Below are 57,671 nucleotides of genomic sequence, written 5' to 3' on the forward strand. Positions count from 1 at the left end.
TGTCGTCACTGATATTTTTCAGCACTTTGACACGCTGCCAGATGGTTTCGGTGATAAACGGAATGATCGGGTGCGCCAGGCGCAGCAGCGCTTCCAGCACCGTCACCAGCGTATTACGCGTGCCGCGCAGTTCCGCTTCGTTACCGTTGTTCATCACCGGCTTGGTCAGCTCCAGATACCAGTCACAGAACTGGTTCCAGGTGAAGTCGTACAGCAGGTTAGCGGCGATATCGAAACGATAGCTATCCAGCGCTTCACGATAGGCTTTCACCGTGCTGTTGAACTCGGTCAGGATCCAGCGATCCGCCAGTGACAGCTTCATTTCGCCACCGTTCTGGCCGCAATCCTGATCTTCGGTGTTCATCAGCACAAAGCGGCTGGCGTTCCACAGCTTGTTACAGAAGTTGCGATAACCTTCAAGGCGCTTCATGTCCCAGTTGATATCACGACCGGTTGAGGCCAGCGCCGCCAGCGTAAAGCGCAGCGCATCGGTACCTGATGGGACGATGCCGTCCGGGAACTGCTTCTCGGTGCGTTTGCGGATCTTATCAGCCAGTTGTGGCTGCATCATGTTACCGGTACGTTTTTCCAGCAGTTCTTCCAGTGAAATGCCGTCCACCATATCCAGCGGATCGATGACGTTACCCTTCGACTTGGACATTTTCTGCCCTTCTTCGTCGCGGATCAGACCGGTGATGTAGACGGTCTTGAACGGCACCTGCGGCTTGCCATCTTCATCTTTCATGAAGTGCATGGTCAGCATGATCATGCGGGCAATCCAGAAGAAGATGATGTCGAAGCCGCTCACCAGCACGCTGGTCGGATGGAAGGTACGCAGCGCCTCGGTGTTCTCCGGCCAGCCGAGGGTGGAGAAGGTCCACAGGCCAGAAGAGAACCAGGTATCCAGCACATCTTCGTCCTGGCGCAACGCGACGTCAGCGGCGAGGTTGTTTTCCTGGCGTACTTCTTCTTCGGTACGACCGACATACACGTTGCCGTGATTGTCGTACCATGCCGGGATACGGTGACCCCACCACAGCTGACGGGAAATACACCAGTCCTGAATGTCGCGCATCCAGGAGAAGTACATGTTTTCGTACTGCTTCGGCACGAACTGGATGTCGCCGTTTTCCACTGCTTCAACCGCGACTTTCGCCAGCGGGGCAGTGCGCACGTACCACTGGTCGGTGAGCATCGGCTCAATCACCACGCCGCCACGATCGCCGTAAGGTACGGTCAGATCGTGCGGTTTGATCTCATCCAGCAGGCCGAGCGCGTCAACCGCAGCGACGATCGCTTTACGCGCGGCAAAACGTTCCATGTTTTGGAACTCAGCCGGGATCGCGTTGCTGTAGACATCGGTCTCTTCGCCGTTGGTGTCCAGCACTTCGGCAGTGGTGCGGATATCGCCGTCGAAGGTCAGGATGTTGATCATCGGCAGCGCGTGACGACGACCAACTTCGTAGTCGTTGAAGTCGTGCGCCGGGGTGATCTTCACGCAACCGGTGCCTTTTTCCATATCCGCGTGATCATCGCCTACGATCGGAATGCGACGGTTAACCAGCGGCAGGATCAGTTCTTTACCAATCAGATCTTTGTAACGCGGATCTTCTGGGTTGACCGCCACACCGGTATCGCCCAGCAGGGTTTCCGGGCGGGTGGTGGCGACCACGAGGTAATCTTTACCTTCCGCAGTTTTGGCACCATCGGCCAGCGGATAGCGGATGTGCCACATCGAACCTTTGGTTTCGCGGTTTTCGACTTCGAGATCAGAAATCGCGGTACGCAGTTTCGGATCCCAGTTCACCAGGCGCTTGCCACGGTAAATCAGGTTCTCTTTATACAGACGGACAAACACTTCTTTCACGGCATTGGAAAGCCCTTCATCCATGGTGAAGCGCTCACGCTCCCAGTCAACAGAGTTGCCGAGGCGACGCATCTGACGCGAGATATTGCCGCCTGATTCCGCTTTCCACTGCCAGATTTTGTCGATAAAGGCTTCGCGACCGTAATCCTGACGCGTTTTGCCCTCTTCAGCGGCAATTTTGCGCTCAACCACCATCTGGGTAGCGATACCCGCGTGGTCAGTACCGGCCTGCCACAGGGTATTTTTGCCCTGCATGCGCTGGTAGCGGATCATGGTGTCCATGATGGTTTGCTGGAAGGCGTGACCCATATGCAAGCTGCCGGTGACGTTCGGCGGCGGGATCATGATGCAAAAGCTTTCCTGGCTTGTGTCGCCATTCGGTTTAAAGTAGCCCTGCTGTTCCCAGTGCTCGTAGAGCGGCTGCTCGATATCTTGCGGGTTATATGTCTTTTCCATTTCTGCTATGTCGTTTGCGGCGGTGGTGGCGTCGCCGTATTCAATTGGAAGCCAACGCTGCGATACGCTTTATAGCGGTCACGCGCCAGCTGTTTCTGGGATTCTTCGTAAGGAACGAAGTCTATCACTTCATGGAAAGCAGTAGCAAAATCTGCGAACTGCGGCAGCAGGCTGATCAGCAAGTCGCGTGGTGAACTGCCACGCCGCTGCGGCCAGGCCAACTCGACCGGTGCGCCATAACGCGGGCCTTCACCGGCGAGGTTATGCGGCACAAAGGCATTGGCCGGGCGCTGCCATAAGGCTTCATCCAGGCGATTGGCCTGCTGTTCATCGGTGCAGGCAATCAGGATGCGTTTGCCGTCACGCCAGCGTGCTTCGGCCAGATCGCACACCAGCGCTTCAATGGCGCTCAGGCCGTCGCTGGCGGTATCGGACTCCATCACATAAAAGGTGGCGTTTTTCATGGCGGGCTAGATTCCATTAATGACATTGGGGCGCATTATGCGCCCCGCAACTTTTCTGCGTCTAATTTTGATTCACGTAGACCGTAGCGGCGCGATTTATCGCGCATTTTTCACTCAATCGTCGCCGTTCAGACCTGCACGGTTCAGCAGGAACTGCGACAGCAGCGGCACCGGACGGCCGGTCGCGCCTTTGGCTTTACCCGAACGCCAGGCGGTACCGGCGATATCGAGGTGCGCCCAGTTAAATTTGCGCGCAAAGCGAGCCAGGAAGCACGCGGCGGTGATGGCCCCCCCTGGACGGCCACCAATGTTTGCCATGTCGGCAAAATTGGATTCCAGCTGCTCCTGATATTCATCCGCCATCGGCAAGCGCCAGGCACGGTCGCCGGACTGCTCAGAGGCGCTAATCAGCTCGTGTGCCAGCGGATTATGATTCGACAGTAAACCGCTGACATGATGACCCAGCGCAACCACGCAGGCCCCGGTCAGGGTAGCCACATCAATCACCACTTCAGGCTCGAAGCGTTCGACGTAGGTCAGGGCATCACACAGCACCAGACGGCCTTCGGCATCGGTATTCAGCACTTCTACCGTCTGGCCTGACATGGTGGTCAGGACGTCGCCCGGGCGCATTGAACGGCCATCCGGCATGTTTTCACAGCCCGCCAGCACCCCGACCACGTTCAGCGGCAGATTCAGTTCCGCTACCATGCGCATCACGCCATACACTGACGCGGCACCGCACATGTCGTACTTCATCTCATCCATTGCTTCTGCGGGTTTGATCGAGATACCGCCAGAGTCGAAGGTCAGACCTTTACCCACCAGCACAATCGGGCGTTCGTCCGGATTGCTGCTGCCTTTATATTCAATCACCGACATCAGCGACTCATTCTGCGAACCCGCACCGACAGCGAGGTAGGCATTCATGCCCAGCTCTTTCATCTGTTGCTCACCGATGACGCGCGTGGTGACATTTTTACTGAAGGCATCGGCCAACTGACGCGCCTGCGACGCCAGATACGCGGCGTTACAAATATTTGGCGGCATGTTGCTGAGATCTTTTGCCGCTTTAACGCCGGAGGCGACGGCCAGACCATGCTGAATCGCGCGCTCGCCGCTGGTCAGTTCACGGCGCGTCGGCACGTTGAACACCAACTTACGCAGCGGGCGGCGTGGCTCGACTTTGTTGCTTTTCAGCTGATCAAAGTTGTAGAGCGCCTCTTTGGAGGTCTCCACCGCCTGACGTACTTTCCAGTAGGTATTGCGGCCTTTGACATGCAGCTCGGTCAGGAAACACACCGCTTCCATGGAGCCGGTATCATTCAGCGTGTTGATGGTTTTCTGAATCACCTGCTTGTACTGGCGTTCATCCAACTCACGTTCTTTGCCGCAGCCAATCAGCAGGATGCGTTCGGAAAGGATGTTCGGCACATGGTGCAGCAGCAGTGTCTGGCCCACTTTACCCTCAAGCTCACCGCGGCGCAGCAGGGCGCTGATGTAACCGTCGCTGATCTTATCGAGCTGTTCGGCAATCGGTGAAAGACGACGCGGTTCGAAAACGCCAACCACAATGCAGGCGCTGCGCTGTTTTTCCGGACTACCGCTTTTTACACTGAACTCCATGCACTCTCCTGAATCTTAAAGACAACGGCCTAAGCTGTCGTTAGAATGTAGCGCGCTCGTAACGCATTAAATTTGTTGCGACGCCATGACATTTAAACGCCGGCGGTCATAATGAGTTAGGGTGGCAATGTGTTGTTTTTTCACCACCCGGACGCGTTTGTCATACTATTTTAGCTGCGATGACGGCCATTGATGAAGAAAAATGGCTGATAAGCGTTGAAACTAGCGATTTTCCTGCAAAAAGACAAGTTATCACAGGCGTACTAAGCGTGATCATCATTAGATATCTGGTTCGGGAAACGCTCAAAAGCCAGCTGGCTATCCTGTTCATCCTGCTACTGATCTTCTTTTGTCAGAAGTTAGTGAGGATCCTGGGTGCTGCGGTGGATGGCGAGATACCGACAAACCTGGTTCTGACATTGTTAGGACTTGGCGTGCCTGAAATGGCACAACTTATCCTGCCCCTAAGCCTGTTTCTGGCGATTTTAATGACCCTTGGGCGGCTGTACACCGAAAGTGAAATCACGGTGATGCATGCCTGTGGCCTGGGGAAAAGCGTGCTGGTTAAATCAGCGATGATCCTGATGCTGCTCACCTCGATGGTGGCGGCGATTAACGTGATATGGCTGGGCCCCTGGTCTTCACGTTATCAGGATGAAGTGACGCAGAATGCCAAAGCCAACCCCGGCGCGGCGGCGCTGGCGGCTGGGCAATTCCAGACCTCCAGCGATGGCAACGCGGTGTTGTTCGTTGAAAACGTGCGGGGTAACACCTTCGGCAACGTCTTCCTCGCCCAGTTGCGTCCAAAGGGGAATGCTCGACCTTCAGTGGTGCTGGCGGATAGCGGGCATATGGAGCAACGCCCGGACGGGTCACAAATTGTGACGCTGGATAAAGGCACGCGTTTTGAAGGGACCGCAATGTTGCGTGATTTCCGTATCACCGACTTTGTGAATTACCAGGCGCTGATTGGCTACAAACAGGCGGTACTGGATCCCAACGATGCTGAGCAGGCGGATATGCGCACGCTGTGGCAAAGCAAAGATCCTACCTTCACTGCCGAGCTGAACTGGCGTCTTACGCTGGTGTTCTCAGTATTGGTGATGGCGTTAATGGTGGTGCCGCTTAGCGTGGTGAACCCACGTCAGGGCCGTGTCCTGTCGATGTTACCGGCGATGTTGCTGTATCTGATCTTCTTCCTGCTGCAAAGCTCGCTGAAATCAAACTCGGCGAAGGGGAAATTCGATCCAACCATCTGGATGTGGGTGGTGAACTTCGGCTACCTGGCACTGGCCGTCGGCCTGAACCTGTGGGATACGGTGCCGATGCGCCGCATCCGCGCCCGTTTTAGCCGTGGAGGGTCAGTGTGATGTTTAAGGTACTTGACCGGTATATCGGCAAAACCATTTTTAACACCATCATGATGACGTTGTTCATGCTGGTGTCGCTGTCGGGCATCATCAAGTTTGTCGATCAGCTACGTAAAACCGGGCAGGGCATGTATACCGCGCTGGACGCGGGCTACTACACCCTGCTCAGTGTGCCGAAGGATATTGAGATCTTCTTCCCGATGGCGGCGTTACTGGGGGCATTGTTAGGTCTCGGTAACCTGGCACAACGCAGCGAACTGGTGGTGATGCAGGCATCGGGTTTCACCCGGATGCAGGTAGCACTGGCGGTAATGAAAACCGCAATTCCGCTGGTGTTGCTGACCATGGCGATTGGTGAGTTTGTCGCGCCACAGGGCGAGCAGATGGCGCGTAACTACCGTGCGCAGCAACTGTATGGTGGCGCACTGGTGTCGACGCAGAATGGTTTGTGGGCGAAAGACGGTAACAGCTTCATCTATATCGAACGTATCAAGGGCGATAACCAGATTGATGGCGTCAGTATCTACAACTTCAACGATCAACGTCGCCTGTTGAGCGTTCGTTATGCGGCGACGGCCACCTGGGATACTGCGAAGAAACTTTGGGTGCTGTCCCAGGTGGATGAGTCGGACCTGAAAGATGCGAAGCAGATTACCGGTTCACAAAGCCTGAGCGGCGAATGGAAAACCAACCTGACGCCAGACAAGCTGGGTGTGGTGGCGCTGGACCCGGATGCGCTGTCGATCCGAGGTCTTTACAACTACAGCAAATACCTCAAGCAGAGTGGACAAGAGTCGGGACGTTATCAGCTCAACATGTGGAGCAAAATCTTCCAGCCGCTGTCGGTAGCGGTGATGATGCTGATGGCGCTGTCGTTTATCTTCGGGCCACTGCGCAGCGTGTCGATGGGGGTACGCGTGGTAACCGGCATCAGCTTTGGTTTCCTGTTCTACGTGTTGGATCAGATTTTCGGTCCGTTGAGCCTGGTGTACGGCATTCCACCGATTCTCGGGGCGATTCTGCCGAGCGCGGCGTTCTTCGCTATCAGCCTGTTTTTGATGTTGAAACGTCGTTAAGCACAGCACCCGTAGCGGCACGATTTATCGCGCAGTGAATTGCGCGATAAATCGTGCCGCTACGGGATAACATTCAAATGTCTGATCAGCTCCGGCAGCTGTGACAACAAGTACAACACCAATCCAATTGAACCGCCCACCAGCGTGCCGTTGATACGAATAAACTGTAAATCGCGGCCAATATTCAACTCAATCTGCTGTGACATCTCGCGCGCATCCCAGCTTTTCACTGTATCGCTGATATGGCGTGTCAGGAACTGGGCAAACTCGGGTGCCACGCTGCGGGCGGCATCTTCCAGGTGCTGATTCATTGAGGACCGCAACGCCTGATCGGCGGCGAGGGTTTCTCCCAGCCACAACGCAGCCAACCGTACCCGCTCCTGTACGCGTGAGTTGTCGCTGTTCAAATCCTCTTTCAGCCAGCCGCGTAAATCGTGCCATAGCTCGCCAATGTAGCGATTCAGCGACTCATCTTCCTTCAGCCAGCGTTTGATCACCTCAGCGCGTTCGGCCATCGCCGGATCATTCTTCAGCTTCACAATCAGCCGTTCCACTGCGCGATTAAAACCGAGGCGAAATTCGTGCCCCTGATCGAGCGCGACTTCATCCAAAATCGAATCGACAGCATTTGCCACCAGCTCGGCGCTGTGCTCGCCCAGCCATTCGGTTGGCAGCATTTTTGCCTTGATCGGATGTTCGCGTTTCAGCCAGCGCACAATCTGCATAGCGATAAACTCTCGCGTGCCAGGTTTGTGCAGGATACGCAGCAGTTGCTGCACTGCCGCATCCAGCAGCTCCTGATGGCGGTTGTTTTTAGTCAGGCTTTCCAGCAGCAATGCGCTGGATTGAGTGAGATCGACTTTGTCGAGCGCGCGATGCACCGCCCGGCGCAGAAACTGTTGAATACGTGCATCGTCAGTGAGATCGAGAAAGCCGCGCATCACCTGTAACAAATGGCGGCCAATACGATCGGCATTGCCGGGCGCATTCAACCACTGCGCCAGCATCTGCGAGGGGTCGTGACGGCGAATCAGGGCCAGCAGCGAATCGGTATCGAGGAATTTTTCCTGTACGAAACGCCCGAGGTTTTCGCCAATTCGATCTTTATTGCGCGGGATGATCGCGGTATGACGCGAAATAAAAGGCACCGGCACCCGGCGAAACAACGCCACCACGGCAAACCAGTCGGCCAACGCACCGACCATCGCTGCTTCCGCAATCGCTTTAACACCACTGACCCAGAAGTTGGGCGGCAGAAACAGCGTGATGACGAAAATCGCGGCGGCAATCAGCAGCAGCGACAGTGCCAGACGTTTGCTCCGTTTAAGTTGTTGATGTTTATCCATTGACTGCTCCTTAACGACGACGCCCTCCCATCAGGCTGCCCAACACGCCGCGAATGATTTGATTGGTGACCTGCCGTGCGGCGCTTTTTGCCATCGTCTGTACCACCCCATCACGTTTACCACCGCGCGGGCCGGTGCTGCCAAACAGAATATCTTTCAGGCCGCCGAGAATGCCGTCATCCACCGCCACATCGTTGCCTTTCGCTGCGGGGGCGTTGGCCTGATCGGTGGCAACCTGTACCCCTTTTTGCAGCATTTCGAAGGCGGATTCACGATCGACTTCGCTATCGTATTTACCGTATAACGGCGAATGGTTAATCAGACCATTACGTTCATCACTGCTGACTGGCCCCATGCGGGAACTGGGTGCAATCACCATCGCACGTTCCACTATCGATGGGCTGCCTTTTTCATCGAGGAAGGAGATCAATGCTTCGCCAGTGCCCAGCGCCTGAATGGCCTCGACGGTATTAAACGCCGGATTGGCGCGCATGGTGTCGGCAGCGGTTTTCACCGCTTTCTGATCTTTGGGGGTAAAGGCGCGCAGCGCGTGCTGCACACGGTTGCCGAGCTGGCCCAGCACGCTGTCGGGAATATCGGCGGGGTTCTGGGTGACAAAATAGACGCCAACCCCTTTCGAGCGGATCAGGCGAATCACCTGTTCAACCTTCTCCAGCAGCACGGCGGGCGCGTCGTTAAACAGCAGATGGGCCTCATCAAAGAAGAACACCATTTTCGGCTTATCGAGATCGCCCGCTTCGGGCAATTGCTCATACAATTCTGCCAGCAGCCACAGCAGGCTGGTGGCGTAGAGTTTTGGCAGCTGATAGAGCTTTTCGGCGGAGAGGATGTTGATAAAGCCTTTGCCCTGATCGTCGCAGCGCATCCAGTCGCGAATATCCAGCATCGGCTCACCAAAGAAGTGCTCGGCTCCTTGCTGTTCCAGCGTCAGCAGGCCGCGCTGAATCGCCCCAACCGAGGCGCTGTTGATGTTGCCATACTGCGTCTGGAATTCTTTGGCGTGGTCGCCGATATATTGCGTCATGGCGCGCAGATCTTTGAAATCCAGCAACAACAGGCCCTGATCGTCGGCAATGCGGAAGATGATTTGCAGCACGCCGCTCTGGACCTCATTGAGGTTGAGCAGACGCGCCAGCAGCAGCGGGCCAACATCGGACACCGTTGCGCGCACCGAGTGGCCTTGCTCGCCAAAGATATCCCACAACATCACCGGATTGGATTGCGCTTGCCAGTCGGTGACGCCAATCTTTGCCAGCCTTGAGAGCAGTTTTTCCGAGCCTTCACCCTCTGCGGCGATGCCCGTCAGATCACCTTTCACATCAGCCATAAACACTGGCACGCCAATGGAGGAGAAAGATTCCGCCAGCTTTTGCAAGGTGACGGTTTTACCGGTGCCGGTCGCGCCAGTAATCAGGCCGTGACGGTTCGCCATGTTTGGCAACAGTTGCAGTTTCACTTCTGGGGTTTGGGCAATCAACAACGGGGTGGTCATGATTTTTTATCTCTCAGGCATGCGGTGATGCCTGAAAGAATAGCAAACGTAGGCCAGGCGTAACGACGCGATTTATCGTCTGCGAAAAGACGCGCGATAAATCACGCCGCTACGGGAGCATGGCCTGTTACTTTTTCTGTACTGTGTCGAAATACAACAGGCTTACACCGATGCCCTGCTGCACATGATCGATATTGTTACGTACCGCCACCTGCTGCGCGCCTTGCAGGGTGATGACAAACGGCGAGTTCTGCTGCACTGACTGCTGCAATTCGGTGTAGAGCTGGCGACGTTTGGCCGCATCGCTTTCACCAGCAGCTGCGCGGGTTTTGGCACTCAGATCCGGAATCTCCCAGCCGACACGCCATGCGAGGGTTTTCGAGCCGCCAGGAACGTTGTACACAAAGGCGCTGGCGTTGGTATTGGGATCGACATAGTCAGCACCCCAGTAAATAAAGATCGACTGGAAATCGCGCCCGCGCATTTTGCTCCACAACTCTGACTCCGCCACCGGTTGCAGCTCAATCTGAATGTCTGCTTTGGCAAAGCTGGCCTGGAGCGCCTGGGCGACATCGATATACGGCGGCTGGTTGATCACCGTCAGGGAGAACCTGGTGCCGGGCTGGATACCGCCCTGTTGCAAGATCTGTTTGGCTTTCGCCACATCGTAGTGGAACGGCTGGTTTTCCAGCGCACCGTCAAACCCTTGTGGCAGGAAGCTTTGATGAATAGCGTATTGGCCTTTTAACAGTTGATCGGCGATGGCGTGATAATCCACCAACCAGCGGGCGGCCTGCCAGAATGCAGGATTGCCGAGCGCCGGTTGTGCTTTGTTCTGTGTATTGAAGCCGAGGTAATACACCAGGCTGGAGGGGAAAGCAGCGATGCGCAGATTTTTATCGCTTTTCAGGGCATCAATCTGGTCCGGGCCAAGCTGGTAGGCGACATCGACATCGCCCTGCTGAATCAGCAGACGACGCGCTCCGGCATCGGCCACGCCTTTCAGCAGAATACGTTGCAGATGCGGCTGGGGTTGTGCCTGAGCATTGGCGATCAGCACCAATGCCTGCTGCGGGACATATTGTTGAATGACAAAGGCCGCACTGCCTGCGGAATGGGTGTGCAGCCAGCCGTTACCCAGATCGTTATTGGTTTCATGCTGCTGCACGGTTTTGCTGTCGACAATTGAGGCCACGGGTGCCGTCAGCAGACGTAGCGCCAGATCCTGACCAATCGCCGCAGGCCACTGAATTTCCAACTGGTGGTCGTTCAGCACCTTAAACTGGGCGGCGATATTGTCTGGTGTCCAGCCAAACTCGGCGAGGATAAACGACGGTGCCTTGTTGAGTTGCACTGCACGGGTTAATGAGAACACCACATCCTGCGGCGTTACCGGATTGCCGCTGGCAAAATGTGCACCGGACTTCAAGGTGAAAACCAGGCTGTGCGGCGTGCTGCCCGGTTGCCAGGCTGTCGCCAGCAGCGGCGCGAGCTTCTGCGGTGTATCGCGATCGGCCTCCACCAGCGTTTGATACAGATTGCGCTGCACGCTGTTGCTGACAGTTTCAAAACTTTCGGCAGGGTCAAAGCTGATGATGCCGTCGAGCGGTACGGCTACCACTAACGTGTCCTTCGGCGTCGCCGCGGGTAACGCAAAGGCGCAACTGATTAACGCCAGCAACAAAACTAATGATCGCATTATTGTCATCCTGAGTGATTGATTAACTGACTCTATCGCTGAGGCGCAAATGACAAAATGCCGGTTTGTTCTGAGCTGTGCCGGAAATTAACAATTCGTTTCGGTGCTCAATTATTTCGCTTATTTTGTGCGCTGCTTGTCATTTTTCGGAAATAGATATGGATATGGTGTTTCTTGCAAGTAAATAAAATGTTATTAATGAGAATAATTCTCTTGTTTGGAAGTGTGATTTATTTTTATCGATTGATTTACGGTATTATTGCGATACGTAAATTGTTTTGGTCATTTGCACAGTCGATTAGAACAAAAACCTGACATTTGTACGGATAAAACAGAAATTCCCGCCTCGAAAGCCCTTCACCAGCCTGTAACCAAAATTCAACATCATGATGGTTTCTCATCAAAACACATTTGTAATTTAATTCTTACACTTTGAAATATTTGTATCCCTAAGATTGCCAGGTTGTTTACCGATGAATTAAGTCATTAACAAAAATAATTATCTTTCTTAGCAAGTGAGAGTCGTCAGGCCATGCTTCTACAAAAACCGACCACCAGACGTAAATTTCTGCTTGGGTCGCTTTTGGCTTTGCCATTAAGTGACCTGGTATTTAAGGGATTAACTGCGGCCCAGGCTGCGGAAATGGCAGCACCGGAACTTGCCGACTATAAACCGATCTTTTTCAGCAGCGATGAGTGGCAATTTATTCTTGCCGCTACCGATCGCCTGATCCCTGCCGGCGGTAATGGCAAGGCACCGGGTGCGCTGGAAACCAACGTACCGATCTTTATCGACCAGCAGCTGCACAGCCCTGAGTTCGGTGACGAAATCTACATGCAGGGTCCGTTTGACGTGCATGCTCCCGCGACGATGGGATATCAGATTCCGTTTACGCCGCAACAGCTGTATCACACCGGCATCAAGCTGGTGAATCAGTGGACGCAGAGCAACTACCAGAAAGTGTTCCACGAGCTGACGCTGGAAGAGAAAGACGCGGTTCTCACTAAAGTGAATAAAAATGACGGTATCGACTTCGCCGCGCTGGGCGAGCCGAACCTGAAAGCCTCCCAATTCTTCAGCCAACTGCTCGCAGATACCAAACATGGCTACCTCGCTGATCCGATGTACGGCGGCAACAAAGGCATGAAAGCCTGGATTGCCATCGGCTTCCCTGGCGCACGCGCCAGCTTCACCGAGTGGGTTAAACAGCACAACGTACCGTACCCGCTTGGCCCGGTTAGCATCATGGGTGAGCGCGCGTAATTGCGTTTCGCATCAGGTATTTGAGACAGGATTATCATGGCACAGATTACTAAAAAAGAAGTCGACGTCGTTGTCTGCGGCCTCGGCTGGGCAGGCTCGTTAATGAGCATTGAGCTGGCACTGGCTGGCTTAGAAGTACGCGCCCTGGAGCGCGGCGGTGAGCGCGACTATCCCGAGTTCGCCTACCCGAAACCGGCGGATGAATACGCGTATAACGTACGTAACAAGGTGTTCGCTACGCCGAAAGAAGTGGCGGTAACCGTGCGCTACAACATGGACCAGACGGCACTGCCGACCCGTAAATGGGGTGCGTTTGCTCCGGGTACTGGCGTGGGCGGCGCGGGTATGCACTGGACAGCGGTACTGATTCGTCCTACCCCGACTGATATCAAACTGAAAACCTACGTCGATCAGGCTTACAAACCCGGCGTTCTGCAGGAAGATATGCGCGTGATGGACTTCCCCTTCACTTGGGAAGAGATCGAGCCGTATTACTACAAGTTTGAGCTGATTTGCGGTCAGTCCGGTAACACCGGCAACCTGCGCGGTCAGATCCTCGAAGGCGGTGACCCGTTTGAAGGTCCACGTTCTGAGCCTTATCCGCTGCCAGCGCTGGAAGACACGCTGAACAACGTGATGTTTAAAGAAGCGGCGACCAAACTGGGCTACCATCCGTTCCCGAACCCGTCGGCCTGCGTGTCACGCGCGTGGAAAAACCCGTATGGCAACACCATCGCGCCTTGTAACTACTGTGGTTACTGCTCGAAATATCCGTGCCTGAACTACTCCAAAGCGTCACCGCAAACAGCGGTAATGGATGCACTGAAGCGTATGCCGAACTTCTCCTATGAAGTGCACGCGGAAGTGGTGAAAGTGGTGCTGCACGATGACCAGAAGACCGCCAAAGGGGTGATTTACTACGACGTAGACGGCAACGAAGTGTTCCAGCCGGCGAAGATCGTGGTGCTCTCCAGCTTCCAGCTGTACAACGTACGTCTGATGCTGTTGTCCGGCATTGGTAAGCCGTACAACCCGATCACCGAAGAGGGTGTGGTAGGCCGTAACTATGCGTTCCTGTCGAACGGTGGCGCGACCCTGTTCTTCAAAGACAAGAACTTCAACTCGTTCGCGACCGCGGGTGCGACCGGCCAGATGTTCAACGACATCTCTCCGGGCAACTTCGATGGCCCGGGCCTCGGTTTCCTCGGCGGTGCCAAGATCCACAGTTCACAGGCGACCGGTACACCAATCGCCGCTGCGCTGCCGAAAGGCACGCCGAGCTGGGGCATGGGCTACAAAGAAGGTCTGGAGCAGTGGTACAACCATTCGATGAAGATCAGCATCACCACGACCTGCCAGTCGTATCGTGATATCTATCTGGATCTCGATCCGCACTACACTGACCACCGTGGCCTGCCGTTGCTGCGTATGACCTTCAACTGGAAAGAGAACGAGTTGAAGCTGCAACAGCATCTGAAAGGCATCGTGGGCAACATCGCTAAAGAGCTGAACCCGGATAGCATGAGCATGAGCTTCCTGCCAATGGGTGCTGACTTTGACCTGACCAAATACGTATCCACCCATAACGTGGGCGGCGCGGTGATGGGCGATAACCCGAAAACCTCAGCGCTGAACAAGTACCTGCAAAGCTGGGACGTGCATAACGTGTTTGTACCGGGCGGTAACGCCTTCCCGCAGAACTTCCAGGCGAACCCGACCGATACTATCGGCGCGATTACCCTGATGGCGGCACAGGCAATCAAAGAACAGTATCTGAAAAACCCCGGTCCACTGGTACAGGCATAAGCACATGAAATTAAAATCATTGTTAATCGCTAATGCCGTGCTGCTGGGAAGCATTGCGGCGCAGGCGCACGCGGCAGATGACGCTCAACTGATCAAAAAAGGTGAATACCTGTCGCGTCTCGGCGACTGTATGGCCTGTCACTCGGTAGCGGGTAAGCCGGACTATGCTGGTGGCCTGGCAATTGAGTCCAATCTGGGCACTATCTACTCCACCAACATCACGCCGGATAAAGAGCACGGTATCGGTAACTATACCGAGCAGCAGTTCTCCGACGCGGTGCGTAAAGGTGTGCTGCCGGATGGTTCTCATCTCTACCCGGCAATGCCGTATCCGGATTACGCCAAAATCAGCGATGAAGATATGCACGCGTTGTATGTCTACTTTATGCAGGGCGTAAAACCGAGTGCCGAGCAGCCGCCGGAAACCAAACTCAGCTTCCCGTTCAGCCAGCGCTGGGGCATGCGTTTCTGGAACTGGGCGTTCACCTCTGACAAACCGTTCCAGCCGATTGGTGGGGCGTCTGAAGAGGTGAATCGTGGTGCTTACATCGTGGAAAGCCTCGGTCACTGCGGCAGCTGCCATACGCCGCGTGGTTTGGGTATGAACGAGAAAGCGCTCGACAGCAGCGACGATCAGTTCCTTGCAGGCGGCAGCCTGAACAACTGGGACGTACCGTCACTGCGCGGTTTGCCGCGCTGGAGCGAGCAGGAGATCGTCGATTACCTGCAAACCGGTCGCAATGATAAAGCGGCGGTAGGCGGTGAGATGAAGTCGGTGATTGAGCACAGCAGCTCGCATATGACCGATGCCGATCTGAAAGCGATTGCCGCCTACCTGAAGTTCCTGGGTGGCAACCCGCCGTTGCAGGCGTATAACGTTCAGGCACAGCAGGCGACGGAAGCGAAGCTGACCGCAGGGAAAAATCTGTCGGAAGGTGAGCGTCTGTACCTCGACAACTGTGGCGCGTGCCACTTTGTCACCGGTAAAGGCGCGCCGGGCGTGTTCCCGGAACTGGATCAGGCCACCATTGTGAACGCCAAAGATCCCACCGGGCTGATCCACACCATTCTGGAAGGTGCGCAGCAGCCATCGACGGAGAAAACAGCCTCAACCTTGTTAATGCCTGGTTTTGCCAACCGTCTGAGCGATGATGAAGTGGCGCAATTGGCGACCTTTATTCGTCAGGGCTGGAGCAACAACGCCCCGGCAGTCACTAAAGATCAGGTTGCTGATGTACGTAAAACTCTGAAGCACGAATGATCACAGGGGCGGCATTCAGGCCGCCCCGTCATTTAAGGTAGCAGCGCGATTTATCGCGCTGTTTTTACTTGGATTAATGGTAGGTATGAATCACTTCCAGCACGCCGTTGATAATAAACTGCACGCCCATACACACCAGCAAAAAGCCCATCAGGCGCGAAATCGCCTCAATACCGCCTTTCCCTACCAGTTTCATGATCGCGCCGGAACTGCGTAGCGATATCCACAAAATCACTGAAACTAAAAAGAAAATCATCACCGGTGCCACCGCCACCACCCAGCCGGGAAAATCAACGCCGCTGCGTATCGTCGAGGCTGAGCTGATGATCATCGCGATGGTGCCCGGACCAGCGGTGCTGGGCATAGCCAACGGCACAAAGGCGATATTTACGCTTTCGCGCGGGTTGTCACTGGATTCGATTTCATCCTGTTTGTGTTTGGCTTCCACCGAATGGCCCACGGGTTTGGCGGGAAACAGCATGCGAAAGCCGATAAACGCGACAATCAGCCCACCCGCCATACGCAGGCCGGGAATGGAGATCCCAAAGGTATGCAGAACTGCGGTGCCCGCGTACCAGGCCACCATCATAATCAGAAAAACATAGATGGAGGCCTGCATGGCCTGCCGATTGCGTTCCTGAAAATTCATATCCCCGGCGAGGCCGAGAAACAGCGCGACGGTGGTGAGTGGGTTGGCGAGAGGGAGAATGACCACCAGCCCGAGACCAATGGCTTTGAAGAGATCCAGCATGTCGGTTCCTTCTGATGCAGGCGCGCCGAAGACAGATCGGCGCTGTTCAGTTTACGGAGACAACGTGATGTGGGTGATCAGTGTTTCGGGCGATCCAGCGCTTCGATCAACTCCGGGAAAAAGTCTTCCAGCAACTCGGGTGTCATCAGATCAGGATAGTTGATCAGATGCTCGCGAATGCGTTCATTAACATCGGGCATCAGACGCAGCGCTGCATCATGGGCACTGATTTTTTTCTGTTTCATCAGACGCAGTACGTCATCTGGCAGGCTGTCTTCATCCTCGGCGTCTTCCACCGCTTCCAGGGCGTCCAACTCATCCAGTAGATCCATCAACGCTTCAATCTGCGGTGTCCGAGACTGATATTCGGGCGGCATTTCGTTTTCCAGGTAACGCAGCAGGGCGCGTACTGGCGAGCCATCCGGCTTTGACGGAGGTTCACTGGCAAACCAACTCAGCAAGTCATGCTGGCTTATCTGATGAACGTGGTAGCCGTTATCCACCAGTTCATCTGCCAGAAGATCGGCGGTGTCATGCTCAATCAGGCAAATGTGAGTGCGATTGGGGGGGAACTGTTCCAGCCACTGGTAAATCTCTTCAATCACACTGTCATCGTAATTGAAATTCTGGCTGAGATAGCTGTCGTCCTGCTGATGTACGCAAATGCGAATCAGGTCGGGATCGAAGTAGATCGCAATGTTGATGCCTTTCATGCGCGCTGTCCTGTGAGTTCTAAAATCCCACTATAGCGTTTATGGTGGTGCGGGGAAATCACTCCACAAGGGAAGGGCGTGACGGGTAGCACGATGCGGGGAGTTGGCGGGAGGGGCAGCGCAGGACATGGAGCCAGGGGACAGCCTGCCTCACGGTTCTGCGCTGCCCAATGTCATTACATGCCGATGTATTTCTTGCCTTGCTTCAGCACTACATCACAAGCTTTGGTTTTCAACTTTTCGCCCATGGTGGAGTTGCTCAGGCTTTCCAGGTTCAGCTGCTGGCCGTTGCCAGTATTCAGTAAACCTTGCAGGCCCTGTTGGTAATCGGTTTTCTGCTCCTGTGCGGTGGTGGTGCTCAGGCCAAGTTTGCCCAATACCTGATCTTTCACCGACTCTACGTTGTTTTTCACCACATTGTGTTCAACGCAGTACTGCATCACACCTGCCGCATTGGTCATGCTGTTGGCGCTGACGGCTTTATCACCACCGTTCAACAAGCCGGTGATTGAAGAAAGCGACATCCCTTCGCTCGACGTGCTGCTGGTGGTGCCGCTGTTCTGCTGGCTCAGTTGCGAAGCGGCACTGCTCAGTTGATCCTGCCAGCTCGCCGCTGATGCGCTACCTGCAACCAGTACCGCAGCAATGCCCCATCCCCAAATCACGCGTTGTGTTGCTTTAGTCATCTCAACCTCATTTATCTTTATGGCTGACTGCTGTCAGTGTTGCTTATAGAGAAGCCTGGTCTAAGAAAGTTCCAGGGGGGAGGGGAGATTGGGAATGTTCTGGTTTTTGGCGGGATTTTGCGCGGAAATTCGCTGGCAGTCGAAGTGGTGGTGGTTTTTTCAGCGCTTAGTGCACATCCGGATCGATTCCGGTTGCGTGCCTTGTCGGTAACGGTATAATCCCCAACGTTTTCCGCATCCTCTTCAGTGCCGAAGTGGCGAAATCGGTAGACGCAGTTGATTCAAAATCAACCGTAGAAATACGTGCCGGTTCGAGTCCGGCCTTCGGCACCACTGATGAAGAAATTAAGTCGCTTAAGGGCGGCTTTTTTTGTGTCTGAAATTCGGTATCTGCTGGGTTTTCCTCGTTTTTTCGATCGCCTTAGTCAGCATAATTCAATTTACATCAATTTGCTGATGTGGGGGACAATTGCGGATAAAACTTGGTTCGATAATGTTCGTGCCCACGCAGAACCCTTGAATGGGGACTAATCACGGCTCTGAGTGATATGCAGGTTCGTGCTGCCAAGCCTGAAGCAAAAAACTGTAGACTTACTGGCGGTGAAGAAATGGTTTTGCTAGTTAACCCTATCACTTTGGTGGAAGAGAGAGGATTCTGGTGTTGAGGAAATACCCTGACGTTTCAATAGCAGATGCCAGATAAAGATAGATGTGAGCATTTCACCGTAGTTCTTGAACTTGGTGTCACGTTTAGCTAATTTAGCTAAATTATCCAGCACGCCTACAGATGCCCGTCTTTATGAACGAAAACGAGATTTATTACCGTATTCAGCAGGCGCTCGCCAGCGCGCCTCGTAACCAGTATACCGTCGAGCTGCATTTGCAAATGATCAAATATGCCGACGAGCTGGAACATATTACGGCAAAAGCCTTTTGCGAAGGCACCGGTCTGAGCCAGAGCCTCGGTACCGAATTCAGCAAAATGCGTAACTTAACCCGTCGGCTGAAAGCCGCCGGTCTGAACACCGATCTGCTGTAACCCGTTTACGGCACATTATCGCGCTAAACGAGATATTTAATGGCTATCAAAAAAACCGAACTCTATTCCTCCCTATGGGCAAGCTGCGACGAACTACGCGGTGGGATGGACGCCAGCCAGTACAAAGACTACGTGCTGACCCTGCTATTTATGAAGTATGTGTCAGACAAATATAAGGGTGATCCTTACGGGATGATCGTTATCCCGAAAGGGGCTAGCTTCGACGATATGGCTGCGCTGAAAGGCAATAAAGAAATCGGCGAAAAAATTGACATCATTCTGCAAAAACTAGCGGAAGAGAATGGCCTGAAAGGTGTCATTAGTGAAGCTAGCTTTAACGATGAAGACAAGCTCGGTAAGGGCAAGGAGATGGTTGACCGTTTGTCGAAGCTGGTTGGCCTTTTTGAGGGACTGGATCTGTCCGGCAACCGGGCCGAAGATGACGACCTGCTGGGCGATGCCTATGAGTACCTGATGCGCCACTTCGCCACCGAGTCCGGCAAAAGTAAGGGGCAGTTTTACACGCCAGCGGAGGTGTCCCGCGTTTTGGCGAAGGTGATCGGCATTACGCCCGATACGCCGCAGGATGCGACGGTGTACGACCCCACCTGCGGCTCCGGTTCGCTGCTGCTCAAAGTCAGCGATGAAGCCCGACGCGGGCTGTCGATTTTCGGGCAGGAGATGGACAACGCCACCAGCGCGCTGGCTCGGATGAACATGATCCTGCACAACAACGCCACCGCGAAAATCTGGCAGGGCAATACCCTGAGCGATCCGCAGTGGAAAGAGGCCAACGGCAGACTGAAAGCCTTCGACTTCGCCGTGGCCAACCCGCCGTTTTCCAATAAAAACTGGACCAGCGGACTGGATCTGAAAAAAGATCCGTTTGAGCGCTTCGTCTGGGGTGTTCCACCGGAAAAGAACGGCGATTACGCCTTTCTGCTGCACATCATCAAGAGCCTGAAAAGCACCGGCAAAGGGGCGGTGATCCTGCCGCACGGCGTGCTGTTCCGCGGCAACGCCGAGGCGAATATCCGTGAAAACCTGATCAAGCAGGGCTATATCAAGGGGATTATCGGCTTACCGGCCAACCTGTTTTACGGCACCGGCATCCCGGCGTGCATTATCGTGATTGACAAGGAGCACGCCCACAGCCGCAAAGGCATTTTTATGATCGACGCCAGCCGGGGCTTTATTAAGGATGGCAACAAGAACCGCCTGCGCAGCCGGGATATTCACCGCATTGTGGACGTGTTTAACCACCAGCGTACTGTGCCCGGCTACAGCCGGATGGTGTCGTTAAGCGACATCGCCGGGAATGATTACAACCTGAATATCCCCCGCTATATCGACGGTGGCGAACCAGAAGATCTGCACGATCTGACCGCCCACTTACAGGGCGGTATTCCGGCGCGCGATGTGGATGCCTTACAGGATTACTGGCGGGTATTCCCTGCCCTGCGCGACGTGCTGTTTGCCTACGATCGCCCCGGCTACTGTCGGGCGCAGGTAGAGGCGCAACAGGTGAAGCCGACCATTCTGGCGCATCAGGAATTTAAGGATTTTGCCACCCAGAGCCTGCTGCCGTTTAAGGCGTGGGTGAAAGAGGCGGCGCTGAATGAGATCGGTAAGGGCGATAAACCCAAGGCGCTGATCCACGATATCGGCGAGATGCTGCTGGCGCAGTATGCCAACAGCGAGCTGCTGAATAAATACAGCGTGTACCAGATCCTGATGGACTACTGGGCCGATGCCATGCAGGACGATGTCTACGTGATCATGCAGGACGGCTGGCAAGCCGCCGCGCAAATTCGCGAACTCCAGCCGGTGAAAGGCAAGGACGGCAAAAACGTCTGGAAAGAAGCGCACGATTTTGAGTTTGACAAGCGACGTTACAAGGCTGACGTGCTGCCCCGTTCGCTGGTGGAAATTCGCTTTTTTCCGGAACTGCTGGACGCGCTGACCCGTGCACAGGCGCGCAGTGAAGAAGCCAGCCGTCAGCTAGCCGAGTATGTCGAGGAGCAGGCCGGGGAAGACGATCTACTGGCCGAGGCGAAGAACGATAAGGATAAGGTGACGCAAAAGTTAGTCAATGCCCGCCTGACAAAATTGAAGAAAACCACCGCCGATCCGGATGAGCTGGCGGCGCTGACCCGCTGCCTGGAGCTGATTAAAGCAGAAGCTAATGCGAAAAAAGCGCTAAAAGCCGCTCAGGAAGCGCTGGATCGCGCGGTGTTTAAACATTACCCCACGTTGGATGACGCGGCGATCAAAGCGCTGGTGGTGCAGGACAAATGGCTGGCGACGTTGCAGACCGGGATTAAGGCGGAGATTGAGCGTATCACCCAGCAACTGGCTGAGCGCGTGAAGGAGTTGGAAGAGCGCTATGCCGAGCCGTTACCGGCGCTGGAAGCGTCCGTTGAAGAATTAAGCGAGAAGGTTGCCGGGCATTTGCGGGCAATGGGGCTGGTGTGGTGATGGTGGAATTAATGGTGAATGAGCAGCAGTCGGGTACGGCGGGGAAAGACGTGCCTGCGGGGTTTAAGATGACTGAGGTGGGGGTTATTCCAATAGATTGGTATGTGGCCCGATTAGGTGATGTATGCGATTTAATCAATGGAAGAGGATTTAAGCCTTATGAATGGGGTTTTGAAGGCCTACCCATTATTCGTATTCAAAATTTGAATGGCTCGGATGAGTTTAACTATTATAATGGTAATTATGATCCCAAAATTTTCATAAAGCATGGTCAATTGTTATTTGCATGGTCAGGTAGTCGAGGCTCATCTTTTGGCCCTCATGTATGGTCAGGAAACGATGCGCTACTGAACTACCACACATGGAAATTATTAATTAAAACGCCATTTTTGGAAGATGGCTATTTCTATTACATATTAAAGAATCTAACAAAAAAAATAGAAGAAAAAGCTCATGGTGCATCAGCTTTAGTCCACACTCAAAAAGGTGAAATGGAGCAATTTTTAATTCCATTGCCTCTTAATAAAGATGAGCAAATAAAAATTTCTAGTTCCCTCGACAGTATTGATACACTCATAATTAAAATGGAAAAATTGCTTATCAAAAAACAGGCTATCAAAACAGCCACCATGCAACAACTGCTAACGGGTAAAACCCGTTTGCCACAGTTTGCATTGCGTGAAGATGGGATGATTAAAGGGTATAGAAAGAGTGAAGTAGGAGATATTCCTGAGGACTGGCATACATCAACCATACTAGATATAGTAACTCATATAATCGATTATCGAGGAAGAACTCCAAAAAAACTTGGAATGGATTGGGGGAATGGAAATGTTGTTGCACTTTCTGCTGGGAATGTAAAAAAAGGATATATAGATTTCTCATCTGAATGTTATTTTGGTTCAGATGAACTATATAACCGTTGGATGACGTCCGGTTCTCCTAAAAAAAATGACATTGTATTCACAATGGAAGCACCATTAGGAAATGCAGCTCTCATCCCTGACGAAAAAAAATACATTCTAAGTCAAAGAACTATATTGCTACAAATAAATGAAGAAAAGTTCACCCCTGTCTTTATATTGCAAGTGTTGTTATCTGATTTTTTTCAATCATATATCTATGATTGCGCTACTGGCTCAACAGCCCAAGGCATTAAACGTAGTGTATTTGAAAAATTATATATAGCCGCGCCTAAAAATAGGGAAGAACAAACCGCCATCGCCGCCCTCCTCTCCGATATGGACAAGGACATTCAGACCCTGCAACAGCGTCTGGACAAAACCCGTAAGCTTAAACACGGGATGATGCAGGAACTGTTAACCGGGAAAACCCGCTTAATATAGAAGGGAACGCACATGGCTTATGATTACAGCGCGAATCTCAACCCGGAAAAAGCCCTGATTTGGCGCATTGTCCACCGGGACAATATCCAGTGGTTACTGGACCACGGTCTGCACTGCGGCAACAGCCCGGTGCAGTCTGCAAGCTGGATCAATATCGGCAACCCGGAGCTTATCGACAAACGCGCCGGGCATCCGGTGCCTGCTGGGACGGGCGGGACGTTGCATGACTATGTGCCGTTTTACTTTACCCCCTTCTCGCCGATGCTGATGAATATCCACAGCGGGCGCGGCGGTATTAAGCAGCGCTTCAATGAGGAAATCGTCATTCTGGTCAGCAGCCTGCGACACGTGGCGGCACAGAACGTCCCCTTCGTGTTTACCGACAGCCACGCCTATTATAATTTATCTAACTACTATACCGATCTGGACAACTTGAACCGGATCGACTGGTCCATCCTACAGGCACGAGACTTTCGTCGCGATCAGGACGATCTGTCCAAGTTTGAACGCTATCAGGCCGAAGCGTTAATCTGGAAGCACTGCCCAATCACACTGCTGGGTGGGATGATTTGTTACGACGAAGGCGTCAAGTTACAATTAGAGCAGTGGCTTTCGCAACGCAATCTGGCAATGCCCGTACACGCACGGGCGGGGTGGTACTTCTCATGATCTCATTTACACAAGGCAATTTACTCGACGCGCCCGTGGAAGCACTGGTGAATACGGTTAATACCGTCGGTGTCATGGGGAAAGGCATCGCACTGATGTTCAAAGAGCGCTTCCCCGACAATATGAAAGCCTATGTCCTCGCCTGCAAAAAAAAGCAACTGACGACCGGCAAAATGTTTATCACCGAAACCGGTGAGCTGATGGGGCCGCGCTGGATCGTCAACTTCCCCACCAAACAGCACTGGCGTGCCGACTCCCGCATGGAGTGGATTGAAGACGGCTTACAGGACTTACGTCGCTTTTTGATCGAAGAGAAAGTGCAGTCCATCGCCATTCCCCCGCTGGGCGCAGGCAACGGCGGCCTGAACTGGCCGGACGTCCGGGCGCGGATTGAATCTGCGTTGGGCGACCTTCAGGACACTGAAATCCTGATTTACGAGCCCACCGAAAAATACCAGAACGTCGCCAAGAGCACCGGCGTAAAAAAGCTCACTCCCGCCAGAGCGATGATCGCTGAATTGGTGCGCCGCTACTGGGTACTGGGCATGGAGTGCAGCCTGCTGGAAATCCAGAAGCTGGCATGGCTGTTACAACGCGCCATTGAACAGCATCAACAGGAAGACGTGCTAAAACTGCGGTTTGAGGCGCACTATTACGGCCCCTATGCCCCCAACCTGAACCATCTGCTTAACGCGCTGGACGGCACCTATCTGAAAGCCGAGAAACGCATCCCAGACAGCCAGCCGCTGGATGTGATCTGGTTTAACGATCGGGAAAAAGAACATGTCAACCTTTGGCTGAATGCCGAAGCCAAAGAGTGGCTACCGGCGCTTGAGCAGGTCAGCCAGTTGATTGACGGCTTTGAATCGCCGTTTGGTCTGGAGCTGCTGACGACCGTTGACTGGCTGCTGATCCGAGGAGAATGCCAGCCCACACTGGATTCCGTAAAAGAGGGACTGCACCAGTGGCCTGCGGGTGAACGCTGGGCCAGCCGTAAGATGAAGCTATTTGATGATAAGAACCTGCAATTTGCCATCAACCGTGTGATGGAGTTCCATTGCTGAACATTTAGGGAGAGCACCCTTTGAGCACTATCGGCCAGCGCGAACGCGCCACACAGCAGCGTTTGATCCAGTTTTTTGTTAAGGATTTAGGATACCGCTATCTGGGCCGAAGCGCCGGGTATGCCGGGGACAGCAATATCGACACGGACATACTGAGCGCATGGCTGAAGCGGCGCGGCATCAGCGATACGCTGATTACCCGCGTGCTTCGGCAACTGGATTCCGCCGCCGCGCTGGGCGAAGGCAAAAAGCTGTATTACGCCAATAAAGAGGTCTATCGCCTGCTGCGTTACGGCGTGAAGGAAAAGGAAGGTGCGGGCGAGCAGAATCAGACCGTGTGGCTGATTGACTGGGCGAATCCTGAAGCCAATGATTTCGCCATCGCCGACGAGGTGACGATAAAAGGTGAATACAGCAAGCGCCCGGATCTGGTGCTGTACGTTAACGGCATCGCGCTGGGCGTGATTGAACTTAAACGCTCGTCTGTCCACGTCAGCGAAGGCATCCGGCAGAATCTTGATAATCAGAAAAAAACCTTTATCCGCAATTTCTTTACCACCATGCAACTGGTGATGGCGGGTAACGATACTCAGGGGCTGCGCTACGGTACCATCGAAACACCGGAAAAATATTATCTGGAATGGAAAGAAGAGAATACTGGCGCATACACGCATAAGCTCGACTTTCATTTAAGCCGCCTGTGCAGCAAGTCAAGGCTGCTGGATGTCATCCATAATTACATTGCTTTTGACATTGGGGTGAAAAAACTCTGTCGCCATAATCAGTTCTTTGGCGTCGAGGCTGCTAAACAGCATATTGCCCGTCGTGAAGGCGGAATTATCTGGCACACGCAGGGATCGGGTAAGAGTCTGACGATGGTTTGGCTGGCGAAGTGGATACGTGAAAACGTGCCAAACTCGCGCGTGCTGATTGTGACCGACCGCACCGAACTGGATGAACAGATAGAAAGCGTGTTTATGGGTGTGGATGAAGGGATTTATCGCACCTCCAGTGGCAACGATCTTATCGCGACGCTCAATCATCCTAACCCGTGGCTCATCTGCTCGCTGGTGCATAAGTTCGGTCGTCGCAGCGAAGTGGAAGACAATGCAGCAACCGATGCTTTTATCACCGAATTGCAGCAATCTCTGACGAAAACGTTCCTTGCCAAAGGTGATTTGTTCGTTTTTGTGGATGAGTGCCACCGCACACAGTCCGGCAAGCTGCATAACGCAATGACAGCCATTCTGCCGGAAGCCCTGTTTATCGGTTTTACCGGTACGCCGCTGATGAAGAAAGATAAAAAGAAATCGGTGGAGGTGTTCGGCCCTTATATCCACACCTACAAATTTGATGAGGCAGTGGCCGACGGCGTGGTGCTGGATCTGCGCTATGAGGCCCGCGATATTGACCAGTATCTGACATCTGAGAAAAAGGTTGATGACTGGTTTGAGGCCAAAACGCGCGGCCTGTCGAATTTAGCCAAAACCCAGCTTAAGCAGAAATGGGGCTCAATGCAGAAACTACTGTCCAGCAAGTCGCGGCTGGAGCAGATCGTTAACGATATTTTGCTGGATATGGACACCCGCCCGCGCCTGATGGACGGACGCGGTAACGCCATGCTGGTATGCAGCAGCGTGTATCAGGCCTGTAAGGTTTACGAAATGTTCAGCCAGACCGATCTGGCGGGAAAAGTGGCGATTGTAACCAGCTTCCGTCCCGATGCAGCCAGTATTAAAGGAGAAGAAACCGGCGCAGGCCTGACCGAGAGGCTGTACAAATTCTCGACTTATCGCAAAATGCTGGCCGACTATTTTGAGCAAAGCGAAGAGAAGGTTGCCGGGCGTATCGCCGAATTCGAGCGGGATGTTAAGCAGCGCTTTATTAGTGAACCGGGACAAATGCGTCTGCTTATCGTAGTGGATAAGCTGCTGACCGGCTTTGACGCGCCGTCCGCCACTTATCTTTATATCGATAAAACCATGACGGACCATACGCTGTTTCAGGCGATTTGTCGGGTAAATCGGCTGGATGGGGAAGATAAAGAGTACGGTTATATTATCGATTATAAAGATCTGTTCCGCTCTCTGGATAAAGCGATAACCGATTACACCACGGGCGCATTTGACGATTACGATCGAGATGATGTTGATGGCCTGCTGAAAAATCGTCTGGAGCAGGCGAAGCTGGATCTCGACAGCGCGCTGGAGGTGGTTCGCAGCCTTTGCGAACCCGTCAAGGCACCGCGCGATTTACCGGATTATCAGCACTATTTCTGCGGTCTGTCGGGGGAAAACCAGGCGATATTAGGTGAAAAAGAGGCGTTGCGCCTGTCGTTCTACCAGAATGTTGCCCGCCTGCTGCGTGCTTACGCCAGCCTGGCGAATGAAATGCAGGAAGCGGGTTATACCGATGAGGAAGTGGAAAGCATCTACGCCGAAGTCGCTAAATTCGAGAGATTGCGCTATGACATTAAGCTGACTAGCGGTGATCTGCTGGACATGAAGCGCTTTGAACCGGCCATGCGCCACCTGCTGGATATGTACGTTCGCGCCGACGGTAGCGAAGTGCTGATGGATTTCCAAGAGTTAAGCCTGATTGAGCTGATTGTTGAAAAAGGCGCAGCAGCAACCGCTGCTCTACCGGATGAGATCCGCAACAATCAGGATGCGATGGCGGAAACTATCGAAAACAACGTGCGTAAAACCATCGTGGATGAAAACCCGGTGAATCCGAAATACTACGGACGCATGTCGCTGTTGCTGGATGAGCTGATTACCCTTCGTCGCCAGAATGCGCTTGATTACCAGCAATATCTGGAGCGTATCCGGGATTTGAGCAAACAGGTCATTCGCCCGGAACAAACCGCCGGAGCATCCTACCCTGATACGATGGACACACAGGCGAAGCGCGCGTTCTATGATAATTTCGGTCATGACGAGGTGCTGGCAACACGGATTGATACGACAATCCGCTATACCAAAAAAGCGGAGTGGATTGGCGATCGCTTTAAGGAACGAGAGCTTGCCTGCGCACTGCGCGAAGAAACCGCGAGCTATAACGTCAATATTGATGACGTTCTTGAGCTTGCCCGCAAGCAGAAGGAATACCACTGATGCCGGTCATGCAGATAGGCACTCTGAGCTTACAGGTTAATCGTAAGGCGATTAAGAACCTGCATATTAGCGTCCTGCCACCCGACGGCAAAGTCCGCGTTTCAGCCCCGGAACACATGACGGAAACGGCAATAAGAATGGCGGTAGCTTCACGTTTTCGCTGGATAAGAAAACAGCAGCAGGATTTCGCCAAACAGCCACGCCAGTCAGAACGTGAGATGGTCAGCGGAGAGTGCCACTACCTATGGGGCCGTAAATATCGGCTGTTTGTGATTGAGCGTCAGGGACGTCATGAAGTGAAGTTGGCTGGAAATAACAAACTTCAGCTTTATATCCAGCCCGGAACCAGTGAAGAGAATAAAGTGCTGGTATTAAACGACTTTTATCGTTGTGAACTGAAGCGACAGGTCGCCAAATTACTTCCCGAATGGCAGGCGAGAACCGGTATCCCTCCAACTTTCATGGGCATCAAAAAGATGAAAACCTTTTGGGGCACCTGCAATACCACTACAAAGCGAATTTGGCTCAATCTGGAACTGGTGAAGAAGCCGCCGGAATGTCTGGAGTATATTCTGGTGCATGAACTGGTTCATTTACTGGAGCGTCATCACAACGAGCGTTTCCTCCTCCATATGGACCGCTTTATCCCTAACTGGCGGGAACGGCGTGATTTGCTTAATAAAATGCCGCTGGCATTTGAGGCGTGGGAGTATTGAATAGTTCCTGCTGAGTTAAGGTATTCGTTACTGTTTTAAATTATTTATAGATTATGTTCTCTGATTTGATGAAACGGGTATTTTTTAATTCTCTGATATAAAAGTGAAGTGGAAAGTATAAATTTCAGCTTGGCGATGGTTTGGAAAAATTTGCGACGTTGACTAAGGCTTTTGACGCCATGAGATAACAAGCTTATGATCCACCTCAATTTCTTTTCCTCATGAAGGGACGGCTATGGGCAACAGAATGTGGATGATTCGCGGCGACGGCGGCAAGCTTTATGACGATTTTCGCGATAATAAAATCGTTGGTATTGGTTGGTCTCAACTGGCTCCTTTGGTCAAACCCGGTCTATCCCGAGCCCAGTTACTCGTCTTTTACCAAGAAGCAGACCCTTTAGCCAAGCTGGGAACAGCCCGTTCAGGTGCATCACAGGTCTGGCGTTTCGTCAATGAAATCCAAAAGGGTGATTGGGTCATTACGTACTCGCCAGCCAACCGTACTTACCTGTTAGGGAAAGTAATATCCGACTTCCAATACCATCCTGAATGGTTGGAAGAGGGCATGGGTATTGCTCGGCAGGTGAAATGGAATGGTGAAGAAATAGACCGCGACCGATTGTCTGTTGCTACCAAAAATACTCTGGGCTCCACGCTGACAGTCTTTCAGCTCCCGGAATATGCGTTAGATGAGCTTTTGCAGAATAAGAAACCTAACGTAGACATTATTACTCAGAATCCAATTGCAATGGATGAAGATGAAATCGTTTCTGATCCGCTTCGTGATATGGAAATGCTGGCGTTTGAGGGGATCAAAGATCGAATCAACTCACTCGATTGGGACGAGATGCAGAATCTTGTTGCCGGAGTCTTACGCAGCATGGGATATAAAACGCAAGTTTCTCCAGCTGGAGCCGATCGGGGTAAAGACATCATTGCCTCGCCTGATGGATTCGGTTTTGAGAATCCGCGCATTATCGTTGAGGTAAAACATCGCAGAGAACAGATGGGCAGCCAGCAGATTCGCAGCTTTATCGGCGGTCGCCATAAAGACGATCGCGGGCTTTATGTCAGCACCGGTGGCTTTACGAAGGATGCCCGATATGAGGCCGATCGTTCGACGATACCTCTGACGCTCTGGACGCTGGACGACCTTGTCAGGGCGCTTATCGAAAATTATGAGCAAGTTGATATCGAGACCAAACTTCTGGTACCTCTGAAGAAAACATTCCTGCCTGCCTGAGCCTTGCTTTGATAGCCATATCGGTGTTGAACTGATGTGGCTATTTATACCCGATGTCCACTCCACCACCCAAAATGCCATAGCATTCCCCCCCAACACCCACTAGCATTCCTACCATAGACCCCTATACCCACCACCCAGGCCACACCCATGCTAACTCGCTCCCCCACCCGTGACTGGCGTCTCCCTATCGCAGGACTCCTCATCCTGACATTGCTGATGATCGCCACCACCCTCTACACCCACTGGCCCGCATTCCTACAATGGAGCCTCGCCACGCAAATCTCGCTGCACCGCAGGTTGGTGGCGTACCTCTTGCAACTCAACAGCCACGATTACACCGGTGGAATATGGCTGCTGGGCGGCGCATTTATTTACGGCGTGCTGCATGCTATCGGGCCGGGACATGGGAAATTTATCGTCACCACCTATCTCAGCACCAACAAGGAAAGCCAGCTGGCGGCGCGCGTGGTGCCTTTTCTGGGTAGCCTGATGCAGGGCATCAGCGCCATTCTGTTTGTCTATATCCTGGCTGTCGGTTTTAACCTGGCGGCTGGCGATCTCAGCACCAGCCGCTGGTATGTGGAAAAAGTCAGTGCGCTGCTGATTGGCGCGTTTGGGGCATTTGTTATCTGGCAGACGCTTCGCCAGCAGCGACCACGAAAAATAGCTATCAGCACCATCAAATCGCTGCATCAGCACCCGGAACAATGCGGTTGTGGGCATCACGGTGTCGGCGCGGATTTGACGCACGCAGACTGGAAAACCCGGCTCGGCGTGGTGCTGGCGATTGGCGCGCGGCCCTGTAGCGGAGCGATTATGATTCTGCTGTTCTCCAATACGCTGGGGATTGTCAGTTGGGGCATTGCCGCCGTGATGACCATGTCATTGGGGACCGCACTGTCTATTCTGGGTTTGTCGCTGGCGGTGCGTTATGCGCGCCATCGTACCGTGACCTTCTTCAGCCGCGATAACGAAAACATCCGCTGGGTGATACCCGCAGTCAGGATCGCGGGCGGTGTGATTATCATCCTGTTTGCCACCGTGTTGTTCCTCACCGTGATCCCGATCAGTGCCAACGGGGATTATATCGCCGCCGGATGCTAGCCAAACTCAGCAAGATCCGTCAGGCCAAGCGCCACTTCGCTCAGGCATAGTCAATGGCAAGGAGAATGCCATGCCCGTCAACAAAACCGATGTTTACCATCAGCGCTTTAACAAGGTGTTTGATTATATCGATCAACACCTTGACGATCCGCTGCTGCTGGAGCAATTGAGCGACGTCGCCCATTTTTCGCCCTACCATTTCCACCGGCAATTTACCGGTTACTGCGGTGTCGCGCCGGGGCGCTACATTCAGCTGATGCGCCTGAAACGTGCGTCGTACCGGCTGGCATTCAATCCGTCTGAGAAGATTATCGATATTGCGCTGGATGCAGGCTTTCAGCATGCGGAGTCATTCAGTCGTGCGTTCAAACAGATGTTTGAGATGACGCCGAGCGAGTTCCGTCGCCAGCCTGCCTGGGTCAGCTGGCACCAGCGTATGCCACCGCTACAGACCAAACGGAGAGAAACTATGCCGGTCACTATCATCAATTTTCCCGCCACACAGGTGGCGATGTTGTCACATTACGGCCAACCAGAACGCATTATGGAGACGGCGGCACGCTTTATCGCGTGGCGCAAATCCACCGGGTTATCACCGGTGGTCAGCAGCCAGACATTGGGTATCGCACCGCATGATCCCGCCATCACGCCCGCAGAGACGTTCCGCTTTGATATCTGTGGTTCGGTAACTGCACCCGTCCCGGAGGATAATGCTTTTGGCGTGATCAACGCGCTTATCCCCGCCGGTCGCTGTGCGCGGCTGCGTCATCATGGCTCGCACGATGCCCTTACCGAAAGTGCACGCAGGCTATATAGCGACTGGCTGCCAGCCAGCGGTGAGGAACTACGTGATTTTCCATTGTTCTTTCATTATCAGAACTTTATTCACGATGTGCCGGAACACCAACTGATCACTGACATCTATCTGCCATTGAAATAGCAGAAACTCCCGGTAGCATTTGCTGGCGGGAGTTTCTCGACACAACGCGCCCATATCGTGGCAGAATAGCCGCCCGACCCATCAAAATCGTGCAAGAGAGAGACGATATGTCAGATGACATCGAGCTGCGCATCTATGAACTTGTCCGTCGTTATGATGGCGTATATCTGTTTAAGCAAAAAACGCTGTCACCACAGATTGATATCGATAGCGATCTCAATTTTGACGACGACGAAGCTGCCGCGTTGATGGAGGAATTTTTCGCCGAATTCAACGTCGCGCGTGGCACCTTCACTATCGAAACCTACTACCCACCTGAGCCATCCCTGAGCGAAATACTTAATCCTTTTAATAAACGTCAGGTACCGGTGGTGCCGGATTTTACGCTTGGCATGTTGATTGAATCGGCTAAGGCCGGGCGTTGGTTGTATGAATAATCGCTCCCTTTAGCGTTGCTGATGCACGCCAACCCCGCTTTTTCCTGGAGCCACTTCCTCCTTCAGCGTCAGTGCCGGAATCCTATAATCGCCACCATTTTGCTGACGAAAGGCGATCGGCTTACAGGTCGCTAAGGTATCCAACCGGGTTGCCAGCGTGTCGCACCAACTGGCGAAACGCGCCCCTGCTGATTTCTGCACCTGATAAAACACGCTAAAGCCCGGATAGAACAGCATGCCATGCTGGATGGGGAACAGTAGATCGTCGATAGGACCATTGATATCGCGCGGGTTGTAATGTGATTCCCAGCCGCCAGTGCTGACCACCAGCATCGCCCGTTTACCCGCGTGGCATGTTACCCACCGCCGTGCTGAAACATTACGTGAACCGTTGTGCGTTGCCGCACCGGATTGCCGCCTGGCGGTGTTTGGCCTCAATCCTCCACTGGTGGCGCAGCAACTGGAGAAAGCCGAGCTGGATTTGATTTTCCATACCGGCGACCATGCGCCTGAAACGTTGCATCAGCGTAAGTTGTTCACGGAACGCTACATGCTGGCCGGACGTATTGGTCATCCGCATCTACATCCGGGCCTGACGCTGGATACGTTCTGCCAACTGGAGCATCTTATCGTCTCGCCGGATGGTGGGGGATTCAGTGCCGCTACCGACCATGCGCTGGCAAAGATTGGTCGTGCGCGGCGCGTGGTGCTTTCGGTGCCGCATTTTCTTTTTATGCTGGAAGTGTTGGCGAGCAGCGATTTGGTCGCGGTGTTGCCGGAGCGCCTGGTGCGCAACGCAACGCAGTTGCAGGTGATTGAACCGCCGGTTGATGTGCCGGGATTTGATATTTTAATGATGTGGCACGAACGCGTGCAGCGCGATCCGGCTCATCAGTGGTTACGCCAACAGATTCTTGCCAAGGTTTAGTGGTTTGTTCGTTAAAAATTCACTTCTCCCGGCCCGAAAAACTGCGCACACTAGCCACCTTTACCCTTTTGGAGAGATGGCATGACATCCCGAAACCTGCTGGCGCTTGCGCTATTTGCCAGCATGGCCGCGCCGCTGTGGGCAGATGACAGCGGTGTTTCCTTCAGCCATAAAGACTGGGAGCTGGCGTGTGATAACACGTTGACCTGCCGTGCGGCAGGTTATAGCACCGAAGAGGGGGCAGGCGGTTCGGTATTGCTGACGCGCCAGGCCGGGGCGAATACCGTCGTGAGTGGCAAGGTGGTGCTGGCCGATGCGATGGACGAGGAACCCAAGCCCGTGGCGGTGCTGTCGTTATGGATTGACGACATCTCTCAGGGTGAGTTGCAGAAAGCCGATAACGACGAATGGCATTTAACCGAGGCGCAGACGCAGGCAGTGATCACCGCCGTGAAAGGCAATAGTACGGTTGAGTTTCGTGGTGGAGAAGAACCGTTTGAGCTGTCGGATAATGGTGCCTTCGCCACGTTGTTGAAAATGGACGATGCGCAGGGACGTACCGGCACGCCAGGCGCGCTGGTCAGAAAAGGTGATAAGCCGGAAAGTAGCGTATTGGTCGCGGTAGTGGCTCCGCTAATCCAGCAGGTCAAGGTCATCCAGGCCCAGCCACGTCCGTTAACGGCGCAGGAGCTGTCGTCGGTTAAACCACAGCTGATCGCTTCGCTAACGGATGATGACAGCTGCGATAATCTGCAACCGTCTGATGATCAACCGGAAGAGGGGGCTGAGCCGATCACGCTGACGCCGGTGGATAAAACCCACGTGCTGATTTCCGCACTGTGCTGGCGCGGTGCCTACAACGAAGGTTATGGCTACTGGTTGATGGACAAGCGTTTGCAGCAAAAGCCTGGACTGATCTCCGATTCCGCCTCTGACTACCACGACGGCGTGATTTCGCTGGCGCAAAAAGGGCGCGGCATTGGCGATTGCTGGAGCACCGCTGCCTGGGTATGGGATGGCAAAAACTTCCAGCAAACCAGCGAAGCGACCACCGGGATGTGTCGTGCTATCCGCGCGGGCGGGCCGTGGCAATTGCCCACACTAGTGACGAATGTGAAACCCGCGCGATGATGTGATATGGCGTAGCGGCGCGATTTATCGCGCGGTTTTGATACATGCGCCAAAACATCGCGCGATAAATCGCGCCGCTACATATCGTTGGGGTGCTACCTTGGCTAACTTCGATGGGTTATTTCATGCAGCACTGCTTGTACTTTTTGCCGCTGCCACACGGACAGGGATCGTTACGTCCTGTCTTCTCACCGGCAAAATAAGGCACCTGCGGTGCTGGCTCCGGTTGCGACAGACGCTGCTCCTGCCAGAAATCATGCAGTTGCAATGCCGCCGGGCGAATCGCTTCGATACTGGCTTCAAACTGTTCCGGGGTGAAGCCATCCAGTTGCGCAAAATTCTCTTCACTGCCGTGCAGGGCGATGGTATCGAGTGCCGGTTGTTGGGCTTCCGGCAGGGCTGACCAGTCATCCAGCGCCACGCCGCGCATATAGCCAAAGCACCACTCTTCCACCACGGTAAACTCCTGGCCTTCCATCTCCTGGGTGCCAAACAGCGGATCAAACTGGTCCGGGAATTCACTGAGACGCTCGGCGATATCGTTCATATGCTGGAAGGTCAGACTCATAAAACGGTCCATTTCGCGTTCGTTCGACCATTTCGGAATATATTTCTGACCACCCCACATCGCCACCAGCCATTCGCTCGGTTCGATGTCATTGGGGCCGGAAAGCAGCGCGGTGAGCATGCCATCCAGTTCAGCAACATCCACCACGGAGTGCTCATTGCCGTATTTCTCCAGCATATCTTCAAGCCAGTTCAGCTCTTTTTCGGTTAACGGCCCCTGGTTCATACGGTATCTCCTGCGATCGGTGCTTATTGGCGGGCAAGTTGCCCAACGTCGATAAGGCGCGATTATAGCGGGAAGGAGAGGGTGTCAGCTATCAATTGCCGCTTTTCAGCAATCCATTGCCGAACCTATCCTAAAAATCATTTCCCATAACATATTTCGCAACATTATTGGCCCTGCTCCGCGACTGGTGTCAGCGTAACAACGAAACTTGCTGCATACAGGACGCATATATCATGAGCGCCAGCACATTACCGGTACTGGATTTAGCGCTGCTGGAGCTACCCACAGCGGAGCAGGCGGAACATCTCACTGAATTACGGGAAACAGCGCGTGATGTCGGTTTCTTCTACCTGGTGAATCACGGCATTAATGCGCAGCTGCTGCAAAATGTGCAGAGCATTACCCGCGCTTTTTTCGCCTTGCCGGAGGCAGAAAAGCAGCGCGTATCGATGATCCATTCACCGCATTTCCGGGGTTATAACCGTGCCGGGGTGGAATATACCCGTGAGCAACGTGACCAGCGTGAACAGTTTGATATCGGTGCTGAGCGCGTCGCGTTGCCGTTGTTACCGGGTGATCCGGCCTGGAAGCAATTGCAAGGCCCCAATCTGTGGCCAGAGGCCTTGCCACAGCTGCGCCCGGTTATTCATGCCTGGCAGCAGGCGATGACCGATGTGGCGCTGCGCCTGCTGCGTGCATTTGCCCGATCGCTGTCCCTGCCAGCCGATGCATTTGATGCGTTGTACGGCACCCATCCGAATGAACATGTGAAGTTGATTCGCTACCCCGGCCAGGCTGCGCATGAGAGTCAACAGGGTGTCGGCGCGCATAAAGATTCCGGCTTCCTCACCTTTTTGTTGCAGGACGAACAGGGGGGATTGCAGGTCGAGGTCACACCGGGCAATTGGATTGATGCGTTACCGAAACCGGGCGCTTTTGTGGTGAACATTGGCGAACTGCTGGAACTGGCGACCAATGGCTATCTGCGCGCCACCGTTCACCGGGTGATCTCACCACCTGCCCGTAAAGAACGTATCTCCATTGCCTTTTTTCTTGGTGCGCAGCTTGACGCGCAGGTGCCGCTTTATCAATTGCCGGAACCCCTGGCGACCGAAGCGCTGGGACCCACCAGCGATCCGGCAAATCCACTGATTCGTGATGTTGGCTGGAATTACCTGAAAGGACGTTTGCGATCTCATCGTGACGTGGCTCAGCGTTATTACGCCGACGTTCTCAATACCGTTAAATCATAAAAAGAAAGGGAAACATATGCATAAAAAGGTGATAGCGACGCTGGCTTTATTTTCTCTGGTGAGCAGTTACGCTTCTGCGGCCGCACTGCGTGTGGCTGCCGATCCGGTGCCGCACAGCGAAATTCTCAACCAGATCAAGCAGACAGATAAAAAGCTCGATTTGCAGGTGATTGAGCTGAATGGCAACCTCAACGCCAACGAACTGCTGGCGCGCGGGGATGTCGATGCCAACTATTTCCAACACGTGCCTTACCTGCGCGATCAGGAAAAAGCGCTGGGCGAGAAGTTCGCCGTGGTGGCGACGGTCCATATTGAGCCGTTAGGGATTTATTCACACAAAATCAAATCACTGAAAGATGTACCTGATGGGGCGCAGGTGGCGGTGCCGAATAACGTGACCAATCTGAGTCGTGCTTTGTATCTTTTGCAGGCTAATGGGCTGATTAAACTGAAAAGCGGTAGTGCTGGCTCGCTGGTGACCAGCGCGGATATCAGCGAAAACCCACATCATCTGAAGATTATTGAAATTGAAGCACCACAGCTACCGCGCGCGCTGGATGATGCTACGCTGGCTATCATCAACGGTAACTATGCGTTGCAGGCGGGTTTGGTGCCGTCAAAGGATGCGCTGGGGCTGGAACAGGCGAAAGACAACCCGTATGCCAACGTACTGGTGACCACACCGAAGCTGGCACACGACCCGCGTATTCTGGAACTGGCGAAAGATCTTGAGTCAAAACAAACGGCTGAATTTATTAATCAGCAATACAAAGGATCGGTCATTCCGGTGCATCAATAATTCCTGCCACCACCCGCATCTGGCGGGTGGTATTCCCTTGTGCCTGTGTTATATTTCGCCACATTCATCCGCAGTACTTTTCACATAACCCCTTAACTTTACTTGAAAATACACGCTGTTTTCTTTTTTATGCCTGGAATCTCCGTCTGTTACCGACGTCTGATCGGGTTGGCGGTGACGGTTGTCCTTCTGAGCGGCTGCGGCACGCTGTCGCAAACGTCTGCCCCGGTAAGTGACAACGTTTATCTCTCCCACAGCGCTTTCCGCGATAATGTCGATGACATGGTTCGCCATTATATGCAGCAAAAGCAGGTCTCCGGCATCAGTATCGCGATTATCCATCAGCGCGGTGAACCGCAGTTTTACAGCTTTGGCGTCACCGACGCGGTGCATCGCTACCCCATCACCCCCGATACCTTGTTTGCGTTGGGATCGCTGAGCAAAGGGATCACTGCTGAGGTGATCATCCAATTGGTGAACCGGGGGGAACTGCACTGGACCGACACCCTGGGCACTCTGCTGCCTGCATCGGTGCCGCTTAGCGCCGATGCCAGGCGGATAACGTTGTTGCAACTGGTGACGCATACTTCGGGCCTGCCGCGACAGGGGATGGATGTGTCGATGTTGATCAAATTTTTGCGTTACCTCTCCAGTGGCGAGAATTTTTACACCAATCTGGATAGCGATGCAGTGTTGGATTATCTGGCGGATTTCCACGCTCCCGACAATCCACGGGCGCAATATTCCAATCTGGGGTTCGCGCTGCTTGGCTATATCTTGCAACATCGTTTTCATCAGAACATTGAAGCCCTTGCCCAACGTAATCTGTTTATTCCGTTGGGCATGACCAGCAGCAGCTTTAATGCGCCGCAGTTGCGCAATTTTCCGTATCGCGCGCTGGGTCATGCTGGCGATCAGCCAAAGCTGATTCCCCGAGGTCAACTGACGCCAGACTGGCAATTTAGTAACAATATGGTTGCGGCGGCAAGCTTGTACAGCAACGCGCGGGATTTGATCCGTTATCTCGACGCACATCTCAGCACCACGCCAGATGCGGCGATCAATCAGGCCTTTTCCCAGATTGGACAGGGTTATCAGCAGCACGGAAATCAGTCACAGAATATCGCCTGGGTTACCGATCGTTATGCTGACCAGCACATTACTTACCAGGTGGGCTATATTGGGGGCTACTCCAGCTTTATCGGATTTGATCAACGCAACGGGAATGCCATTGTCGTACTGCAAAACGCCTTTAACTGGAGTAATTATCTTGGCATTGCGTTATTGAGGAATTTAGCGCAGCAGGGTCGACAGCCTTGATATAACACGGTTGCTTGCAATTAAGCCTTGCGAATTTGCGCGGTGGCTGTTGTATGCTGTCCGGCGAAATTTGACGCGCAGGTTGCGGTGCACAGCGTACCGGGGAACCTTCCGCGTGTCGCAATTGTCAGTAAACTGAACATTGAATAATTAACCAGAGTGGACATCACCATGCGCAGGACTCACGCCGTATTTCTTTCTGCAGGACTTTTTCTGGGCTCGTTAACCCTGACGCCCGCCGCGCTGGCCGAAGGCGAGCAAACAGATAACGTGCCGCCGCCGCCGCAGGTTGAGCAAACCGCCCCGGACGCGCAGGCCCAGGCTCCGGCTCCGGTAGACGTAACCCCCGCACAACCGCAGGATAACGCCGCACAGCCTGCCGCACCGAACAATTACGACCTCACTACTATCGTTATCGACTACAAAGAATACAAAGTCGGTGATGTGGTGCCGGATGAATATCGTGGTAAATCCTACATCATTGCTGAATGGCAACCGCGCCATCTGCCGGCACCGCAGGACAACACCCACTGGGCGTATATCAACGCGAATTACATCCTGATCACCAACGACACCGGCAAAATCGTGATGGCGAAATCCGGTGACATCTTCTTCAAAGGCTAGCGATTAATCAGACGCGCTAACTGCGTCACCGCATTGCCGATTTGACTGGTGCTGGTATTACCGTACCCCAGCACCAGTCCTTGCTGTTTTTTCTCGCCCAGATAAAACCCTGACAACGCACCGGGCGCGTAACCGGCCTGAATCAGTTGGTCTGCCAACGCGATATCCTGCACGGAAGGCGGGAGCTGTAACACCAAATGCATGCCACATTCCCCCCCCAGTAACGACACCTGCTCGCCCAATTGCTGAAGTAATGCGCTGCGCAGGGTGGCCTGGCGTTGTCGGTACAGACGCCGCATTTTGCTCAGATGACGGCTGAAATCGCCATTACGGAGAAAATGCGCCAGTGCCTGCTGCTCGGGGCGATTACCGCCGCGCAGCAATTCATGTAGCGCCGGACGTAGGCGCGGCAGCAGTTGCGGTGGCAGCACCATAAAACCGAGGCGTAACGCCGGAAACAGGGTTTTGCTAAATGAACTCACGTAAATCACCGGCGCTTGCTGGGCCATTCCCTGCATCGCCGTGATAGGTTCGCCGCTGTAACGGAAATCGCTGTCGTAATCATCCTCGATGATCCACGCCTGATGCTCACGCGCGGCCGCCAGTAACGCCAGGCGGCGTGGTGCACTCATCACTACGCCGGTGGGGTATTGATGTGTCGGTGTGGTGTAGATAAGCCGTGGCGGGTGTTGCTGCCAGTCTTGCGGCTGTGGAGCCAGCCCTTGCGCATCCACCGCTATTGGCTTGATGTGCATATCCCCGGCACGCATCGCGGCTTTTGCACCGCGATAGCCCGGTTCTTCCACCCAACCGGTGTCACCCGGATTGCTCAGCAACAAAACACATAACGACAACGCCTGCTGCGCACCTTCGGTAATGACAATTTGCTCAGGGGTACAGCGTACGCCACGTGCCAGAGCAAGATGCTGGGCCAATGCTTCGCGTAGCGTCCGCTCGCCGAGCGGATCGCCATAGCCCAGTAACTGTTGGGGCTGATGTTGCATCACGCGATTAAGAGCGCGTCGCCATTGACCAAGTGGAAAGTGCGACAGCGCTGGCACACCCGGCCTCAGCGCCATCTCCTGGCTGAACGAACGGTGGGATGAACGCAGCTGCGCCACACGTGATGCCAGCTTTAGTTCGCTGTCATTTTCTGCTGTGCTGGAGTATTCCGGCAACTGCGCGACCGGAGTAATGCGGCTGCCCTGACGATCGCTAACCAGAAATCCTTCTGCCTGTAGCTGGTTCCAGACGGCGATTACCGTGTTACGCGAAACCTGAAGCTCAAGCGCCAGTTGGCGCGTGGCGGGCAACCGGGTGCCCGCGGGAAGTTTACCGGTCAGAATCGCCTGCCGGATACGCTGGAACAGCTGTTGTTGCAAGGTCAAAGGATGATCGTTTGTCAGTGGTGCCAATAGCAGGGTGCTGAGGTTGCAGTCGTTCATGCTGTGCTCGCGTGGATCTAACAATAAGCATGATTGTGGCGCTTTTTAATGGACCAGCAAAGTGGCAACTTACGGTCTATACCTTATCCAACGACAGAGAAAATACGATGTCTCAGAACACCAATGCGTACGGACAACCTGTAGGGTTTGCATTGCCAGACTGGCAACCGCGCCCGTGGCCGGAATTTATCACCTTTACCGGTGACTATTGTCAGCTCGAACCGCTCAGTAGCGAACGCCATGGGTGCGAACTCGCTGCCGCGTTTGCGTTAGCGGGGGATGGACGGGACTGGACCTATATGTTCGCAGACCCCTTTGCTGATGAAGCGGCTTATATGGCTTATGCACGCCAGATTGAGAATGGTCGCGACCCCATGCATTTTGCGGTGATCGACAAAGCAAGCGGCCGTGCTGTAGGGACGCTGGCGTTGATGCGCATCGAGCCGAATCATGGCGTGATCGAGATCGGACATGTGGCATTTTCTCCGCTTTTGAAGCAAACACGGATGGCGACGGAGGCCCATTATCTCCTGATGCGCTATGCGTTCGAGCAACTCGGCTATCGCCGCTACGAGTGGAAATGCGACAGCTGTAATCAGCCATCACGTAATGCGGCACTACGGCTGGGGTTCCAGTTTGAAGGGATTTTCCGTCAGGCCATTGTCTATAAAGGCCGCAGCCGTGATACCTGCTGGTTTTCGATTATTGACAGCGAATGGCCACAGGTGAAGCAGGGCTTTGAACGCTGGCTGGCAGCGGACAACTTCGACACTGAGGGAAGGCAGCGCAACCGGCTGGAAGCGCTGCGTCAGGGTTAAGTCAGAAAGATATATTTGCTGGCCGCCAGCACGATAGCGCAGGTGGCCGCCATCATGACCCGCTTCAGCCATTGCAGCTCTTTCTTCATCCCGACAATCTCGAGATGCATGCCATTGATACGGGAATCGGTGTTATCAAAACGCGCTTCAAGTTTCTCGAAGCGTTTATCAACCTGTTCAAAACGTTTATCAACCTGGTCAAAGCGCTCATTCACGTTTTTCTTAAACTGATCAACCCGATCTTCCAGGCGATCAACGCGTGTGTTGAGGGCTTGCTGCCCCTTTACCACACCCTCCATCGCCTGGGATAGATCGGTTTTGGTTAGGGAATGTTCCTGCTGCATTTCGGCGAAGATCTCGACCAGCACCTCAGCCTGGCGTTCATCCACGCCGGCTTGCTGCAACGATTTGTAAGCTTTATGGGTGTTCATCATCGTCAGTATCATCCCTGTTCTCCCTGAATGGTGTTCTCTTGCCGAGAAAACTATCCAGGATGTGATAGTTGCGCCATGTAATTGTGTTTATTTTGCGCGCTATCTCGAAAAAAATCAATTAGTACAAAGAGTAACGGGGTTTTCATGGGAGGCCGCCTGTACCGGGGCACAGGCGGGTGGGGGATTAATTATGAGCGTATTTGCCGCTAATTTTGTTGCCGGAGGATGGGGTTTCATCCTCTTCATCGGTAATGGCGGGTACGGACAAGCTGGCTTTGACTCCCCAGAAATAGCAGACCAGCGAAGCAACGATGGCGAGGATCATATCCAACGGTGCTCCAATCACACCGCTGCCGCCGTAGGTGCCCAGCATGGAAATCACCAGCACGGCAATGTAGTAAGCCAGCAGCCACCAGGCGCAGCGCAAATCCTGACTGAACTGGCTATTTTTCTTACCAAAAATGGCATAACCAACCCAGGCAATAATCAGGATCGGGATGAGGATTTCATTCACGGACCAACCGCTCCAGTAAATCAGCAGGGTACTGGCAACAAAAGCCAGTGGGCTGAGAATCGCAGCGATCGGCAGACGGAACGGGCGCTGCATATCTGGTAGGTGGTTACGGAACGCGCCCAGGGTTATCGGGCCGGGCATGTAGGTGAAGACGGTTGCGGAGGTCACTGCACCGATCAGACCACCCCATACCTGAAACTCTGATGGCAGCGTCCAGACAATCGCCAGCAGCAACGACAGCCACAGCGCGCCGCGCGGTACGCCGGATTTCGCATCCACTTCGCCAAACACTTTAAACAGATGGCCGTTACGCGCCCAGGCGAACAACACGCGTGCGGCACCTGCCAGATAGATGTTACCGGTCCCGGCGGGGGAAATGACGGCATCGATTAAAATCAGGTTAATCAGCCAGGTGAGGCCAAGGCTACGCGCCAGATCTGCATAGGGTGACTGGAACACCTGCTTCAGACCGGCCCAGCCGTGCTGTGACAGCAAATCTGTCGGCACCGCACCCATAAAGGCATATTGCAGTGCCAGATAAATGACGAAGCTGACGGCAATGGCAATACCAATCGCCAGCGGCACGTTACGCTGTGGGTTTTTGGCTTCGCTGGCAAAATCCACTGCCTGGCGAAAACCGAGGTAGGCAAACACAATCCCTGCGCCAGTCAGTGAGCTGAAAACGCCATGTGCGCCGCCCGGTGGTGCCGGTGGTACATCAAGATTTGGCGCATGGAAGTACAGCAGCAGTGTAACGATGGTGAGCAACGGTACGATGAATTTAAAGGTGGTGACGATGGTGTTAACGCGCCCAAAGAAGCTGACGCTCCAGTAGTTGAGCAGAAAAAACACCACCAGCAACCCAATCTGCACGGCAAATCCCAACCCGGTTGGGCTGCCATCCGCGTGGCCCAGGGCCGGCCACCAATAAATAGCGTACTGACGCACCGCCTCAACTTCTACCCCGGCGGTACTGGTGTAGGCCAGTAGGGAACTTACGCCAATCACAAAGCCGACGATATTGCCGTGTGAATAGTTGGGATAGCGAACAAAGCCGCCTGCACGCGGGAGTGCTGATGAAAGTTCAGCGTACACCAGGCCAATCAGCAGTACGATTACCGCCCCTAATACCCATGCCCAGCCGGTATGACTACCGGCATAGCCGGAGCTATTGAGTGCGGCATATAACCAGCCCGACCCGATCATCGATCCAATGCCAAGTAACGACAGATCGACCAACCCCAATTTCTGTTTTAGCCCACTTGACGCCATAATATGCCCCTGTCTGATTATTAGATGTTGTGAGAGGGGAATAAAGCATATTGCGTGCCAGTAATATTTTACTGATGTGAAGGTTTAGCGGTGAAATAAATATTCTGGCATCAATTGGAGAATGTCTGGTTTAAGTAAATGCCTGACATGGAAAATAGGTGAATCAATATATTTCGGAGCTACCTGAACCTATAGATTCGCGGTGCAGGGCGCACCGCGATGATCCAAAATAAACATTATGCATGTAGTTGAAACATTATGTCACTCCTGCAACAATCATGAAATAATTCACCTTAACCCTGTGGTTGTGGAATAATTTTAATATCCACCATGCCAATGCCTAATTTACGTGGGTCCTGGCCGATGATATTTCCCACATTCGAAGGTTGTGGCTCCGGCGGGGTAATAATTAAATTATGGCTACCGCCCGGATTGGTGAAGTGCAGCGTGGTGGTCGAAACATCGTCACCCAGCGTTAATTCCTGTTGCTGATCGCCAACGCGGACCGGAATCGGTCGATGTGCATTCGGACCAAATGCGCGGGCGGTGATCACCACATCAAAACTTCCCGGCAGCGGGTCGACATATTCGATGTTCACTTCCGGTGCCAGATTGGCGTTAGACCAACGTCCCCACAGCTCCGGGCGCGAAATACCGGTGAAACTTTTCACATTCTGCGGTGCGCCTGGTACGTTAAGCATAAAGCTGTCTGCGCTGTAGCGTATGGCGTTGTCTTCAATACGGATCTGCTGCTCATTGCGCTGATATTGGGCATCGCTGAGTGCGGTTTGCGGGAAAGTCGCTTTCCCCTTCCATATCGGTTTATCGATACGCGTTACCGTCGGCTGGCCACCCATCTGTCCCATCGCGAGACAGAGGTCACCGGAAAGCGCCAGTTCAGGCTGCCACAGACGTGCCATCTTAAAGCAACGATCAACCCAGACGAACTTCTCCGCCGCAGTGAAGTCTGCCAACTGATAACGCAGCGGTGCCGAGTACTCACCTTCTGGTAGCGGCTCTACACGTTTATCACCCACGCGGAACAGAATTGGCAGCTTAAAGGTGGTGCCTGAGAAGCTAAAGGTATTCTTCTGCTGATCGATGGTGAAGGCATCGAGCTTGCTGGGGAAATTCCACAGTTGAATGATATCCGGTTTCCACGTCAGCACCTTCTGCGTCATGTTATCAAACTGGGCGGAAAGTGAAGGTGAACTCAGGCCGCTGCGGCCAAGGCCAATGGCTTTGTCGCCACCGAGAATATCCAGCACGGTCGCGCCGTTATCCAGGGTGCTGCGCTTGCCGTCGAGGACTTTCGCCTCCGGTTGATCGCCACGAATAACCATAAACAGGTCATGGCGTGGTTGCTGGACCAGATATTGATGCGCAGTATTGTTCATTGCCAGGTGATCGGACGTCACCACAATGATGGTGTTTTTAAACCAGGGTGAGGCTTTGATACGTGCAATCAGCCGTGCCACATGTTCCTGAGAACAGGCGACCGCGCTGAATGATTGGTTTGGCTTACCATCATAGCTATAACTTTTGTGCTCGCAGGTGCGGGAAATAAAACCGTCCGGGTGGTGGGTATCGACGGTGAGGGTAAAGAGCGCAAAGCGTTTCTGCTGGCGCGACAACTCCTCATACTTCTTAAACACTTCATCCATCACGGTATCATCGTAGTAACCCCAGTTGTTGCGATAGTCGGGGTCCGCTACGCGATCTTTCAGCTCCTGTGCACCGTACATATGTGCCGGGTCAAAACCATGCGATTTCAGGAAGGTATCTTTACCGGCAAAGCGCAAGTCAGCACCCTGAATAAACCAGTTCTCGTACCCGGAATTTTTGAGGATATCACCGAGACAGATATTTTGTGGGAAGAAGCTGGAAAGTGCGGCCGAAGCATTGTCCTGGAAGGGGGCAAACAGCGGAATACCACATTGCGAGCCAACCATCCCAGCGATGGTGTAATCCGTACCGGGTAATTGTTCCGTGTTGCTGAAATCCAGGCTTTGATCTTTTTCACGGCTTAGCTCGGGTGCCAGACCGGGAAACGTTTTTTCGTTAAAGTAGGTACGTTCCAGACTTTCGCCATAGATATAGACCAGATTGAGTTTTGGCTCGGCAATCGCCGATTTTGGCGTTTTGAAGTAAGTCTCGAAATCGGAATCTGCCAGTCGATTGTGAGAGGCAATCAAATCCTTTACCTGACGAAATGCCGGGGTGGTTTGCACTGAACCCGCGGCACAGGCAATCGCCAGCAGGCTCCAGCCGAGATGATGTTTCTGTTTGCGACGACGCAGCACCCATGTGAGCAGGCAGAACAGAAGAAATAAGGCAATGATGATACCGATTGCCGGCACCACGTATTTGCTGATACCCGCACCGGTCAGGCTATTCGTCAGGGTATAGAGTACCGCGTCATTAATGCCGTCGCCGGTAAAATAGTTGCTGGCATACAGCGTGATGTTAAGCACGATGAACAGGGTAAGAAGAAGCAAAATCACACCAAACCAGAACTTATTGCGCCCGGCTTTGTGGGAATAGACTGCAATCGCAGCTAAAAAGAGTACAACCGATAATAACTCGGACAAGGTCGGATCCTCAGGCTGATTAAATACGCAATCCGTGCGTAACCACCCTCTTTGGGGGTTTTTGCGTCAATCTATATTGGCTGTCACATGTCTGCAACACGACCATTCAGATTTGTGCGGCTGATTTGACTTTGTTTAATGCGTGTTTAGGTGGGCTATGGTTTGCACTGGCAGCAATGAAATATTGCTGCCAGAAAAGGGGGAAAGAAGAGGATCAGAGTTTGCCGGTCAGATACTGCGCTTCGCCATCGGCAAAGCTCCAGTCACCTTTACTGTTGGTAATAAAACTGATCATCAGATCGTTCCCTTGCACGCCACTGCTTTCCTGTAACTCGCGCGCTAACTCTGCCATGAAGCGCGTTTTCTGTTCTTCACTTCTCGGGCTGGTGTAGACGCGGACCATCACCAGATTGTCACTGCGTTCAAAACCCAGGCCGGTGTCCTGAAAAACCATCTGGTATCTTTTGTTCTCGTGAACAATCTGATAGCGATCGCGTGGTGGAACGTTAAAGGCGGTCAGAACGGCGCGATGAGCCGCATCCAGCAGCGTACGTAATTCTGATTCAGAACGGCCCTGAATCACGTCAAATTGCAGTAACGGCATAAATAAACCCTCGTTTTTGCTCACATGGAAAGAGTAGGATGTGGCTCTATGCTGCCGCGTGCCGCTGCAAAGAAAAAGCGCGCTGCCTGAAATGATTATTTATTATTTTGAACAATCATCATGAAAGAGATTAAAACCGATGCCCTCTGGGTGCACCTGCACTGGCTTACGGTGTTGGCCGAACTGGGCAGCTTTACCCGAGCAGCTGAGCGTCTGGACGTCAGCAAGGCGGCGATGAGTCAAAAGATTAAAGAACTGGAAGAGATGGCGGGCGTGGCGCTGGTGCAACGTACCACCCGCAGCGTGCGCCTGACTTCTGCCGGGGAAAAGCTGGTGGATGAGTTGCGTGATCCTTTTGCGCGCATCGAACAAAGCTTTTTCAGTGTGCGTGATGAAGCGGGACCAGTGCGCGGCATGGTACGTGTCAGCGCCCCTGTGGCGTTTGCCCGGCAACAGCTGGTGCCCATCCTCGGCGATTTTTTGCGTGAATATCCGCAGGTGCGCATCCAACTGGATGTAACGGACAGATTGGTGTCACTGGGCAGCGAAGGTTTCGACCTGGCGATACGGCATAGTCAGCAACTGCCAGAAACGCATGTCGCATTACCGCTATGTGAAACCCAGACGTTATTGGTGGCATCCCCCGCTTATCTACAGGCGTGCGGTACGCCACAAACGCCACAGGCGTTGCAGCAGCACAATTGCCTGTATTATCCACGTGGGATCGAGTCACCGCAGTGGCGCTTTCGTCAACAGAGTAGCGGTGGCGAAACGGTGCAGGTCAGGATCCAGGGGAACTTTGCCACCAACAATAGTGAATCGATTCGCGATGCTGCGTTACAGGGGATCGGTATTGCTATGCTGCCAGATTTCAGTGCCAGTGCAGCGCTGGCGGCGGGTACCTTGCAACAGGTGCTGCCACAGTGGCAGTCAGTGGACGCCTTCGCCGATCGTTTATGGGTGGTGCGCCCTTATGCAGCCCAGGTGCCTCGGGCGGTCACCACCTTTATTCACTGGCTACGCGCGCGCTTTGTTGATGGTTGAGGGCGAGACCAGCGCAACCGGTGCGTGTGGTTGCATCATTTGTCCCAGCAAACTGGTGCGGTTGTAGTTGCCGAGACGCAGGTTGAAGTCGAGATGCAGACGTTCATTGCCGCTCAATTTAATCACCGGTGGCGGGTTGTGCGGACGCTGATGAAATAACACCGATTTGGCAAAAGCTGCGCTATCCCAACCGCTCAGGCGTTGATAAAAATAGGCGTTGGCTTCGCCTTTACGCAGATAAATATTTGCCCGGCGATATTCACGCATCGCAGCCTGCTGCGCCAGCGAGCAGAGCTGCTGCTCCGGCTCGGCCATTTTTTGCGCCAGCAGAGTATAATCATCACGCTTAGTCAATTCACAGAAAAAACGTTGCGCACCGAGATGTTTTATCGGCGTATACTGTTTTTGCCATTCGCGAATAAAGGGATTATTGGGGCTGGCAGCGAGGAACCAGTTTTCCATCACCGGCGACAGGTAATTCATCGTTGATACTTCACAATAGAAACCAATCACATCCATGGGCCTTTCCTGATGCACCCGGTGCACCCATGCGAGATCTTCAAACAACAGGGTGCTGCAATCAATGGCGATGCCGCCGTAACGAAGTAATAATTCCAGCCTGATAGCGTCACTTTTTTGCGTCAACGTTAATTCAGGGGAAGTGAAGATAAAATCGGGCAGGACTTCTTTTACCGTTACACGATTTAACAGATGCACCTGATGATCGGGATTATCCTGGCGGATTTTTTGAATATTTAACGTCATTGATTTTGGTAAATATTCATCGTCCCAGTACATCCAGACTATTTTAGGTATCTCCACCCGATCTTTTTCGGCAGAAATTAACACCACATTATCCTCTTCGCTCGGATCATATTCCGGGGCGCTAAGATTATTTTGCTGCTTTTTTTGCAGTAACATCTGGCTGGTAAAAGCAATTTTCTGCCAGTTGTGCCACAGCATACGGGCAGTTTGGAGGCGTTTTTTTGTCATGGTGCACCTGATTATTGTGATTATGGCGGTTGGGAATTCCCTGATGCTGGCGCGTGGGCGCGCTCTTGTTTCCTCACGGCTGTGTGTAAAAGACTACCCTTGCTTAATAAAGCATTCCTGCACGCGAGGCTACCACTTTCTTTATCTTTCAGATAAACCGGAAAATGAATGAACCACTCAGGTTAAAATTATCATGAAATAAGTTTATTAATGGGTGAGGGTTTAATTAAAAGCGACTAAGACTATTCCTAATAAAATAGATTGTCACTGTGGTTTGCTGCGGAAAATATTAAAAATGAGAGCTATGCAATGGGTTAACCGTGCTGGATTTATCGCTGGCCTGGCCAATGCAGATCCGAGTTGGCTACGCTTAAAGGCAGTTGTTAACAAAAAGGAGGCATTATGCAGCCAGACAAGCGCGGATTACTGGCAGTCGATAAGCAGGGCAATCGCGTGCTGTTTCTCAACCCGGACACCTTTGCTGTGCAACAGGAATTGAATGCCTTTCCACCCCGGCCACATGAGTTGTTAATGCTGCCGCAGTGGGAGAAAGCCTATGTGCCGATTTATGGTGATGGGATCCACGGCAATAATCCCCATCCGGGCCACAAAATCGCGGTGATTAATTTGCGACAGCGGGTGATTAGCGGTTTTATCGATCTCACGCCATTGCAGGCTCCACACAGCGGTCAGCTGGGGCGCGATGGCAAAGTGTATCTCTGCTGTGAAAACAGCGCTTCGGTGGCTGTGATCGATCCCGTCACGGACCAGTTGGAGAAAACCATTCCCTTGCCGTCACATAACGCGCACCGCCTGGCGCTGTCGCCCAGTGGGCGCAAGCTGTTCACCGACAATGAAGAGGATGCCAGCATTACGGTGGTGGATCTGTGTGAGGCTGAAGGGCGGGTTATCGATACCATTCTGATGCCAGGGCCGATTGCGGGTATTGCTGCGTCACCAAAACATCCTTATCTGGTCGCCAGTGCGGCAGATGCGCCATTGCTTTATGTTGTTGATCGTCAGAGCCATCGTATTCGCCAGCGGTTGCGTTTACCGGGTCATCAACAGCCTTGTCAGGTGGTGCGTTTCAGTGCCGACGGTGAGCGGCTGGTGGCGATTGGCGATCACGAGGCGGTGATCACCCTGTTTGACGATCTGCTTAATCCGCTGGGCGATATCGTGGTGGGTGATAAACCGATGGACGGCTGTTTCAGCGATGACAAACGCACGCTGCTGATTGCCAATGAAGGGGAAGGCTCGTTAAGTGTGATCGACTTGGTGCAATTGACGGTGATTGCGACGCCGCAGGCCGGAACGGGTTGTGAGGTGCTCAGTTATTTTACCCTCAAATGAAGGGTCGATGATAAATGGCGCTGCTCCAGTGGCGGCTACTGGCGTGTTTCTCCGCCTGCCAACCGCGTTTGCGCAGTTCACGTGCAATCAGTTTGTTCATTATGCCATGACCGACCAGCAGCACCGTGCCACGGTTCGATAGCACAATCAGTTTGTCGGCAGCCTGGCAGGCGCGTTGGCGCGCATGCTGCATCGATTCCACATGCCCGGAGTAGCCACATAGCCACAGCATGCGTAGCAATGCCAGCCAGACGTTGAGCGGCAAATGCAGCCTTTCGAAGGGCAGCAGCGGCATTGCGACCTCGCTGAACACCGCATCCACGGTATGTGGCTGTAGCCCCAGGCGTGTCAATGAGGAGCGTGCACGCGGCAGCGGGCTGGAGGCGATCACGTTTGCCAGGCTGGCAATAGCCATGCTGCGCGGTGGCGGCGAATCGCAGATATCAGCCTGGTCATAACCTTCACACCAGTCGGCCAGCGCTCGCGCCGTAAAGCGCCCGCTTACCGGATGGTCGGGTTTGCCATGTCGCATAAGGATGATGGTCATAGCGCCTCTGAATGATTCTCTCCAGTGTAATGCAACCTGCACAAGTGGCAGGATTTAAGACAAATTCTCATTTGTCATCAAAGCTTAACCGAATTATGCGACAAGTGGCGCGATGCAGGTTCAATCGCCACTTTGCTAATGATAAGCAGAAATCGTTAATCGCGTGCAGTTTTGACGTTTTTTTGCTCGCTCGCATTGAATGTAATGTCATGAATTGACGCCATTTTTATCAATAATCCCTGAGAGATAGTAAAGATAAATTAATTGTTTTTACTAAATTCACTTGATTTATCTACGCGCGTAGATAGACTGATTGCACAGTGATAGCTCACGGTGCCAAAGATGAAGTTGGCCTTGAGATGACGAAGTTACATTTGCCTTTTTAATGCGACCGGTGAAAAAAACATCGGCGAAGTCTGGCAAATCAGAGAATTCCAACACCAGGGAATCCTTGACTGACCTTGCATCCAGGTTTGCCTACTAAACGTCTCCACCGGGGCGTTCCGCTTGTTGCAAGGGAACCAGACCACGGAAGGGCGTTTGATCGATCCTCATCTATCAGGGAAATGGTTATGACGGTACATCACTCCGTTTCGCAACAAAGCGCACTGTCTTCTTCTTCGGCTGCCGATGCGCGGCTTGAAACCTCCTCCGGCCGCAAAGATTTCTGGCGTGCCACATTATCCTGTTGGCTGGGCACGGCGATGGAGTATGCGGATTTCGCGCTCTATGGCCTTGCTGCCGGTATCATTTTTGGCGATGTGTTCTTCCCCGAAGCCAGCCCGGCTATGGCGTTGCTCTCCAGTTTTGCCACCTGGTCGGTTGGGTTTATTGCCCGTCCCATTGGCGCGCTGTTATTCGGCTGGATTGGCGATCGCAAAGGACGCAAAGTGGTGATGATCACCACCATCATTCTGATGGGGGCCTCCACCACGCTGATTGGCTTCATTCCTTCTTACGCCAGCATTGGCTTGTGGGCGCCTGCCTGCCTGGTGGTGCTGCGCTTTACCCAAGGGCTGGGTGCGGGTGCCGAGCTGTCCGGTGGTACGGTGATGCTGGGCGAGTATGCGCCTGTTCAGCGTCGTGGGCTGGTTTCTTCGGTGATTGCGCTCGGTTCCAACAGCGGCACGTTGATCGCTTCACTGGTCTGGCTGGCGGTGGTGCAGATGGATCAGCAAAGTCTGCTCGCCTGGGGCTGGCGTATTCCGTTCCTCAGCAGCGTACTGATTGCCCTGGTGGCACTGTGGATCCGTCGTCATCTGCGTGAAACCCCGGTATTTGAGCGGCAGCAGGCGGAACTCAAGGCGGAACGTCAGGCTACCCTGACAACCCATTCTGCACCGATCGATACCCGTAGCTTTTGGCAGCGTAGCCGTGCTTTCTGGACCATGGTGGGCTTACGTATCGGCGAGAATGGACCGTCGTACCTGGCGCAAGGTTTTATCGTTGGCTATGTCGCGAAAGTGCTGATGGTGGACAAATCGGTGCCGACGACTGCGGTGTTTATTGCCTCGATTTTGGGTTTCCTGATCATTCCTTTGGCGGGCTGGCTCTCTGACCGTTTTGGCCGCCGCATCACCTATCGTTGTTTCTGCCTGCTGCTGATGTTTTACGCCTGGCCAGCTTTCCATCTGCTCGACAGCCGTGACCCGGCGATTGTCATTCCGGTGATGGTGGTGGGGATGGCGCTGGCGTCGCTCGGTATCTTTGGCGTGCAGGCAGCGTGGGGGGTTGAGTTGTTTGGTGTGAAACATCGTTACACCAAAATGGCGGTGGCAAAAGAGCTGGGGTCTATCCTTTCAGGAGGCACCGCGCCCTTAGTGGCGGCGGCGCTGCTGTCGTTTACCGGCCACTGGTGGGCCATCGCGGTCTACTTCAGCGCAATGGCAACCATCGGCTTTCTGACCACATTTGTGGCACCGGAGACGCGTGGGCGCGACCTCAATCTGCCGGATGATGCGATCTGATGGCACGTTAAACCGCATATGCTGTAGCGGCGCGATTGGATGCCAGAAACAGAATTCGAGGTAAAAGTAGTGGCTAAATCGCCGTCCGGAAATGTTACACGTAGTGATGTCGCCAAAGCTGCAGGAACCTCCGTGGCGGTGGTGAGTTACGTCATCAACAACGGACCGCGTCCGGTGGCGGAAGCCACGCGGCAGCGGGTGCTGGAGGCGATCAAGCAAACTGGCTACCGGCCAAATGCTGTGGCACGAGCGCTGGCATCCGGCAGCACCAAAACCTTTGGCTTAATCGTGCCCAATATTGCCAACCCGTTTGTCGCGTCCATGGCGCATCTGTTGTTGCAGGAGTCGCTGACTCACGGTCACGTCATGTTGCTGGGCGATGCCGGTGATGACCGTCAGCGCGAACTGGAGCTGATTCAGGGCCTGTTAAACCGTCAGGTCGATGGCTTGTTTTACAACAGCGTCGATCGCCATCCTTACATCGATCTTATCAAAGCCAGCGGTACGCCGTTCGTCATGCTCGATCGCGTTGACCCCCAGCCCGGTGTCAGCATGCTGCGGGTAAATGAGCGCGAAGCGGCGCGTCAGGTAACGGCGCATCTGCTCAGCCACGGTTATCAGCAGGTTGGGATGATCAGTGGCCCACTGGAGATGCTGAATGCGCAGGATCGTATTCAGGGCTGGCGTGATGCGCAGGCTGAGTATGGGCTGCGGGCTGATGATGCGCTGATCTTCCCCGCCAGCTATACGCGACAGGGTGGTTACGATGCGGCGTGGCGGATGATCAATAGCCATCGGGTGCCACGCGCCCTTTTTGCCAGCAATGAGGGGCAAGCGATTGGCTGCATCCGTGCCTTTGCTGAATATGGCTTACGCGTCCCGCACGATGTTGCGTTGGTCTGTTTTAATGGTACTGAGCAGTCGGCATTTCATGTGCCGACGCTGACAACAGTACGCCAGCCGCTGCGTGAAATGGCGCAGCGCGCGATTGCCATGCTGAAGAACTGGGATGGCGAGGCGGAGCTGGCGGAATTTCCTCACCATCTTGAGATCGGTGAGTCCTGTGGTTGCCAACTAACCAGCCGAAAATAAATAACATTATGAAAAGATTGATTATTGATTGTGATCCGGGGAATGGTATTGCCGGTGCCAACACCGACGATGGGTTGGCTCTGGCCTTAGCGCTGGCGTCACCGGCTTTATCAGTGGAGTTGATCACCACCGTCACCGGCAATACGCCCTGTGCGGTGGGAGCGCAGGTGGCAAAGGATCTGTTGCAACGCCTGGGGCTGAATATTCCGGTGGTGCAGGGCGCTTTGCAGGCATTGCGTGAAGATCCTGCCCCGTGGCGCGCCCGCCTTGACGGTGTGGAGGATAAAAAATTGGCTGAACTGTGGCGCGGAGTACGTCAGCCACAGCTGCTACCGGCTGACGGCAATGACGCTGCGGGCGTGATGGGCCAGCTGATTTGTGACAATCCCGGTGAATTCACGCTGGTAGCAATTGGTCCACTCACCAATGTGGCACAGGCGCTGCAACGTTATCCGCAGATGGCGGAAGCGGTGGCAGAGATTGTCATCATGGGGGGCGTGTTTGCGCTTGACGATTATGTCAAAGACACCAATTTTGGCCTCGACCCGGAAGCGGCACATCAGGTGTTGCACAGCGGTGCGACGGTGACGCTGGTGCCGATGGACGTCACCACCCAAACCTTGTTGACGCATCAGGATCTCAGCCGTCTCACCCGCAATGAACATCCGCTGACCCAGTTTGTCCGTGAAACCCTGCGACCGTGGATTGACTACTCCATTCGTACCCGCCATTTACCCGGCTGCTGGATCCATGATGCTTTGGTGGTCGCCTGGTTGCTGAACCAGCGCGTTGCCGACGGTATGGATTATCATGTTGATGTGGAATTACGGCCCGGTGCCACGCGCGGTAAAAGCTGGCGCTATCGCACGCCACTGCGCCTCGATGTAGGAATCCCCTCTGATGCCGGGGCGCTGGTGCATGTCTTGCACAGTGTCGATAACCCGCTGCTGCTGGACATCATCGAGCAGGCATTTAACGGCCTGAGCAGTTAAAAAAAGCCCGGTCATCGCGCTGGCGATGACCGTATATCATCTGACATGCTTCCTTACACCGGGACGCACTCGCTGACAATTCCACGCCACATTCCGCCTTTCTGACATGCTATATACAAATAGTTAACAAAATAGTAACCGATGCAATCATTCGCACGGTAACGTTCACAAGAATGTCCGGCCAACGATCCGGGCGCTGTCAGACAGGATACCCCTATGTTTAACTGGACTGCGACGCAACGAAATGTGGCTTTTGCCAGTTTCGCCAGCTGGACGCTGGATGCGTTCGACTTCTTTGTTCTGGTGTTTGTACTCAGCGATCTTGCCCAGTATTTCCACACCAGTGTTTCTGATGTTTCTATCGCGATTATGCTCACGCTGGCGGTGCGGCCAATTGGTGCGCTGCTGTTTGGTCGTCTCGCGGAAAAATATGGCCGTCGGCCAATTCTGATGCTCAATATTGTGTTGTTTTCGCTGTTTGAGCTGCTGTCGGCCTGGTCACCCAACTTTGCGGCTTTCCTGACGTTCCGCGTGATTTACGGCGTGGCGATGGGGGGGATCTGGGGCGTGGCCTCGTCGCTGGCGATGGAAACCATCCCGGATCGTTCGCGTGGTTTGATGTCCGGTATTTTTCAGGCCGGTTACCCCTGCGGCTACCTGCTGGCATCGATCATCTTTGGCTTGTTCTTCGCAAGTGTGGGCTGGCGTGGGATGTTTATGATTGGTGCGTTGCCGATTCTGTTGCTGCCATTTATCTATTTCAAGGTGCCGGAATCGCCGGTGTGGCTGGCGGCGCGCGAACGTAAAGAGAGTACCGCCTTGCTGCCGATTATCCGTCAACACTGGAAAATCTGTATCTACATGGTACTGCTGATGGCGTGCTTCAATTTCTTCAGTCACGGCACCCAGGACCTCTATCCCACCTTCCTGAAGGTGCAGCATCAGTTTGATCCACACACCGTAAGTATCATTGCGATTGGCTACAACATCGCGGCGATGCTAGGCGGTATTTTCTTCGGTTCGCTGTCGGAACGTATCGGGCGCAAAAAAGCCATTATGCTGGCGTCGTTTCTGGCGCTGCCAGTGCTGCCGTTGTGGGCATTTTCCAGCGGTTCATGGATGATTGGTATCGGCGCGTTTCTGATGCAGTTTATGGTGCAGGGCGCGTGGGGCGTAGTGCCGACCTATCTGACTGAGCTGGTGCCCGCCAATGCCCGCGCGGTGCTGCCTGGCTTTGTGTATCAACTGGGCAACCTGATAGCCTCGGTAAACGCCACCCTGCAATCACGCATTGCAGAAGCGCATGGGGGGAACTATGGCTTAGGGATGGCGATTGTTGCCGGGACGGTGGCGGTGCTGATTTGCGTGTTTGTTGCTTTTGGGCGCGAAACGCGTGGCATCGAAATATCCGGTGCTGTGGCGCGCGAGCCGCATTAAAGCGACTCGCAGACGTCAATCCATTTTGCCGCAGTGAGATCGGCCATGCGCTGCGGCGAAATGCGTACCGCGTTGTAAATCGAACCGGCCGCTGGTAGCACCTCATCGTAGCTGCGTAATGAGACATCGCAATAGACGGTCAGCGGATTCTCCAGCCCAAACGGACTGACCGCGCGGGCAGGATGCCCCGTCAGATTAACGACTTCATCGACGCACAGCATCCGTGCTTTCCCACCGAGCGCCGCTTTTAATTTGTCATTATCAAGGCGTACATCGCCACGTGTGACAATCAGCACGACGTTCTCTTTTACTTTAAAAGACAGGGTCTTGGCGAGTTGCCCTGGCTCCACGCCATGTATGCGAGCGGCCAGTTCAGCGCCCGGCATCTCGATGATGTCGACATCTGGTGCATGTTCGGCAAGGAAGTGCCGTACCGACTCGAGGCTCATTTTTTTCTCCGGCAAAATCAAGCGCTAAAACTGCCATAAGCCCTGACGGCTGTAAACGAGAATGCTGGAGAATCTGTAACAGAATTTACTGACTTCATACCGCTTTTATTGTGCAGTTACCACAACGCTCAATGTCGGGAATCCGGTAACGTTGACAGCAGCTGCGGCGCTCCATGGCACCATTACGTGGGATCATGGTGCGGTAAAGCGGATTATCGCTGCCATCCAGTAGAGTCGGGGTGAAGAACAGCGCCTGCTCCAGATGTGACACCACCGCTTCAGGCAATTGGGCTTTCAATTCTCCGAGGAACCACCAGAAGGAGAAACCCATATTGTTCCAAATCAGTTTGGCGTTGATGTCGCCATGCTGTGCCATGCCGTTAACGGCCGGGATCAGGTACTGCTGAATCAGGCGATCGAGGCGTTGCCGCTCATTGAGGTAGCGAGCATCCTTATCTTCCTGCACATCAATCCAGAAAGCACAGGGATGACCGGTTTCATGGAATTCAACGTGAATCAGGTGCGGCGCACAGTTCAGCGCACGTGGCTCCAGCAGCAGTGCCAGCATCAACGGTGACAGCAGCAATCCGAAATACCATTGCGCCCACAGCGACTGGAGTGGCTTCGCCTCATGCGGGACATCAGGATGATTACGATACAAATGATCGCTATAGCGCTGGGTGAGGTAGCGGTAATGGTGGGGTTCAGACCATTCGGCGAGCGTTAACGTGCCAGCCGGAGCAGGCTTACCGAGTTTTATCGTTTCCAGCATGTAGCTGCGTTGTTCACGCATCAGATCTTCCAGGGCGCTCGCCAGCGGGCGATCGCTTTGGATAAAGATCAGGGGATGGTCGCTGTAGCGATGATCCTGACGGGTGATAGTAGCCATGCCGGTCCTGAATGAAAACGGGAAGCGAAAAACAAATGATAATCGTTCCCGCTTCAGCTCACAAGACAGTCTGGCTGCGGATTCACCGCTGCTACCTCCCTGTCAGGCGAGATCTTTGGTATCCAGCGGTGCTTTGGGTAAATCCTCCCACGCAAGAATGGTATTACGTCCCTGATTTTTCGCCACATACAGGGCACGATCGGCATTGGCGACTGCCTGATCAAAATCATCATCGAAAATGGGCGCAATCCCCGCGCTGATGGTGACATGGGTCGATACTTTCTCATTAAAGCGGTGGGGGATTTCCAGGTCAACCACGTATTGGCGGA

At 53.6% G+C, this 57,671-nt stretch carries 48 protein-coding genes, 1 tRNA gene and 2 pseudogenes (2 of these 51 only partly in view); 30 read left to right on the forward strand and 21 right to left on the reverse strand.

Translation table 11 applies throughout. The features are described from left to right. The 3 genes from AC6I8W_RS02845 to pepA all read right to left on the reverse strand — a co-directional run. Nucleotides 1-2,323, reverse strand: partial view of a valine--tRNA ligase gene (locus AC6I8W_RS02845; RefSeq protein ID WP_497836891.1) — the 5' portion only. It extends 533 nt beyond the left edge of the window; only the first 2,323 of its 2,856 coding nucleotides appear in the window; it begins with the start codon at nt 2,321-2,323; its stop codon lies off the left edge, out of view. A 5-nt stretch (nt 2,324-2,328) separates the two neighbouring features. Continuing rightward, a complete protein-coding gene (locus AC6I8W_RS02850; protein ID WP_013507729.1) occupies nt 2,329-2,787 on the reverse strand; it encodes a DNA polymerase III subunit chi in 459 nt (152 codons plus the stop codon). A gap of 114 nt (nt 2,788-2,901) precedes the next feature. Continuing rightward, nucleotides 2,902-4,413: a leucyl aminopeptidase gene (pepA, locus tag AC6I8W_RS02855; protein WP_497836892.1), complete on the reverse strand. Its 1,512-nt coding sequence runs from the start codon at nt 4,411-4,413 to the stop codon at nt 2,902-2,904. 269 nt (nt 4,414-4,682) lie between these two features. Here pepA and lptF point away from each other — a divergent pair, with 269 nt between their 5' ends. Beyond that, complete coding sequence (gene lptF / locus AC6I8W_RS02860; protein ID WP_021185768.1) at nt 4,683-5,783, forward strand: LPS export ABC transporter permease LptF; 1,101 nt, start codon at nt 4,683-4,685, stop codon at nt 5,781-5,783. Next, the gene (gene lptG / locus AC6I8W_RS02865) at nt 5,783-6,859 is read left to right on the forward strand and encodes an LPS export ABC transporter permease LptG (protein ID WP_497836893.1); all 1,077 of its coding nucleotides are present in this window, start codon (nt 5,783-5,785) and stop codon (nt 6,857-6,859) included. Before lptF ends, lptG begins: the two co-directional genes overlap by 1 nt. 59 nt (nt 6,860-6,918) lie before the next feature. Here lptG and AC6I8W_RS02870 read toward each other — a convergent pair whose 3' ends face one another. The 3 genes from AC6I8W_RS02870 to AC6I8W_RS02880 all read right to left on the reverse strand — a co-directional run bounded on the left by AC6I8W_RS02870 (nt 6,919) and on the right by AC6I8W_RS02880 (nt 11,417). Then, nucleotides 6,919-8,205, reverse strand: a complete 1,287-nt coding sequence (locus AC6I8W_RS02870) for a DUF445 domain-containing protein (protein ID WP_497836894.1) — start codon at nt 8,203-8,205, stop codon at nt 6,919-6,921. Between the two features lie 10 nt (nt 8,206-8,215). Continuing rightward, the gene (locus AC6I8W_RS02875) at nt 8,216-9,718 is read right to left on the reverse strand and encodes a helicase HerA-like C-terminal domain-containing protein (protein WP_497836895.1); all 1,503 of its coding nucleotides are present in this window, start codon (nt 9,716-9,718) and stop codon (nt 8,216-8,218) included. Nucleotides 9,719-9,845: 127 nt separating this feature from the next. Beyond that, complete coding sequence (locus AC6I8W_RS02880; RefSeq protein WP_497836896.1) at nt 9,846-11,417, reverse strand: ABC transporter substrate-binding protein; 1,572 nt, start codon at nt 11,415-11,417, stop codon at nt 9,846-9,848. A 532-nt stretch (nt 11,418-11,949) separates the two neighbouring features. Here AC6I8W_RS02880 and AC6I8W_RS02885 point away from each other — a divergent pair. The 3 genes from AC6I8W_RS02885 to AC6I8W_RS02895 are packed head-to-tail and all read left to right on the forward strand — an operon-like array spanning nt 11,950 to nt 15,748. Beyond that, complete coding sequence (locus tag AC6I8W_RS02885; RefSeq protein ID WP_497836897.1) at nt 11,950-12,681, forward strand: gluconate 2-dehydrogenase subunit 3 family protein; 732 nt, start codon at nt 11,950-11,952, stop codon at nt 12,679-12,681. A gap of 36 nt (nt 12,682-12,717) precedes the next feature. Next, nucleotides 12,718-14,487 carry a GMC family oxidoreductase gene (locus AC6I8W_RS02890; RefSeq protein WP_497836898.1) on the forward strand — a complete coding sequence of 590 codons (1,770 nt, stop codon included), beginning with the start codon at nt 12,718-12,720 and terminating at the stop codon, nt 14,485-14,487. Between the two features lie 4 nt (nt 14,488-14,491). Then, on the forward strand, nt 14,492-15,748 hold the full coding sequence (locus tag AC6I8W_RS02895; protein WP_497836899.1) for a c-type cytochrome: 1,257 nt from the start codon (nt 14,492-14,494) through the stop codon (nt 15,746-15,748). Between the two features lie 73 nt (nt 15,749-15,821). Here AC6I8W_RS02895 and AC6I8W_RS02900 read toward each other — a convergent pair whose 3' ends face one another. From AC6I8W_RS02900 to AC6I8W_RS02910, 3 genes are all read right to left on the reverse strand, one after another. Beyond that, nucleotides 15,822-16,499, reverse strand: a complete 678-nt coding sequence (locus tag AC6I8W_RS02900; RefSeq protein WP_497836900.1) for a MarC family NAAT transporter — start codon at nt 16,497-16,499, stop codon at nt 15,822-15,824. A gap of 77 nt (nt 16,500-16,576) precedes the next feature. After that, nucleotides 16,577-17,212, reverse strand: coding sequence for a hypothetical protein (locus AC6I8W_RS02905; RefSeq protein WP_497836901.1), 636 nt, complete (start codon nt 17,210-17,212; stop codon nt 16,577-16,579). 176 nt (nt 17,213-17,388) lie between these two features. Then, nucleotides 17,389-17,898, reverse strand: coding sequence for a YjjA family protein (locus AC6I8W_RS02910; RefSeq protein WP_497836902.1), 510 nt, complete (start codon nt 17,896-17,898; stop codon nt 17,389-17,391). A 248-nt stretch (nt 17,899-18,146) separates the two neighbouring features. Between AC6I8W_RS02910 and AC6I8W_RS02915 the strand changes: the two genes are divergently transcribed. The 12 genes from AC6I8W_RS02915 to AC6I8W_RS02970 all read left to right on the forward strand — a co-directional run bounded on the left by AC6I8W_RS02915 (nt 18,147) and on the right by AC6I8W_RS02970 (nt 32,053). Continuing rightward, a tRNA-Leu gene (locus AC6I8W_RS02915) sits at nt 18,147-18,231 on the forward strand. A gap of 466 nt (nt 18,232-18,697) precedes the next feature. Beyond that, entirely contained in the window at nt 18,698-18,937 is a 240-nt protein-coding gene (locus AC6I8W_RS02920; protein ID WP_497836903.1) for an HTH-like domain-containing protein, read from the forward strand. A gap of 39 nt (nt 18,938-18,976) precedes the next feature. After that, nucleotides 18,977-21,415 (forward strand): type I restriction-modification system subunit M, encoded by a 2,439-nt coding sequence (locus AC6I8W_RS02925; protein ID WP_497836904.1) that lies wholly within the window; start codon nt 18,977-18,979, stop codon nt 21,413-21,415. After that, nucleotides 21,415-22,761 carry a restriction endonuclease subunit S gene (locus AC6I8W_RS02930; RefSeq protein ID WP_497836905.1) on the forward strand — a complete coding sequence of 449 codons (1,347 nt, stop codon included), beginning with the start codon at nt 21,415-21,417 and terminating at the stop codon, nt 22,759-22,761. Before AC6I8W_RS02925 ends, AC6I8W_RS02930 begins: the two co-directional genes overlap by 1 nt. Before the next feature lie 12 nt (nt 22,762-22,773). Beyond that, nucleotides 22,774-23,430 (forward strand): type II toxin-antitoxin system toxin DNA ADP-ribosyl transferase DarT, encoded by a 657-nt coding sequence (darT, locus tag AC6I8W_RS02935; RefSeq protein ID WP_497836906.1) that lies wholly within the window; start codon nt 22,774-22,776, stop codon nt 23,428-23,430. Beyond that, nucleotides 23,427-24,494, forward strand: a complete 1,068-nt coding sequence (gene darG / locus AC6I8W_RS02940) for a type II toxin-antitoxin system antitoxin DNA ADP-ribosyl glycohydrolase DarG (protein WP_497836907.1) — start codon at nt 23,427-23,429, stop codon at nt 24,492-24,494. The genes darT and darG overlap by 4 nt, the downstream gene beginning before the upstream one ends. 20 nt (nt 24,495-24,514) lie before the next feature. Then, nucleotides 24,515-27,610: a type I restriction endonuclease subunit R gene (locus tag AC6I8W_RS02945; RefSeq protein ID WP_497836908.1), complete on the forward strand. Its 3,096-nt coding sequence runs from the start codon at nt 24,515-24,517 to the stop codon at nt 27,608-27,610. Continuing rightward, nucleotides 27,610-28,326, forward strand: coding sequence for a M48 family metallopeptidase (locus tag AC6I8W_RS02950; RefSeq protein WP_497836909.1), 717 nt, complete (start codon nt 27,610-27,612; stop codon nt 28,324-28,326). The genes AC6I8W_RS02945 and AC6I8W_RS02950 overlap by 1 nt, the downstream gene beginning before the upstream one ends. A 253-nt stretch (nt 28,327-28,579) precedes the next feature. Then, nucleotides 28,580-29,569, forward strand: a complete 990-nt coding sequence (locus AC6I8W_RS02955) for a restriction endonuclease (protein WP_497838095.1) — start codon at nt 28,580-28,582, stop codon at nt 29,567-29,569. A 150-nt stretch (nt 29,570-29,719) separates the two neighbouring features. Continuing rightward, nucleotides 29,720-30,676 carry a nickel/cobalt transporter gene (locus AC6I8W_RS02960; protein WP_497836910.1) on the forward strand — a complete coding sequence of 319 codons (957 nt, stop codon included), beginning with the start codon at nt 29,720-29,722 and terminating at the stop codon, nt 30,674-30,676. 70 nt (nt 30,677-30,746) lie between these two features. Continuing rightward, complete coding sequence (locus AC6I8W_RS02965; protein WP_497836911.1) at nt 30,747-31,616, forward strand: AraC family transcriptional regulator; 870 nt, start codon at nt 30,747-30,749, stop codon at nt 31,614-31,616. 107 nt (nt 31,617-31,723) lie between these two features. Beyond that, complete coding sequence (locus AC6I8W_RS02970; RefSeq protein WP_497836912.1) at nt 31,724-32,053, forward strand: DUF1493 family protein; 330 nt, start codon at nt 31,724-31,726, stop codon at nt 32,051-32,053. A gap of 9 nt (nt 32,054-32,062) precedes the next feature. On the opposite strand, the pseudogene AC6I8W_RS02975 reads toward AC6I8W_RS02970, so the two are convergent. Beyond that, nucleotides 32,063-32,398 (reverse strand): annotated as a pseudogene (locus AC6I8W_RS02975) (NAD(P)H-dependent oxidoreductase); the annotation flags it as partial. Nucleotides 32,399-32,453: 55 nt separating this feature from the next. Here AC6I8W_RS02975 and AC6I8W_RS02980 point away from each other — a divergent pair. Both AC6I8W_RS02980 and AC6I8W_RS02985 read left to right on the forward strand, forming a co-directional pair. Next, nucleotides 32,454-32,981: pseudogene (locus tag AC6I8W_RS02980) on the forward strand (LysR substrate-binding domain-containing protein); the annotation flags it as partial. A gap of 81 nt (nt 32,982-33,062) precedes the next feature. Beyond that, entirely contained in the window at nt 33,063-34,112 is a 1,050-nt protein-coding gene (locus AC6I8W_RS02985) for a DUF1176 domain-containing protein (protein ID WP_497836913.1), read from the forward strand. Nucleotides 34,113-34,230: 118 nt separating this feature from the next. Here the strand turns inward: AC6I8W_RS02985 and AC6I8W_RS02990 are convergent, their stop codons facing one another. Next, entirely contained in the window at nt 34,231-34,905 is a 675-nt protein-coding gene (locus AC6I8W_RS02990) for a YecA/YgfB family protein (RefSeq protein WP_497836914.1), read from the reverse strand. A gap of 233 nt (nt 34,906-35,138) precedes the next feature. Between AC6I8W_RS02990 and AC6I8W_RS02995 the strand changes: the two genes are divergently transcribed. From AC6I8W_RS02995 to AC6I8W_RS03010, 4 genes are all read left to right on the forward strand, one after another. Further along, nucleotides 35,139-36,158, forward strand: coding sequence for an isopenicillin N synthase family dioxygenase (locus AC6I8W_RS02995; protein WP_497836915.1), 1,020 nt, complete (start codon nt 35,139-35,141; stop codon nt 36,156-36,158). Nucleotides 36,159-36,174: 16 nt separating this feature from the next. Next, nucleotides 36,175-36,957: a MetQ/NlpA family ABC transporter substrate-binding protein gene (locus AC6I8W_RS03000; protein WP_497836916.1), complete on the forward strand. Its 783-nt coding sequence runs from the start codon at nt 36,175-36,177 to the stop codon at nt 36,955-36,957. Between the two features lie 129 nt (nt 36,958-37,086). Next, on the forward strand, nt 37,087-38,277 hold the full coding sequence (locus AC6I8W_RS03005) for a serine hydrolase domain-containing protein (protein ID WP_497836917.1): 1,191 nt from the start codon (nt 37,087-37,089) through the stop codon (nt 38,275-38,277). A gap of 171 nt (nt 38,278-38,448) precedes the next feature. After that, nucleotides 38,449-38,901, forward strand: a complete 453-nt coding sequence (locus AC6I8W_RS03010; protein WP_497836918.1) for an RcnB family protein — start codon at nt 38,449-38,451, stop codon at nt 38,899-38,901. Here the strand turns inward: AC6I8W_RS03010 and pdxR are convergent. Beyond that, the gene (gene pdxR, locus AC6I8W_RS03015) at nt 38,898-40,346 is read right to left on the reverse strand and encodes a MocR-like pyridoxine biosynthesis transcription factor PdxR (protein ID WP_497836919.1); all 1,449 of its coding nucleotides are present in this window, start codon (nt 40,344-40,346) and stop codon (nt 38,898-38,900) included. The two genes, AC6I8W_RS03010 and pdxR, sit on opposite strands and share 4 nt — an antisense overlap. Before the next feature lie 107 nt (nt 40,347-40,453). On the opposite strand from pdxR, the gene AC6I8W_RS03020 reads away from it, so the two are divergent. After that, the gene (locus AC6I8W_RS03020) at nt 40,454-41,164 is read left to right on the forward strand and encodes a GNAT family N-acetyltransferase (protein WP_497836920.1); all 711 of its coding nucleotides are present in this window, start codon (nt 40,454-40,456) and stop codon (nt 41,162-41,164) included. Here the strand turns inward: AC6I8W_RS03020 and AC6I8W_RS03025 are convergent. From AC6I8W_RS03025 to AC6I8W_RS03040, 4 genes are all read right to left on the reverse strand, one after another. Beyond that, on the reverse strand, nt 41,161-41,610 hold the full coding sequence (locus AC6I8W_RS03025; RefSeq protein ID WP_497836921.1) for a hypothetical protein: 450 nt from the start codon (nt 41,608-41,610) through the stop codon (nt 41,161-41,163). The two genes, AC6I8W_RS03020 and AC6I8W_RS03025, sit on opposite strands and share 4 nt — an antisense overlap. Nucleotides 41,611-41,782: 172 nt before the next feature. Further along, on the reverse strand, nt 41,783-43,384 hold the full coding sequence (locus AC6I8W_RS03030) for an APC family permease (protein WP_480368042.1): 1,602 nt from the start codon (nt 43,382-43,384) through the stop codon (nt 41,783-41,785). Nucleotides 43,385-43,677: 293 nt separating this feature from the next. Continuing rightward, entirely contained in the window at nt 43,678-45,975 is a 2,298-nt protein-coding gene (gene opgB / locus AC6I8W_RS03035) for a phosphatidylglycerol--membrane-oligosaccharide glycerophosphotransferase (RefSeq protein WP_497836922.1), read from the reverse strand. A 214-nt stretch (nt 45,976-46,189) separates the two neighbouring features. Continuing rightward, nucleotides 46,190-46,579 carry a tautomerase family protein gene (locus tag AC6I8W_RS03040; protein WP_497836923.1) on the reverse strand — a complete coding sequence of 130 codons (390 nt, stop codon included), beginning with the start codon at nt 46,577-46,579 and terminating at the stop codon, nt 46,190-46,192. Nucleotides 46,580-46,699: 120 nt separating this feature from the next. Here AC6I8W_RS03040 and AC6I8W_RS03045 point away from each other — a divergent pair, with 120 nt between their 5' ends. Next, entirely contained in the window at nt 46,700-47,623 is a 924-nt protein-coding gene (locus AC6I8W_RS03045; RefSeq protein ID WP_497836924.1) for a LysR family transcriptional regulator, read from the forward strand. Here AC6I8W_RS03045 and AC6I8W_RS03050 read toward each other — a convergent pair. Next, nucleotides 47,597-48,616 carry a glycosyltransferase family 32 protein gene (locus AC6I8W_RS03050; RefSeq protein WP_497836925.1) on the reverse strand — a complete coding sequence of 340 codons (1,020 nt, stop codon included), beginning with the start codon at nt 48,614-48,616 and terminating at the stop codon, nt 47,597-47,599. The two genes, AC6I8W_RS03045 and AC6I8W_RS03050, sit on opposite strands and share 27 nt — an antisense overlap. A 402-nt stretch (nt 48,617-49,018) precedes the next feature. Here AC6I8W_RS03050 and AC6I8W_RS03055 point away from each other — a divergent pair, with 402 nt between their 5' ends. Beyond that, nucleotides 49,019-49,969 carry a YncE family protein gene (locus tag AC6I8W_RS03055; RefSeq protein ID WP_497836926.1) on the forward strand — a complete coding sequence of 317 codons (951 nt, stop codon included), beginning with the start codon at nt 49,019-49,021 and terminating at the stop codon, nt 49,967-49,969. On the opposite strand, the gene AC6I8W_RS03060 is transcribed toward AC6I8W_RS03055, so the two are convergent. Beyond that, the gene (locus tag AC6I8W_RS03060; RefSeq protein ID WP_497836927.1) at nt 49,962-50,516 is read right to left on the reverse strand and encodes a histidine phosphatase family protein; all 555 of its coding nucleotides are present in this window, start codon (nt 50,514-50,516) and stop codon (nt 49,962-49,964) included. The two genes, AC6I8W_RS03055 and AC6I8W_RS03060, sit on opposite strands and share 8 nt — an antisense overlap. A gap of 572 nt (nt 50,517-51,088) precedes the next feature. Between AC6I8W_RS03060 and AC6I8W_RS03065 the strand changes: the two genes are divergently transcribed. The 4 genes from AC6I8W_RS03065 (at nt 51,089) to AC6I8W_RS03080 (ending at nt 56,004) form a co-directional block, all read left to right on the forward strand. After that, nucleotides 51,089-52,483, forward strand: a complete 1,395-nt coding sequence (locus AC6I8W_RS03065; protein ID WP_497836928.1) for an MFS transporter — start codon at nt 51,089-51,091, stop codon at nt 52,481-52,483. Between the two features lie 39 nt (nt 52,484-52,522). After that, the gene (locus tag AC6I8W_RS03070; RefSeq protein WP_497836929.1) at nt 52,523-53,575 is read left to right on the forward strand and encodes a LacI family DNA-binding transcriptional regulator; all 1,053 of its coding nucleotides are present in this window, start codon (nt 52,523-52,525) and stop codon (nt 53,573-53,575) included. Nucleotides 53,576-53,583: 8 nt separating this feature from the next. Continuing rightward, entirely contained in the window at nt 53,584-54,567 is a 984-nt protein-coding gene (locus AC6I8W_RS03075) for a nucleoside hydrolase (RefSeq protein ID WP_497836930.1), read from the forward strand. A 216-nt stretch (nt 54,568-54,783) separates the two neighbouring features. Then, complete coding sequence (locus tag AC6I8W_RS03080) at nt 54,784-56,004, forward strand: MFS transporter (protein ID WP_497836931.1); 1,221 nt, start codon at nt 54,784-54,786, stop codon at nt 56,002-56,004. On the opposite strand, the gene AC6I8W_RS03085 is transcribed toward AC6I8W_RS03080, so the two are convergent. From AC6I8W_RS03085 to AC6I8W_RS03095, 3 genes are all read right to left on the reverse strand, one after another. Then, the gene (locus AC6I8W_RS03085; protein WP_497836932.1) at nt 56,001-56,453 is read right to left on the reverse strand and encodes a YbaK/EbsC family protein; all 453 of its coding nucleotides are present in this window, start codon (nt 56,451-56,453) and stop codon (nt 56,001-56,003) included. The genes AC6I8W_RS03080 and AC6I8W_RS03085 overlap by 4 nt on opposite strands. A gap of 94 nt (nt 56,454-56,547) precedes the next feature. Further along, nucleotides 56,548-57,342, reverse strand: coding sequence for a siderophore-iron reductase FhuF (gene fhuF, locus AC6I8W_RS03090; protein WP_497836933.1), 795 nt, complete (start codon nt 57,340-57,342; stop codon nt 56,548-56,550). A 102-nt stretch (nt 57,343-57,444) separates the two neighbouring features. After that, on the reverse strand, nt 57,445-57,671 hold the end of the coding sequence (locus AC6I8W_RS03095) for a diguanylate cyclase domain-containing protein (protein WP_497836934.1). The gene runs 868 nt beyond the window's last position; 227 of the gene's 1,095 nt are visible here — the last part of the coding sequence; the start codon falls outside the window, past its right edge; the stop codon is at nt 57,445-57,447.

The sequence above is a fragment of the Pantoea sp. X-Soil-TKNS-1211 genome (assembly GCF_059730495.1).

What these genes read in the sequence shown, in the direction of transcription:
- darT (WP_497836906.1), top strand. Translation starts at nt 22,774, where the DNA reads ATGGCTTATGATTACAGCGCGAATCTCAACCCGGAAAAAGCCCTGATT.
- AC6I8W_RS02870 (WP_497836894.1), bottom strand. Translation starts at nt 8,205, where the DNA reads ATGGATAAACATCAACAACTTAAACGGAGCAAACGTCTGGCACTGTCG.
- AC6I8W_RS03020 (WP_497836920.1), top strand. Translation starts at nt 40,454, where the DNA reads ATGTCTCAGAACACCAATGCGTACGGACAACCTGTAGGGTTTGCATTG.
- AC6I8W_RS02910 (WP_497836902.1), bottom strand. Translation starts at nt 17,898, where the DNA reads ATGACTAAAGCAACACAACGCGTGATTTGGGGATGGGGCATTGCTGCG.
- AC6I8W_RS03000 (WP_497836916.1), top strand. Translation starts at nt 36,175, where the DNA reads ATGCATAAAAAGGTGATAGCGACGCTGGCTTTATTTTCTCTGGTGAGC.
- AC6I8W_RS02875 (WP_497836895.1), bottom strand. Translation starts at nt 9,718, where the DNA reads ATGACCACCCCGTTGTTGATTGCCCAAACCCCAGAAGTGAAACTGCAA.
- AC6I8W_RS03030 (WP_480368042.1), bottom strand. Translation starts at nt 43,384, where the DNA reads ATGGCGTCAAGTGGGCTAAAACAGAAATTGGGGTTGGTCGATCTGTCG.
- AC6I8W_RS03065 (WP_497836928.1), top strand. Translation starts at nt 51,089, where the DNA reads ATGACGGTACATCACTCCGTTTCGCAACAAAGCGCACTGTCTTCTTCT.
- AC6I8W_RS02890 (WP_497836898.1), top strand. Translation starts at nt 12,718, where the DNA reads ATGGCACAGATTACTAAAAAAGAAGTCGACGTCGTTGTCTGCGGCCTC.
- AC6I8W_RS02885 (WP_497836897.1), top strand. Translation starts at nt 11,950, where the DNA reads ATGCTTCTACAAAAACCGACCACCAGACGTAAATTTCTGCTTGGGTCG.
- AC6I8W_RS03060 (WP_497836927.1), bottom strand. Translation starts at nt 50,516, where the DNA reads ATGACCATCATCCTTATGCGACATGGCAAACCCGACCATCCGGTAAGC.
- AC6I8W_RS03070 (WP_497836929.1), top strand. Translation starts at nt 52,523, where the DNA reads ATGCCAGAAACAGAATTCGAGGTAAAAGTAGTGGCTAAATCGCCGTCC.
- AC6I8W_RS03085 (WP_497836932.1), bottom strand. Translation starts at nt 56,453, where the DNA reads ATGAGCCTCGAGTCGGTACGGCACTTCCTTGCCGAACATGCACCAGAT.
- AC6I8W_RS02985 (WP_497836913.1), top strand. Translation starts at nt 33,063, where the DNA reads ATGACATCCCGAAACCTGCTGGCGCTTGCGCTATTTGCCAGCATGGCC.
- fhuF (WP_497836933.1), bottom strand. Translation starts at nt 57,342, where the DNA reads ATGGCTACTATCACCCGTCAGGATCATCGCTACAGCGACCATCCCCTG.
- pdxR (WP_497836919.1), bottom strand. Translation starts at nt 40,346, where the DNA reads ATGAACGACTGCAACCTCAGCACCCTGCTATTGGCACCACTGACAAAC.
- AC6I8W_RS02965 (WP_497836911.1), top strand. Translation starts at nt 30,747, where the DNA reads ATGCCCGTCAACAAAACCGATGTTTACCATCAGCGCTTTAACAAGGTG.
- AC6I8W_RS03025 (WP_497836921.1), bottom strand. Translation starts at nt 41,610, where the DNA reads ATGATACTGACGATGATGAACACCCATAAAGCTTACAAATCGTTGCAG.
- AC6I8W_RS02930 (WP_497836905.1), top strand. Translation starts at nt 21,415, where the DNA reads ATGGTGGAATTAATGGTGAATGAGCAGCAGTCGGGTACGGCGGGGAAA.
- AC6I8W_RS03075 (WP_497836930.1), top strand. Translation starts at nt 53,584, where the DNA reads ATGAAAAGATTGATTATTGATTGTGATCCGGGGAATGGTATTGCCGGT.
- AC6I8W_RS03045 (WP_497836924.1), top strand. Translation starts at nt 46,700, where the DNA reads ATGAAAGAGATTAAAACCGATGCCCTCTGGGTGCACCTGCACTGGCTT.
- AC6I8W_RS03050 (WP_497836925.1), bottom strand. Translation starts at nt 48,616, where the DNA reads ATGACAAAAAAACGCCTCCAAACTGCCCGTATGCTGTGGCACAACTGG.
- AC6I8W_RS03005 (WP_497836917.1), top strand. Translation starts at nt 37,087, where the DNA reads ATGCCTGGAATCTCCGTCTGTTACCGACGTCTGATCGGGTTGGCGGTG.
- AC6I8W_RS02950 (WP_497836909.1), top strand. Translation starts at nt 27,610, where the DNA reads ATGCCGGTCATGCAGATAGGCACTCTGAGCTTACAGGTTAATCGTAAG.
- AC6I8W_RS03040 (WP_497836923.1), bottom strand. Translation starts at nt 46,579, where the DNA reads ATGCCGTTACTGCAATTTGACGTGATTCAGGGCCGTTCTGAATCAGAA.
- darG (WP_497836907.1), top strand. Translation starts at nt 23,427, where the DNA reads ATGATCTCATTTACACAAGGCAATTTACTCGACGCGCCCGTGGAAGCA.
- AC6I8W_RS02925 (WP_497836904.1), top strand. Translation starts at nt 18,977, where the DNA reads ATGGCTATCAAAAAAACCGAACTCTATTCCTCCCTATGGGCAAGCTGC.
- AC6I8W_RS02895 (WP_497836899.1), top strand. Translation starts at nt 14,492, where the DNA reads ATGAAATTAAAATCATTGTTAATCGCTAATGCCGTGCTGCTGGGAAGC.
- AC6I8W_RS02900 (WP_497836900.1), bottom strand. Translation starts at nt 16,499, where the DNA reads ATGCTGGATCTCTTCAAAGCCATTGGTCTCGGGCTGGTGGTCATTCTC.
- AC6I8W_RS02850 (WP_013507729.1), bottom strand. Translation starts at nt 2,787, where the DNA reads ATGAAAAACGCCACCTTTTATGTGATGGAGTCCGATACCGCCAGCGAC.
- AC6I8W_RS03055 (WP_497836926.1), top strand. Translation starts at nt 49,019, where the DNA reads ATGCAGCCAGACAAGCGCGGATTACTGGCAGTCGATAAGCAGGGCAAT.
- AC6I8W_RS02880 (WP_497836896.1), bottom strand. Translation starts at nt 11,417, where the DNA reads ATGCGATCATTAGTTTTGTTGCTGGCGTTAATCAGTTGCGCCTTTGCG.
- lptG (WP_497836893.1), top strand. Translation starts at nt 5,783, where the DNA reads ATGTTTAAGGTACTTGACCGGTATATCGGCAAAACCATTTTTAACACC.
- AC6I8W_RS02905 (WP_497836901.1), bottom strand. Translation starts at nt 17,212, where the DNA reads ATGAAAGGCATCAACATTGCGATCTACTTCGATCCCGACCTGATTCGC.
- AC6I8W_RS03080 (WP_497836931.1), top strand. Translation starts at nt 54,784, where the DNA reads ATGTTTAACTGGACTGCGACGCAACGAAATGTGGCTTTTGCCAGTTTC.
- AC6I8W_RS02920 (WP_497836903.1), top strand. Translation starts at nt 18,698, where the DNA reads ATGAACGAAAACGAGATTTATTACCGTATTCAGCAGGCGCTCGCCAGC.
- AC6I8W_RS02955 (WP_497838095.1), top strand. Translation starts at nt 28,580, where the DNA reads ATGATTCGCGGCGACGGCGGCAAGCTTTATGACGATTTTCGCGATAAT.
- AC6I8W_RS02990 (WP_497836914.1), bottom strand. Translation starts at nt 34,905, where the DNA reads ATGAACCAGGGGCCGTTAACCGAAAAAGAGCTGAACTGGCTTGAAGAT.
- pepA (WP_497836892.1), bottom strand. Translation starts at nt 4,413, where the DNA reads ATGGAGTTCAGTGTAAAAAGCGGTAGTCCGGAAAAACAGCGCAGCGCC.
- AC6I8W_RS03010 (WP_497836918.1), top strand. Translation starts at nt 38,449, where the DNA reads ATGCGCAGGACTCACGCCGTATTTCTTTCTGCAGGACTTTTTCTGGGC.
- AC6I8W_RS02970 (WP_497836912.1), top strand. Translation starts at nt 31,724, where the DNA reads ATGTCAGATGACATCGAGCTGCGCATCTATGAACTTGTCCGTCGTTAT.
- AC6I8W_RS02995 (WP_497836915.1), top strand. Translation starts at nt 35,139, where the DNA reads ATGAGCGCCAGCACATTACCGGTACTGGATTTAGCGCTGCTGGAGCTA.
- AC6I8W_RS02960 (WP_497836910.1), top strand. Translation starts at nt 29,720, where the DNA reads ATGCTAACTCGCTCCCCCACCCGTGACTGGCGTCTCCCTATCGCAGGA.